50 protein-coding genes and 1 tRNA gene (2 of these 51 only partly in view) are annotated in these 57671 nt (G+C 64.7%); 24 read left to right on the top strand and 27 right to left on the bottom strand.

The window, feature by feature from the left end:
* The 3 genes in view from HU230_RS13035 to HU230_RS13025 are tightly spaced (at most 24 nt apart) and all read right to left on the bottom strand, a layout consistent with a single transcriptional unit that may run on beyond the window.
* Window positions 1-275: the 5' portion of a VOC family protein gene (locus tag HU230_RS13035; protein WP_176531316.1), read on the bottom strand. 127 nt of this gene lie to the left of the window's left edge; only the first 275 of its 402 coding nucleotides appear in the window; its start codon is at window positions 273-275; the stop codon falls past the left edge of the window.
* A 24-nt stretch (window positions 276-299) separates the two neighbouring features.
* Entirely contained in the window at window positions 300-1487 is a 1188-nt protein-coding gene (locus HU230_RS13030) for an acyl-CoA dehydrogenase family protein (protein ID WP_176531317.1), read from the bottom strand.
* A gap of 11 nt (window positions 1488-1498) precedes the next feature.
* Window positions 1499-2905 carry an MFS transporter gene (locus HU230_RS13025; RefSeq protein ID WP_176531318.1) on the bottom strand — a complete coding sequence of 469 codons (1407 nt, stop codon included), beginning with the start codon at window positions 2903-2905 and terminating at the stop codon, window positions 1499-1501.
* Window positions 2906-3172: 267 nt separating this feature from the next.
* On the opposite strand from HU230_RS13025, the gene HU230_RS13020 reads away from it, so the two are divergent.
* Window positions 3173-3424 carry a PilZ domain-containing protein gene (locus HU230_RS13020; RefSeq protein ID WP_176531319.1) on the top strand — a complete coding sequence of 84 codons (252 nt, stop codon included), beginning with the start codon at window positions 3173-3175 and terminating at the stop codon, window positions 3422-3424.
* An 82-nt stretch (window positions 3425-3506) separates the two neighbouring features.
* Window positions 3507-4238: an adenylate/guanylate cyclase domain-containing protein gene (locus HU230_RS13015; protein ID WP_176531320.1), complete on the top strand. Its 732-nt coding sequence runs from the start codon at window positions 3507-3509 to the stop codon at window positions 4236-4238.
* A 142-nt stretch (window positions 4239-4380) separates the two neighbouring features.
* On the opposite strand, the gene HU230_RS13010 is transcribed toward HU230_RS13015, so the two are convergent.
* The gene (locus HU230_RS13010) at window positions 4381-6450 is read right to left on the bottom strand and encodes an ATP-dependent helicase (RefSeq protein WP_176531321.1); all 2070 of its coding nucleotides are present in this window, start codon (window positions 6448-6450) and stop codon (window positions 4381-4383) included.
* A gap of 113 nt (window positions 6451-6563) precedes the next feature.
* Between HU230_RS13010 and HU230_RS13005 the strand changes: the two genes are divergently transcribed.
* Window positions 6564-6821 carry a hypothetical protein gene (locus HU230_RS13005; protein WP_176531322.1) on the top strand — a complete coding sequence of 86 codons (258 nt, stop codon included), beginning with the start codon at window positions 6564-6566 and terminating at the stop codon, window positions 6819-6821.
* Window positions 6822-6981: 160 nt separating this feature from the next.
* On the opposite strand, the gene HU230_RS13000 is transcribed toward HU230_RS13005, so the two are convergent.
* Window positions 6982-7236: a hypothetical protein gene (locus HU230_RS13000; protein WP_176531323.1), complete on the bottom strand. Its 255-nt coding sequence runs from the start codon at window positions 7234-7236 to the stop codon at window positions 6982-6984.
* 93 nt (window positions 7237-7329) lie between these two features.
* Window positions 7330-7530, bottom strand: coding sequence for a DUF3072 domain-containing protein (locus tag HU230_RS12995; protein WP_224943254.1), 201 nt, complete (start codon window positions 7528-7530; stop codon window positions 7330-7332).
* 61 nt (window positions 7531-7591) lie between these two features.
* Here HU230_RS12995 and HU230_RS12990 point away from each other — a divergent pair, with 61 nt between their 5' ends.
* On the top strand, window positions 7592-7912 hold the full coding sequence (locus HU230_RS12990; protein ID WP_176531324.1) for a hypothetical protein: 321 nt from the start codon (window positions 7592-7594) through the stop codon (window positions 7910-7912).
* A 364-nt stretch (window positions 7913-8276) separates the two neighbouring features.
* Here the strand turns inward: HU230_RS12990 and HU230_RS12985 are convergent, their stop codons facing one another.
* Window positions 8277-10232, bottom strand: coding sequence for a PAS domain S-box protein (locus HU230_RS12985; RefSeq protein WP_176531325.1), 1956 nt, complete (start codon window positions 10230-10232; stop codon window positions 8277-8279).
* Between the two features lie 282 nt (window positions 10233-10514).
* Between HU230_RS12985 and HU230_RS12975 the strand changes: the two genes are divergently transcribed.
* From HU230_RS12975 to HU230_RS12965, 3 genes are all read left to right on the top strand, one after another.
* Window positions 10515-16805 (top strand): HAMP domain-containing protein, encoded by a 6291-nt coding sequence (locus tag HU230_RS12975; protein WP_420840861.1) that lies wholly within the window; start codon window positions 10515-10517, stop codon window positions 16803-16805.
* 16 nt (window positions 16806-16821) lie between these two features.
* Complete coding sequence (locus HU230_RS12970; protein WP_176535039.1) at window positions 16822-18315, top strand: sensor histidine kinase; 1494 nt, start codon at window positions 16822-16824, stop codon at window positions 18313-18315.
* Between the two features lie 138 nt (window positions 18316-18453).
* Complete coding sequence (locus tag HU230_RS12965) at window positions 18454-19797, top strand: PQQ-dependent sugar dehydrogenase (protein ID WP_176531326.1); 1344 nt, start codon at window positions 18454-18456, stop codon at window positions 19795-19797.
* Between the two features lie 49 nt (window positions 19798-19846).
* Here HU230_RS12965 and HU230_RS12960 read toward each other — a convergent pair whose 3' ends face one another.
* On the bottom strand, window positions 19847-20104 hold the full coding sequence (locus tag HU230_RS12960) for a hypothetical protein (protein WP_092114459.1): 258 nt from the start codon (window positions 20102-20104) through the stop codon (window positions 19847-19849).
* Window positions 20105-20300: 196 nt separating this feature from the next.
* On the opposite strand from HU230_RS12960, the gene HU230_RS12955 reads away from it, so the two are divergent.
* Window positions 20301-20540 (top strand): aminoglycoside phosphotransferase family protein, encoded by a 240-nt coding sequence (locus tag HU230_RS12955; RefSeq protein ID WP_234633870.1) that lies wholly within the window; start codon window positions 20301-20303, stop codon window positions 20538-20540.
* A gap of 12 nt (window positions 20541-20552) precedes the next feature.
* Here HU230_RS12955 and HU230_RS12950 read toward each other — a convergent pair whose 3' ends face one another.
* Together HU230_RS12950 and HU230_RS12945 are read right to left on the bottom strand one after the other, a co-directional pair.
* The gene (locus HU230_RS12950; RefSeq protein ID WP_176531327.1) at window positions 20553-20720 is read right to left on the bottom strand and encodes a hypothetical protein; all 168 of its coding nucleotides are present in this window, start codon (window positions 20718-20720) and stop codon (window positions 20553-20555) included.
* Window positions 20721-20805: 85 nt separating this feature from the next.
* Window positions 20806-21276: a winged helix-turn-helix transcriptional regulator gene (locus HU230_RS12945; RefSeq protein WP_176531328.1), complete on the bottom strand. Its 471-nt coding sequence runs from the start codon at window positions 21274-21276 to the stop codon at window positions 20806-20808.
* Between the two features lie 134 nt (window positions 21277-21410).
* On the opposite strand from HU230_RS12945, the gene HU230_RS12940 reads away from it, so the two are divergent.
* Window positions 21411-22331 carry an alpha/beta fold hydrolase gene (locus tag HU230_RS12940; RefSeq protein WP_176531329.1) on the top strand — a complete coding sequence of 307 codons (921 nt, stop codon included), beginning with the start codon at window positions 21411-21413 and terminating at the stop codon, window positions 22329-22331.
* A 29-nt stretch (window positions 22332-22360) separates the two neighbouring features.
* Here HU230_RS12940 and HU230_RS12935 read toward each other — a convergent pair.
* Window positions 22361-22450: transfer RNA gene (locus HU230_RS12935), tRNA-Ser, on the bottom strand.
* Window positions 22451-22697: 247 nt separating this feature from the next.
* Between HU230_RS12935 and HU230_RS12930 the strand changes: the two genes are divergently transcribed.
* Window positions 22698-23129, top strand: a complete 432-nt coding sequence (locus HU230_RS12930) for an arsenate-mycothiol transferase ArsC (protein ID WP_176531330.1) — start codon at window positions 22698-22700, stop codon at window positions 23127-23129.
* Here the strand turns inward: HU230_RS12930 and HU230_RS12925 are convergent.
* Complete coding sequence (locus tag HU230_RS12925; protein WP_234633869.1) at window positions 23122-23493, bottom strand: NUDIX domain-containing protein; 372 nt, start codon at window positions 23491-23493, stop codon at window positions 23122-23124. The genes HU230_RS12930 and HU230_RS12925 overlap by 8 nt on opposite strands.
* A gap of 920 nt (window positions 23494-24413) precedes the next feature.
* Here HU230_RS12925 and HU230_RS12920 point away from each other — a divergent pair.
* Window positions 24414-25346, top strand: a complete 933-nt coding sequence (locus tag HU230_RS12920; protein ID WP_176531332.1) for a septal ring lytic transglycosylase RlpA family protein — start codon at window positions 24414-24416, stop codon at window positions 25344-25346.
* Window positions 25347-25379: 33 nt separating this feature from the next.
* Here the strand turns inward: HU230_RS12920 and HU230_RS12915 are convergent, their stop codons facing one another.
* Window positions 25380-26315, bottom strand: a complete 936-nt coding sequence (locus tag HU230_RS12915) for an alpha/beta fold hydrolase (RefSeq protein WP_176531333.1) — start codon at window positions 26313-26315, stop codon at window positions 25380-25382.
* Window positions 26316-26582: 267 nt separating this feature from the next.
* Here HU230_RS12915 and HU230_RS12910 point away from each other — a divergent pair, with 267 nt between their 5' ends.
* From HU230_RS12910 to HU230_RS12875, 8 genes are all read left to right on the top strand, one after another.
* Window positions 26583-27737, top strand: a complete 1155-nt coding sequence (locus HU230_RS12910; protein WP_420840885.1) for a D-alanyl-D-alanine carboxypeptidase family protein — start codon at window positions 26583-26585, stop codon at window positions 27735-27737.
* Between the two features lies 1 nt (window position 27738).
* Complete coding sequence (tmk, locus tag HU230_RS12905; protein WP_176531335.1) at window positions 27739-28425, top strand: dTMP kinase; 687 nt, start codon at window positions 27739-27741, stop codon at window positions 28423-28425.
* Complete coding sequence (locus HU230_RS12900; protein ID WP_176531336.1) at window positions 28422-29462, top strand: DNA polymerase III subunit delta'; 1041 nt, start codon at window positions 28422-28424, stop codon at window positions 29460-29462. The genes tmk and HU230_RS12900 overlap by 4 nt, the downstream gene beginning before the upstream one ends.
* Window positions 29463-29582: 120 nt before the next feature.
* Window positions 29583-31604 (top strand): methionine--tRNA ligase, encoded by a 2022-nt coding sequence (gene metG / locus HU230_RS12895; RefSeq protein WP_176531337.1) that lies wholly within the window; start codon window positions 29583-29585, stop codon window positions 31602-31604.
* Window positions 31605-31618: 14 nt separating this feature from the next.
* A complete protein-coding gene (locus HU230_RS12890; RefSeq protein ID WP_176535041.1) occupies window positions 31619-32410 on the top strand; it encodes a TatD family hydrolase in 792 nt (263 codons plus the stop codon).
* Window positions 32407-33213, top strand: a complete 807-nt coding sequence (locus HU230_RS12885; RefSeq protein ID WP_176531338.1) for an MBL fold metallo-hydrolase — start codon at window positions 32407-32409, stop codon at window positions 33211-33213. Before HU230_RS12890 ends, HU230_RS12885 begins: the two co-directional genes overlap by 4 nt.
* Window positions 33214-33365: 152 nt before the next feature.
* Window positions 33366-34124: a nitroreductase family protein gene (locus tag HU230_RS12880; RefSeq protein ID WP_176531339.1), complete on the top strand. Its 759-nt coding sequence runs from the start codon at window positions 33366-33368 to the stop codon at window positions 34122-34124.
* Window positions 34105-34572 (top strand): MarR family winged helix-turn-helix transcriptional regulator, encoded by a 468-nt coding sequence (locus tag HU230_RS12875; protein ID WP_176531340.1) that lies wholly within the window; start codon window positions 34105-34107, stop codon window positions 34570-34572. Before HU230_RS12880 ends, HU230_RS12875 begins: the two co-directional genes overlap by 20 nt.
* A gap of 6 nt (window positions 34573-34578) precedes the next feature.
* Here the strand turns inward: HU230_RS12875 and HU230_RS12870 are convergent, their stop codons facing one another.
* The 4 genes from HU230_RS12870 to HU230_RS12855 all read right to left on the bottom strand — a co-directional run bounded on the left by HU230_RS12870 (window position 34579) and on the right by HU230_RS12855 (window position 40518).
* Window positions 34579-36228: an acyl-CoA synthetase gene (locus HU230_RS12870; RefSeq protein ID WP_176531341.1), complete on the bottom strand. Its 1650-nt coding sequence runs from the start codon at window positions 36226-36228 to the stop codon at window positions 34579-34581.
* 23 nt (window positions 36229-36251) lie between these two features.
* Window positions 36252-38138, bottom strand: coding sequence for a TRAP transporter large permease (locus HU230_RS12865; protein ID WP_176531342.1), 1887 nt, complete (start codon window positions 38136-38138; stop codon window positions 36252-36254).
* Window positions 38139-38160: 22 nt separating this feature from the next.
* On the bottom strand, window positions 38161-39180 hold the full coding sequence (locus HU230_RS12860) for a TRAP transporter substrate-binding protein (protein ID WP_176531343.1): 1020 nt from the start codon (window positions 39178-39180) through the stop codon (window positions 38161-38163).
* A 636-nt stretch (window positions 39181-39816) separates the two neighbouring features.
* Entirely contained in the window at window positions 39817-40518 is a 702-nt protein-coding gene (locus tag HU230_RS12855) for a L,D-transpeptidase (protein ID WP_176535042.1), read from the bottom strand.
* 235 nt (window positions 40519-40753) lie between these two features.
* Here HU230_RS12855 and HU230_RS12850 point away from each other — a divergent pair, with 235 nt between their 5' ends.
* Window positions 40754-42001, top strand: a complete 1248-nt coding sequence (locus tag HU230_RS12850; protein WP_176531344.1) for a DUF763 domain-containing protein — start codon at window positions 40754-40756, stop codon at window positions 41999-42001.
* Between the two features lie 14 nt (window positions 42002-42015).
* Here HU230_RS12850 and HU230_RS12845 read toward each other — a convergent pair whose 3' ends face one another.
* Window positions 42016-42822 (bottom strand): enoyl-CoA hydratase/isomerase family protein, encoded by an 807-nt coding sequence (locus tag HU230_RS12845; RefSeq protein WP_176531345.1) that lies wholly within the window; start codon window positions 42820-42822, stop codon window positions 42016-42018.
* 73 nt (window positions 42823-42895) lie between these two features.
* On the opposite strand from HU230_RS12845, the gene nthA reads away from it, so the two are divergent.
* The 3 genes from nthA to HU230_RS12830 are packed head-to-tail and all read left to right on the top strand — an operon-like array spanning window position 42896 to window position 44558.
* Window positions 42896-43525, top strand: a complete 630-nt coding sequence (gene nthA, locus HU230_RS12840; protein WP_176531346.1) for a nitrile hydratase subunit alpha — start codon at window positions 42896-42898, stop codon at window positions 43523-43525.
* Window positions 43522-44181 (top strand): nitrile hydratase subunit beta, encoded by a 660-nt coding sequence (nthB, locus tag HU230_RS12835; RefSeq protein ID WP_176531347.1) that lies wholly within the window; start codon window positions 43522-43524, stop codon window positions 44179-44181. Before nthA ends, nthB begins: the two co-directional genes overlap by 4 nt.
* The gene (locus tag HU230_RS12830; protein ID WP_176531348.1) at window positions 44181-44558 is read left to right on the top strand and encodes a nitrile hydratase accessory protein; all 378 of its coding nucleotides are present in this window, start codon (window positions 44181-44183) and stop codon (window positions 44556-44558) included. Before nthB ends, HU230_RS12830 begins: the two co-directional genes overlap by 1 nt.
* A 339-nt stretch (window positions 44559-44897) precedes the next feature.
* On the opposite strand, the gene queC is transcribed toward HU230_RS12830, so the two are convergent.
* Window positions 44898-45626 (bottom strand): 7-cyano-7-deazaguanine synthase QueC, encoded by a 729-nt coding sequence (queC, locus tag HU230_RS12825; RefSeq protein WP_176531349.1) that lies wholly within the window; start codon window positions 45624-45626, stop codon window positions 44898-44900.
* Between the two features lie 128 nt (window positions 45627-45754).
* Between queC and mazG the strand changes: the two genes are divergently transcribed.
* Window positions 45755-46570, top strand: coding sequence for a nucleoside triphosphate pyrophosphohydrolase (mazG, locus tag HU230_RS12820; RefSeq protein WP_176531350.1), 816 nt, complete (start codon window positions 45755-45757; stop codon window positions 46568-46570).
* Window positions 46571-46602: 32 nt separating this feature from the next.
* On the opposite strand, the gene HU230_RS12815 is transcribed toward mazG, so the two are convergent.
* From HU230_RS12815 to ntrC, 8 genes are all read right to left on the bottom strand, one after another.
* Entirely contained in the window at window positions 46603-47640 is a 1038-nt protein-coding gene (locus HU230_RS12815; protein ID WP_176531351.1) for an MBL fold metallo-hydrolase, read from the bottom strand.
* Between the two features lie 334 nt (window positions 47641-47974).
* Window positions 47975-49345: a magnesium transporter gene (gene mgtE, locus HU230_RS12810; RefSeq protein ID WP_176531352.1), complete on the bottom strand. Its 1371-nt coding sequence runs from the start codon at window positions 49343-49345 to the stop codon at window positions 47975-47977.
* Between the two features lie 158 nt (window positions 49346-49503).
* Window positions 49504-50679 (bottom strand): FAD-dependent oxidoreductase, encoded by a 1176-nt coding sequence (locus HU230_RS12805; RefSeq protein WP_176531353.1) that lies wholly within the window; start codon window positions 50677-50679, stop codon window positions 49504-49506.
* A gap of 33 nt (window positions 50680-50712) precedes the next feature.
* The gene (gene hflX / locus HU230_RS12800; protein WP_420840860.1) at window positions 50713-52107 is read right to left on the bottom strand and encodes a GTPase HflX; all 1395 of its coding nucleotides are present in this window, start codon (window positions 52105-52107) and stop codon (window positions 50713-50715) included.
* Window positions 52108-52118: 11 nt separating this feature from the next.
* Window positions 52119-52367: an RNA chaperone Hfq gene (gene hfq, locus HU230_RS12795; RefSeq protein ID WP_006020546.1), complete on the bottom strand. Its 249-nt coding sequence runs from the start codon at window positions 52365-52367 to the stop codon at window positions 52119-52121.
* A 391-nt stretch (window positions 52368-52758) separates the two neighbouring features.
* The gene (gene ntrX, locus HU230_RS12790) at window positions 52759-54129 is read right to left on the bottom strand and encodes a nitrogen assimilation response regulator NtrX (protein WP_028331957.1); all 1371 of its coding nucleotides are present in this window, start codon (window positions 54127-54129) and stop codon (window positions 52759-52761) included.
* A gap of 17 nt (window positions 54130-54146) precedes the next feature.
* Window positions 54147-56603 (bottom strand): sensor histidine kinase NtrY-like, encoded by a 2457-nt coding sequence (locus HU230_RS12785; protein ID WP_176531355.1) that lies wholly within the window; start codon window positions 56601-56603, stop codon window positions 54147-54149.
* A 177-nt stretch (window positions 56604-56780) separates the two neighbouring features.
* Window positions 56781-57671 carry the 3' portion of a nitrogen regulation protein NR(I) gene (gene ntrC, locus HU230_RS12780; RefSeq protein ID WP_021079341.1) on the bottom strand. Its footprint extends 552 nt past the window's final position, so only the last 891 of its 1443 coding nucleotides appear in the window; its start codon lies off the right edge, out of view — the gene reads right to left on this strand; its stop codon occupies window positions 56781-56783.

Raw genomic sequence — 57671 nt, 5'->3', positions numbered from 1 at the left:
ACGGCGTCGACGTCGGTGGCGGCGAAGGCAATATGATCGAGCCGCCCGGTGTCCTCATATTTCTTCTCGGTGCCGCGCACCACGATGCCGTCGCGCGGTTTGCGAGTGCCCATTAAATGGACAGTGGCCTGGCCGCCGGAATAGAGCCAGTAGCCGGGGAAATCGAGCGGCGGACGATCGCCATTCTCGAGCCCGAGCACATCGCAATAGAACGCCTTGGTCTTCTCCAGGTCCTGCGGTTCGATCGTGAAATGCTGTAGTCCACCCAGTGGCATGGTTCTTCTCCCTGAGAAATCGGGTTAAACGAAGCTGAGGTCGGCATCGACGCCCAGCATCCAGGCGCCGACGGTCTCGAAATGGCTGAAGCGCCCCTGCAGTTGCTGGGTCACGGTGTGGATGTCGCGGAAGCGCCGCTCCAACGGATGGCCGTCGAAGATCGCGGTGGCGCCGGCCGTGTTGTAGGCAAAGTCGACGGCTTCCCGCGCCTTGTGGATGGCGTGCGTTGCCGCCATCCGGATCGTCATGCGCTGCGCGACCGTAATGCTGTGCCCGGCAACCAGGTCCTGCCAGATATCCGCCATCGACTGCAGCAGGAAGGCGCGGGCGGCGCGCAGATTGACTTCGGCCTGGGCGAGGCCGGATTGCACCACGGCATTGTCGCGCAGCGTCTTCTTCATGCCGCGCGGCATCTTATTGCGGGCGATATCGACGAAATTATCCAGTGCGCTGCGCGCAATGCCGCAGGCGACCCCGGCGAAGCCGACCTGATAGCAGGTGTGGTTGCTCATCCGGTACAGCGGACCATTCTCGCGGCATTCGCGATCGAATTCGCGGGTGATCGAATGGTCCGCGCGGACGAAGACGTCGTTGAGCGCGAACTGGTCGCTGGCAGTGCCGCGCAGCCCGACCGTGTTCCAGATGTCGGTCCATTCGACGTGTTCGGTCCGCACCAGCATGGTGCGCTCGACCTGCTCGCCATTGACGTCGCGGCGCGGCGAGCCGTCCGCCGCATAGACCGGGCAGTGGGCGCCTAGCCAGGTGGCGTGCCGCCCGCCGGAGGCAAACGACCAGACCCCGGTGACGCGGTAGCCGCCCGCGCACTCGACCGCCTTGACCTTGGGGCCGGGTCCCCAGGCCAGCACGGCGCGCGGATCGGCAAACATCTCCTGCGCGACCGGCAGGTCGAGATAGGCCGCCGACATCGCACAGCCGCCGGCCTGGCTCAGGCACCACGCCGTCGAGGCATCGGCCTTGGCGATGGTCTCGATGACATGGAAGAAGGTGACGGGATCGGTTTCGATCCCCTCGGTCGAGCGCGGCAACAGCAGGCGGAACAGCCGCGCCTCATGCAGCCGGTCGAGCAGATCGGGCGGCAGGCGGCGGGACGTCTCGATCTCGTCGGAGGCGGCTGCAACCGCGTCCCTGATTGCCTCGGCGCGGGCGATCACGTCGCGATCGCCGGCAAGATCGGCAGCAGTCACGCTCATATTCACCTCCCTCAGGCGCGCCGGATCGTTGCGGCGGCCGCGACGTCGGCGGTCGCATTGAGCTCCTTGTCGATCTGCTCGATCGACTTGCCCCGGGTCTCGAGCCCGAAGAACAGATAGACGGCGCCCGCCATCAGGAACCAGCAGCCGAGATAGACGAAGGCGGTCGGGATCTGGGTGAGCGGTACATCCGGCTTGAGGTAGTTGTTCGAGCCGACGATCAGGGCAAGCCCGACCGGCCCGATGATCTTGCCGATGCCGCCGAAGCCGTAGGCCGATCCCATCCCCGTGGTGCGCAGATGCGACGGCCAGACCTCCGCGGCATAGGGCCCGACGATCGCAAAGCCGCCATCGGCGAAGAAGAACGCGGCGCCGAGCAGCAGCCAGAATGCCGACATGCCGAACAGCGTCGCGTCGTAGTGATAGCCGGCAATGATGGTCAGCGCGCCGGCGCCGAAGCCGAGCAGGCCGCCGGCGATGCGCCGTCCCAGCAGTTCCGAGAAGTAGGAGAACGAGATGCGTCCGAGGAAACCGGTGATGCTGAGCAGGATCATCATCTTGGCGGCCTCCTGCGGCGAGACCTTCAGGAGCAGCACGAACAGCGCGGGCGCCCACAGCGTGATGCCGTAGACGCCGGTCTGCGCCCCGGCATTGCCGAGCCAGGAGACGATCAGGCTGCGCGGATACTTGAACAGGTCGAACCAGCTTGTCTTGACGATTGGGCCGGCGTCGGCCGCGCTCGGCAACGGCAGCTCCGATGGCGGCACCTGCAGCGCCCAAGCCAGCGACTTGCGGGCTTCGTCATAGCGTCCCTGCCGGCACAGCCAGCGCGGCGACTCCGGAACCCAGAGCCGGACCAGCAGCACCAGGACAGCGGGCAGCACGCCGATCGCAAACAGTAGCCGCCACTGATCGGTGCCCATGACCGCGCCGAGCACCGCGCCGAGCCCGACGCCGAGCGGGATCACGCAGGTGACGAGCCCGCCGACCCAGCCGCGCTTGTGAGAGGGCATGAACTCCTGCACCAGCGGCAGGTCGACGCAATAAAGTCCGCCGACGCCGGTGCCGACGAAGAAGCGCAGGATCGCCAGATAGACCCAGCCATTGTCGGGCGTGAAATAGAGCAGGCCGGTCGCGGTCGAGAAATTCAGCACGGTGCCGATGAAGACGATGCGGCGCCCGACCCGGTCGGCGAGCCAGCCCCACAGATAGGCGCCGAGGATGGCACCGATGCCGGAGCTCATCAGCACGGTGGCCGACTGGCCAAAGGTGAGTTTCCACGGCCCGATCAGGAATGCGAGCACAAAGCCGATCAGGAAGTAGTCGAAGAACTCCAGCGCATCGCCGATGATGGCCGCCGCAAGGATCTTGATCTGGTTGCCGGTCAGAGTCGTCCGGCGATCGAGAATCTCGAACATGGCGCGTCTCCCCATGGCGCCTGTTCGTTGTTGTTGGGAGCGTGCGTCGCGCCAGCGCATCGCCCATAGGGTGAGGCTATCCTCGCGCTGTCGCGAACGGCAAGCCCGCACCGACGCGGGGCTCATCTGCACGGGTGCGATAAGCAATTCGGCTTACTGCTGCGCACAAATCGTGGTGCGAAAGCCTGATGCGGGCCGCAGGAGCCGTTGACTCCTGCGATGCCGATCGCCCACGTTTGCGTGAGGAACGCTTGAGGGGGAAGCCGGGTGGACGAAAAGCGCAAGCATCCGCGAACCGAGGTCAATGAACCCGGCTATGTCTCGTCGGGCGGTTCGGTCATGCGTTGCACGATCGTGAATATGTCGCCGGAGGGGGCCGCCATCGAGGTCGAGAATCCGGCCTTCGTCCCGCACCGATTCCGCCTGGTGATGGCCCGGGACGCCTCGGTTGTCTATGACTGCCAGGTGATCTGGAGCAAGAAGACGCGGATTGGAGTGAGTTTCGTGACGACCGCCTGAGCGCGGCAATCTCGTGGGGACGCCATGACCGACCGAGCCAGGCTGGGGTGGTTTCGTTGCTGGAACAGCAGGTGAGGCGCCGATGACTCCGGAACCCGCAACGATCTGCCTCGGCTGCTGGCAAAACCTGCACATGCCGATCCCGTTGCGCGGTCCCTTGTCGGCGCCGTTCCGCCTGTTCGGTATCCGGCCGAGTCGCATGAACCCGAACACCTGCACGATCTGCGAGATGGCCTTCTCGAAGATCATGAAGGCACGCGCCGTGACCATCGACGCCACCATCCTGTTCGCCGATCTGCGCGGCTACACGACGCTGACGCAGACCATCGCGCAGGACGGGCTGACGTCGCTGCTCGATGCGTTCTACGACGACTGCGCCGCCGCGATCTGGCGCTATGACGGCATTCTCAACAAGACGATCGGCGATGCCGTGTTCGCGATCTTCAATTTTCCGGTGCGCCGGGACGATCATGCGGTGCAGGCCTTGCTGGCAGCGCGCGACATCCAGCGCCGTTTCCAGGAAAGGCGCGACGCCCTGGCGCGGACGATCGGCGCCGGCGACATCGAGCTCGGCATCGGGATCGGGATGGACAGTGGTGACACCAATTTCGGAGAGTTCGGCCAGACCCATCGCGACCTGACGGCTGTCGGCACGGTGGTCAATCGCGCGGCACGTGCCCAGGCGATGGCAAAATCCGGCGAGATCCTGGTCACGACGGCCGTGCGCGATCGAACCCGCGACATGATCACCGCGGCCGGTTCCGATTATACGCTGAAGGGCTTCGACCAGCCGGTTATGCTGTTTTCTGCCTGAATTGACGCAGCGCAAAAAAGACGGCTCCAGCGTGCCATTGCGCGCCGAAGCCGTCGGGATGGTCGTTTGCCGATTACGAACGTCGCCTCAACGCCGAACCGGCGGCTTCGTTCCCGCCCACCTGAAATCCTTTTGAACCGGGTCAGCGCCACATGCCGCGCATCCGGGCGCCGATATCGATCGGCGGCGCGCGGTTGGCGGAGGAGGTCTGCGCGGCCGCAACGCGCGGCCAGCCGGTCCGCTCGAACATCGGCAGCAGTCTTTCCGGGATGAAGCGGGTACGCGAGGCGTACATGTGGCGGTCGCCCTTGGCAGCCTGGCCGTGGACGAAGAAACGCTGCGGCACCAGCAGATGCAGATCGTCCTTGGCGCGGGTCATGGCGACATAGAGCAGGCGGCGCTCCTCCTCGAGTTCAGCCGACGTGCCGGCGCCGAGATCGGAGGGCATGCAGCCGTCGACGACGTTGAGCACGTAGACGGATTTCCATTCCTGCCCCTTGGCGGAGTGGATGGTCGACAGGATCAGATAATCCTCGTCGAGCAGCGGCACGCCGGCCTGGTCGCTGGTCGCATCGGGCGGATCGAGCGTGAGCTCGGTGAGGAAGCGTTCGCGTGACGGATAGCCGGCGGCGATCTGCTCGAGCTGAATGAGGTCGGCGCGGCGGACTTCGCTGTCCTCGTGGATTCGATCGAGATGCGGCTCGTACCAGAGGCGCGCGCGTTCGATGTCGACAGGCCATTCCGAGTAGCGGAGGTTCTCGATCGCCTCGACGAACAGCCGCCAGTCGGCGCCGGCGCGGGGCGGGGCGGGCAGCGCCGCGAGCGCCGCGATCGGATCGGCGGCCTCTGCCATGCGGTCGAGCACGCGCTGCGCCGAGGCCGGCCCGACGCCGGGCAACAGATGCAGGATGCGAAAGCCGGCGACCCGGTCGCGCGGATTCGCGGTGAAGCGCAGCAGCGCCAGCATGTCCTTGACGTGCGCGGCATCGAGGAATTTGAGGCCGCCGAACTTCACGAAGGGAATGTTGCGGCGGGTCAGCTCGACCTCCAGCGGACCGCTGTGCGAGGAGGTGCGGAACAGCACCGCCTGATGCTTCAACAGCGCGCCTTCCTCACGGTTGGCCAGCACCTGCTCGACGATGTAACGGGCTTGATCGGCTTCGTCGCGGATCGTGACGAGCAGCGGCTTGCGGGTCGAGGTCCTGTCGGTCCAGAGGTTCTTGGTGAAGCGTTCCTTGGCGAGCGAGATCACGCCATTGGCGGCCGCCAGGATCGGCTGCGTCGAGCGATAGTTGCGGTCGAGCGTGACGATCTCGGCGGCCGGGCTGAACTGCGCCGGGAAGTCGAGGATGTTGCGCACCGTGGCGGCGCGGAACGAGTAGATCGACTGTGCGTCGTCGCCGACCACGGTGAGCCCGCGTCCGGCCGGCTTGAGCGCGAGCAGGATGGAGGACTGCAGGCGGTTGGTGTCCTGATATTCGTCGACCATCACATGGTCGAAGCGGCCGCCGATCTCCTCGGCCAGCGCAGTGTCCGTCACCATCTGCGCCCAGTAGAGCAGAAGGTCGTCGTAATCGAGCACGTTCTGCCGCTGCTTGGCCTCGACATAGGCCGCAAACAATTGCTTCAACTCGCTGGCCCAGCCGGAGCACCACGGGAAGAACTGGCCCAGCACGGCCTCGATCGGCATCTCCGCGTTCACGCAGCGCGAATAGATCGCAAGGCATGTGCCTTTGGTGGGAAACCGGCTTTCGGTGCGGGAGAAGCCGAGATCGTGGCGGACCAGGTTCATCAGGTCGGCGGAATCCTCACGATCATGGATCGTGAAAGCGGGGTCGAGGGCGATGTGTTCGGCGAATTCCCGGAGCAGCCGCGCGCCGATGCCGTGGAACGTGCCCGCCCAATTCAGCGCATCGGTCATGATCGAGGCGCGATCGCCGAGCACGCGCCGCGCGATGCGTTCGACGCGGCCGGCCATCTCGGCGGCTGCGCGTCGCGAAAAGGTCATCAACAGGATGCGCCGCGGATCGGCGCCCGCGACGATCAGATGCGCGACGCGATGGGCAAGCGTATTGGTCTTGCCGGAGCCCGCGCCCGCGATCACCAGCAGCGGGGCGCCGACGATGCCATCCTTGCCGACCCCGTGCTCGACGGCGCGGCGCTGCTCGGAATTGAGCGCATCGAGATAGGCTGTGTTGGCAAGATCAGGCACGAATCACCCCCCACGAAACGCTAACAGACATTGCGATTCCGTGGAGCCGGCGCACCTCGATGGGAGCAGAGAAATTAGATTGACATTAACGCGCCGCGGAGCACAACCGCGCCATGGCTGATGTTTCCAAATCCGACACGCCGCTGAAGGCGACATTCAGAGTGCGGCTGAACGGCGAGACGGTAACGCTCGCGACCGTCGGTCAGGCCTACCGCTTCATCAGCAATCTCAGCGCCGTCGAATGGATGGAGTTCCGCTCGCTGCATGACGACGCGCTGGTCGCGCTGGAGCGCGCGGCGGGTAACGCCATGCTGACGGTGCAAGCAACTTCCGCGCTGCGGATGCTGTTCGTCCGCGCCAAATTGCTTTGAAAAGAAATGGGCCGCCTTGGCCCTCCGCGGCGGCCCGAGAGTGCGGCCGAAGCGCATTGCGCACCCGGCCGTTGCGTGTACCGCCGTTACCTTGTTTGCGGCCATAACGAACGGGCCTTACGAAAGGCGCGCCGATTCGGCTGTAGCTGCAACACCACAATCAGTGGCCGACGTCGTCGACGAGGCGGTCGTACACAAGCGCAGAGCGCAGGTTCATCGTTGCGATCCTCAGATAGCTGGGTTCGCGCATGGCGTTGTTGAACATCATGATCGCCGTCTTCCAGTACCCGCGCTCGCGCTGATCAATGTTCAGCGCTGACAGGTAGTCCGCCGCGTCGCCGACGGTTGCGAGTGTTCGCCCGTCTTTCAGCGTGATCGGGAACGCAAGCGGCGACCGCTTCTCCAGCTCCAGCACGAAAGGCTCCCCCAAAAGGCAAACAGCAATAACAGAACAGACCTAGCTGTGCCGCTATATCAAAGCCTTAAGGGAGTGTCCGGGTTGGGCGGTTCAGAAGGAATCCGCCAGTGCGATCTCCGCCCGGAGGGCATCGATGCGCCGTTCGGCTTCCTCCGACGTCAGGTCGCGCGCGTACTGGTTCGGCTGATAGGCCTCCTCGGCCAAGGTCCGCAACCGCAGCGCCTGGGCACGCGACATCAGCCCGCCAAGCCGCTCCGCAACCCCGCCAAATCTCACCGCTACCATGCTCATCGCTCACCTCGCTTGCCGGATCGTGACTTGACAATATGTTCTATTTTTGTTCTAACAAGCCATGGACAACAAGATCAACGAAATTCGTCGTAAGATCAGCACTTTGCGGGCTGAGATGAGCCTGGTCGAGGCTTCGATCCGGGATCAAGTCAACCGCGATCTGGATTGCAGCGAAGCGTCCTACCGGCTGATGGCGATGCGCGCCGAAGTGACCGAGCTCATCGGCCGGTGGAAGGCCGCCGGCGGCGGCGAGCGCCTCCCCACGGTGCGAGAGCGGCTGAGCCGAAGCTTTGCGGATCGTGCCGTTGCGACCGGCAAGCCGGCTCCCGACAAATCGGACAAAGGCAGGCTCATGCCGGGCCAGAGCAACGCGAGGGTTTGATCGGTCCGCCCGAGCGGGAGGGCGCGTCACACACCGGCTCGAGTCCGAATCTGGTTTCGGGGCGGGAACCCTAGCCGCGGGTGGGCATTTTCTTGTGGTGAGAGCCAACACCATAGCATCGCCCAGCGCCATGATCGCCGATCCGACCGCGCCACCGCGGGCATCGATGAATGACGATCGCAGCCCGTTGCTGACGCTGATCTCCTGCATCAGCTGCATCAGGACGATGCGGCTTGAGAGCAGCTCTCCGGGCAGCGAGGGCAGGGACATCCTTCAATATCGCTGCGAACAATGCAGCCGCATCGAACGGGTGCAATTGGTGCGGCGAACCTGGCCAGCGGACCGTTAGCCCTCCGTTTGAAAATTATGACCGCGCTCTCGCTTTTCTGGGCAGATCTTCATTTGCCGGGAGATCGTCCGGCACGCTTTCGGAGCGGTGCCCCGTCAGCTTCGAGAGTTCGCGGCTGAGGTCGTGAATGCGGTACGGCTTGCGCAGGACCGGAAAGTCGGACCGCACGTCGCGCGCACTCTTGCTGTAACCCGTCGTCAGCAGGATCGGCAGCTCGGGCCTCCTGTCCCGGATCGTGCGCGCCAGCTTCAGCCCGTCCATCTTGCCGGGCATCACGATGTCGCTGAACACCACGTCGACCCCGTTGGTCTCGATCTCCGATAAGGCAGCCTCTGCGTTCGAAGCCCAGCGCACGGTGTAGCCGAGCTGTTCGAGCAGGCCCGTGCTCGCATCGGCAACCGCCGGATTGTCCTCGATCAGCAGGACGGTTGCGGAGCCGCGCACGCTGTGGCCCGCAGTCGTCCTCGTTGCGGCCGCGGTCCCGCGCGGGAGGTAGATGCTGACCGTGGTGCCCTTGCCGAGCGTGCTTGCAATCTCGATCCGGCCGTCGGCCTGGTGGGCGAAGCCGTGGACCTGGGACAGTCCGAGGCCGGTCCCTTTGCCGACCGGCTTGGTGGTGAAGAACGGGTCGAAGACCTTGCTCAGCACATCCTGGGGGATGCCTTCGCCGGTATCGGCTACGCCGATGGCCACCTCGGTGGTTGCGGGTACGTTTCGGGCCGAGACCGTCAGTGTACCGCCACCAGCCATCGCGTCCCGCCCATTGACGACAAGGTTGATCAACGCGGTCTCAAACTCGTTCGGGTCGACGGAGACCGGCCAGAGATCCGGCTGGATCTCCATGTTCAGCTTGATCGCGCCGCCGAGCGCGCTGCTCAGCACCTCGCGCACCGCGGTGATCCTGTCGGCGACATCGATGGTCTGCGGGTTGACGCTCTGGCGGCGTGCGAAGGTGAGCAACTGGCTGGTCAGGGATGCGGCGCGCTCGGATGCGGTTTCGATCGCACTCAGGGCAAGCTGGCCGCGCTCGCTCGTCACCTCGCGCTTGATCCGGTGCAGATTGCCCGAAATGATCATCAGGAGGTTGTTGAAGTCGTGCGCGACGCCGCCGGTCAATTGGCCCAGCGCATCCATCTTCTGCGATTCCGCGAGCTGTCGCTGCACCAGTTCGAGCTTCTGCTGCGCCTCACGCCGCTCGGAAATGTCCCGCGTGATCTTGGCAAAGCCGACCAGGCTGCCGTCGCTGTCGCGGATCGGATCGATCACGACGCTGGCCCAGAAGAACGAGCCGTCCTTGCGGACCCGCCAGCCGTCCTCCTCGTAGTGCCCGGTCTCTTCCGCGATCTTGAGCGCACGGGCCGGCTTGCCCGCGGCCTGGTCGGCCGGTGTGTAGAAGCGTGCGAAGCTCTGGCCGATGATTTCGCCGGGCGAGTAGCCCTTGATGCGCTCGCCGCCGGCGTTCCAGTTGGCGACGATGCCGGCCGGCGTCAGCATGTACAGCGCGTAGTCGGTGACGTTGCTCACCAGCAGGCGGAACTGGCTTTCGCTGGCGTCGAGATCCGCGCGCGCCTGTCGGCGCTCGGTCACGTCGCGGGTGACCATCGCGTAGCCGATCAGCTTGCGCTTCTCGTAGATCGGATCGATGACGACAGAGGCGTAGAATTGCGAGCCATCCTTGCGGATGCACCAGCCCTCGGCCACGGCGTGCTTTTCCTTCCGCGCCATCTGCAACGCCTTGGCGGGAAGGCCCGATGCACGATCCTCCGCGGGATAGAAGACCGAGAAGTGCTTGCCGAGGATCGCCTTGGCCGGATAGCCGGTGATGCGCTCGGCGCCGTTGTTCCAGTTGGTCACCCGTCCATCGGGGTCGAGCGTCCAAATCCCATAATCAATTGCCCCTCCAGCCAACAGCCGGAAGCTGCGCTCGCTTTCGAAAATGCCCCGCTTGAGCTGATCTGATTTCTTAACCATCACCAATCCTGCCAACGCCGGGAACGTTCCGGCGAGGCCAATGTTCCAATGCGATCAAATGCGCCGATCGGGCCAAGCAATACGAATGGCTTACGCTACTGCGCAAAAAGTTCCAATGCGCCTTGGAACTTTTGGTTCCATCGACGATTAAGCCCCTCGGTTTGCGTCACAAATCGCGGTTTTGGCGTTTTCCCGCTTGAATAGATCAAGGGCAGTCATTCTTATAGTCACACTGGCTTCTCCGAGTCCGTGGATTCGTGGCCAGCGCGTAGGGGAAATTACATGACCGATCTCGGTTCGCCGCCTCGTCCCCGTGCTGATACACGCCGCGCCCAATCATCGAACGGAAGCCTCGATTCCTCGCACGATCTGCTGCAATCGCTGCAGGCGATGCGCGGTGGCGACTTCTCGGTTCGGATGCGTGGCGACTATCTCGGTATCGACGGCAAGATCGCGGACGCCTTCAACGAAATCGCAGCCGCCAATGAGCGCATGGCGCAGCAATTGGCGCGCGTCGGACAGGTCGTCGGCCGTGAGGGGCAGACCCGCCAGCGCGTCAATTTCGGCCTCGCCAGTGGCGCCTGGGCCGACATGGAAAGCTCGGTCAACACCCTGATCGATGATTTGCTGTGGCCGACCCGCGAGGTCACCCGCGCGGTCGCCGCGGTGGCGCAGGGCGACCTGCTGCAGACCGTGCAGCTCGACGTCGAGGGCAGGCCGCTGCGCGGCGAATTCCTGCAGTCGGCGAACATCGTCAACACGATGATCAAGCAGCTCTCGGTGTTTACCTCCGAGGTCACGCGCGTGGCCCGCGAAGTCGGTACCGAGGGCAAGCTCGGCGGCCAGGCCCAGGTGCCGGAAGTGACCGGCGTCTGGAAGGACCTGACCGAGAGCGTCAACTCGATGGCCAACAACCTGACCGGCCAGGTCCGCAACATCGCCGAGGTGACGATCGCGGTCGCCAACGGCGACTTGTCCAAGAAGATCACGGTCGACGTGCGCGGCGAGATCCTACAGCTGAAGGAGGCCATCAACACGATGGTCGATCAGCTGCGGTCATTCGCCTCGGAAGTGACGCGCGTGGCGCGCGAGGTCGGTACCGACGGCAAGCTCGGCGGCCAGGCGATCGTGCCCGGCGTTGCCGGCACCTGGAAGGACCTCACCGACTCGGTGAACGCGATGTGCGGCAACCTGACCGCCCAGGTCCGCAACATCGCCAACGTGACCACGGCCGTGGCGCGCGGCGACCTGTCGCGCAAGATCACGGTCGACGTCAGCGGCGAGATCCTCGAGTTGAAGGACACCATCAACACGATGGTGGACCAGCTCAACTCGTTTGCGTCGGAAGTGACGCGCGTGGCGCGCGAAGTCGGCACCGAAGGCAAGCTCGGCGGCCAGGCCCAGGTGCCCGGCGTCGCCGGCACCTGGAAGGACCTCACCGACAACGTCAACTTCATGGCGTCGAACCTGACCGCCCAGGTCCGCAACATCGCCGACGTCGCGACCGCGATCGCCGGCGGCGACCTGTCGAAGAAGATCACGGTGAACGTATCGGGCGAGATCCTTCAGCTGAAGGAAACGCTGAACACGATGGTCGACCAGCTCAATGCGTTTGCGTCGGAAGTGACGCGCGTGGCGCGCGAGGTCGGCACCGAAGGCAAGCTCGGCGGCCAGGCCAACGTGCTCGGCGTCGCCGGAACCTGGAAGGACCTCACCGACAACGTCAACTTCATGGCGTCGAACCTGACCGCGCAGGTCCGCAATATCGCCGGCGTCACCACCGCGGTCGCCAACGGCGACCTCTCGAAGAAGATCACGGTGGACGTGCGCGGTGAAATCCTCGAGCTGAAGGACACCATCAACACGATGGTGGACCAGCTCAACGCCTTCGCCGGCGAGGTGACGCGCGTGGCGCGCGAGGTTGGCACCGAGGGCAAGCTCGGCGGCCAGGCCGAGGTGCGCGGCGTCGCGGGCACCTGGAAGGATTTGACCGACAGCGTCAACTCGATGGCCTCGAACCTGACGGCACAGGTCCGCAACATCGCCGAGGTCGCGACCGCGGTGGCGAAGGGCGACCTGTCGAAGAAGATCACCGTGAACGTGTCGGGCGAAATCCTTCAGCTGAAGGAAACGCTCAACACGATGGTGGACCAGCTCAACGCCTTCGCCGGCGAAGTGACGCGCGTGGCGCGCGAGGTCGGCACCGACGGCAAGCTCGGCGGCCAGGCCGAGGTGCCTGGCGTCGCCGGCACCTGGAAGGATTTGACCGACAGCGTCAACTCGATGGCCGGCAACCTGACGGCGCAGGTCCGCAACATCGCGGAAGTCGCGACCGCGATCGCCGGCGGCGACCTGTCGCGCAAGATCACGGTCGACGTCCGCGGCGAAATCCTTCAGCTGAAGGAAACGCTGAACACGATGGTCGACCAGCTCAACCGCTTCGCGGGCGAGGTGACGCGCGTGGCGCGCGAGGTCGGCACCGACGGCAGCCTCGGCGGCCAGGCCAACGTGCCCGGTGTCGCCGGCACCTGGAAGGACCTCACCGACAGCGTCAACTCGATGGCCGGCAATCTGACGGCGCAGGTCCGCAACATCGCCGAAGTGACGACCGCCGTGGCGCGCGGCGACCTGTCGCGCAAGATCACGGTCGACGTGAAGGGGGAAATCCTCGAGCTGAAGAACACCATCAATACGATGGTCGACCAGCTCAACGGCTTCGCCGGCGAGGTGACGCGCGTGGCGCGCGAGGTCGGCACCGAAGGCAAGCTCGGCGGCCAGGCCGAAGTGCCCGGCGTCGCCGGCACGTGGAAGGACCTCACCGACAACGTCAACTTCATGGCGTCGAATCTCACGGCGCAGGTCCGCAACATCGCCGAGGTCGCGACCGCGATCGCCGGCGGCGATCTGTCGAAGAAGATCACGGTGGACGTGCGCGGCGAAATCCTGCTGCTCAAGGACACCTTGAACACGATGGTCGAGCAGCTGCGCTCGTTCGCCGCCGAAGTGACGCGCGTGGCGCGCGAGGTCGGCACCGAGGGACGGTTGGGCGGCCAGGCCGTGGTGCCCGGCGTCGGCGGTACCTGGAAGGACCTCACCGACAACGTCAACCTCTTGGCCGCGAACCTGACCACGCAGGTCCGCAACATCGCCGAAGTGACGACCGCCGTGGCGCGCGGCGACCTGTCGCGCAAGATCACGGTCGACGTGAAGGGGGAAATCCTCGAGCTGAAGAACACCATCAACACGATGGTGGACCAGCTCAACGCCTTCGCCGGCGAGGTGACGCGCGTCGCGCGCGAGGTCGGCACCGAGGGCAAGCTGGGCGGTCAGGCCGAGGTGCGCGGCGTTGCCGGCACCTGGAAGGACCTCACCGACACCGTCAACGTCATGGCGGCGAACCTGACCGAGCAAGTGCGCGGCATCGTCAAGGTGGTGACCGCGGTCGCCAATGGCGACCTGAAGCAAAACCTGACGGTGAAGTCGAAGGGCGAGGTGGCAGCGCTCGCTGACACCATCAACAACATGACGGAGACGCTTGCGACCTTCGCCGAACAGGTGACCAGCGTGGCGCGCGAGGTCGGCGTCGAGGGACGGCTCGGCGGTCAGGCCAACGTGCCCGGCACCGAAGGCACCTGGAAGGACTTGACCGGCAACGTCAACCTGCTCGCGGCCAACCTGACCTCCCAGGTGCGCGCGATCGCGGAAGTGGCGACCGCCGTGACCAAGGGCGACCTGACGCGCTCGATCCAGGTCGACGTGCGCGGCGAAGTCGCGGAGCTCAAGGACAACATCAACACGATGATCGGTAACCTCCGTCTCACCACGGAGCGCAACACCGAGCAGGACTGGCTGAAGACCAATCTGGCGCGCTTCACCAACATGCTGCAGGGCCAGCGCGATCTTGCGACCGTCGGCCGCCTGCTGCTGACCGAGCTGGCGCCGCTGATCAACGCGCATATGGGCGTGATCTACCAGGTCGACAATCCCGAGAATGCGCAGCTGCGCTTGCTGTCGGCCTATGCCAGCGACAGCAGCAATCCGCATCCGCAGATCGTGCAGTTCGGCGAGGGACTGATCGGCCAGTGCGCACTCGACAAGCGCCAGCGCCTCGTCTCCGATATCCCCGGCGATGCGGTGCCGATCAATTCGGCGCTGATGCGGATCATGCCGAAGAACCTCGTCGTATTCCCGGTGCTGTTCGAGAACCAGGTCAAGGCGGTGATCGAGCTGTCCTCGATCTCGTCGTTCACGACATCGCAGATCACCTTCCTCGAACAGCTGACCGACAGCATCGGCATCGTGCTCAACAGTATCGAGGCGACGATGCAGACCGAGGCGCTGCTCAAGCAGTCGCAGCAGCTCGCCGGCGAATTGCAGACCCAGCAGAAGGAGTTGCAGCAGACCAACGACCAGCTCGAGCAGAAGGCCCAGCAGCTTGCCGAACGCAATGTCGACGTCGAGCGCAAGAATCAGGAAATCGAGCAGGCCCGCCGCGCGCTGGAAGAGAAGGCGACCGAGCTGTCGCTGACCTCGAAGTACAAGTCCGAATTCCTCGCCAACATGTCGCACGAGCTGCGCACGCCGCTGAACTCGATCCTGATCCTGGGCCAGCAGCTCACCGAGAATCCGGACGGCAATTTGACTAGCAAGCAGGTCGAGTTCGCCCGCACCATTCATGGCGCCGGCACCGACCTGCTGAACCTGATCAGCGATATCCTTGATCTGTCCAAGATCGAGTCCGGCACGGTGACGGTCGACGCCGAGGAAATCCTCACCTCGAGTCTGCTGGAGACCGTCGGGCGGCCGTTCCGGCACGAGGCGGAGAACCGGCATCTCTCCTTCAGCATCGATGTCGACGCCAACCTTGCGCGCAGCATGGTGACCGACTCCAAGCGGCTGCAGCAGGTGCTGAAGAATCTGCTGTCCAACGCATTCAAGTTCACCGCGGAGGGCGGCGTCAGCCTGACCGTGTCGGCTGCACTCGGCGGCTGGAGCGCCGAGCATCCGATCCTGAACGCCGCACCAGCCGTGGTCGCATTCGAAGTGTCGGATACCGGCATCGGTATTCCCCAGGACAAGCAGAAGCTGATCTTCGAGGCGTTCCAGCAGGCCGACGCCGGCACCAGCCGCAAGTATGGCGGCACGGGCCTTGGCCTTGCCATCAGCCGCGAGCTGGCCGGACTGCTCGGCGGCGAGATCCATCTGCGAAGCGCACCGAGCAAGGGTTCGACCTTCACGCTCTATCTGCCGCTGAAATATGCCGGACCGTCGGCCGCCCTGCGCCCGCCGGCGCAGGCGCTGGCGATGCCGCACACGGCGGCGCCGTCGCTGCAATCGTCCGGCACACAGGAGCGGGTGATCGAGCAGCTGCCGGACGACCGGCTCGATCTCGAGCCCGGCGACACGATCCTCTTGATCGTCGAGGACGACCCGCATTACGCGCGGGTGCTGATCGATCTGGCGCGCGACAAGGGCTTCAAGGTTCTGGTCGCAAGCCGGGGCGCCGAGGCGCTGGATCTCGCCAAGCAGTTCCAGCCGAGCGCGGTTTCGCTCGACGTCTTCCTGCCCGACATGCTGGGCTGGACGGTGCTGAGCCAGCTCAAGCACAATCCGCTCACTCGTCACATTCCAGTCCAGGTCATTACGCTCGACGAGGACCGGCAACATGCGCTGGCGCGCGGCGCGTTCTCCTTCGTCAACAAGCCGACCACGACCGAGGGCGTCAGCGCGGCGCTGTCGCAGATCAAGGAATACGCCAGACCGCGTCGCAAGCGCCTGCTGATCGTGGAGGACAATGCGGCGGAGCAGCTCAGCATCACCGAGTTGCTCGGCCACGAGGATATCGAGATCGTGACCAGCGGAACCGGAGCAGGGGCGCTCTCAACGTTGCGCGAGCATCCGTGCGACTGTGTCGTGCTCGACCTGCGGCTGCCCGACATGAGCGGCTTCGAGGTGCTGGATCAGATCCGCAAGGATGAGACGCTCTCCAATATCCCCGTTGTGGTGTTTACGGGGCGGGAACTTTCGGCCGAAGAGGACGCGGAACTGCACACGATGGCGCGCAGCATCGTCGTCAAAGGTGTGGAGTCGCCAGAACGTCTGCTCGACGAAACGTCACTGTTCCTGCACCGTGTGATCACGGAATTGCCTGTCGAAAAACAGAGGATGCTGGAGAAGCTCAATAGTTCCGATGAGGATCTTATTGGCAAGACCGCGCTCCTGGTCGACGACGACGCCCGCAACATCTTCGCGCTGTCGAGCGTGCTGGAGCGGCGTGGTATGAAGGTGTTGACTGCGACAACCGGTCACGAGGCGATCTCGCTGGTCGAGTCCAATCCGAAGATCGCGATCGTGCTGATGGACATCATGATGCCGCAGATGGACGGTTACCAGACCATCGGCGCCATCCGGCAAAATCCCGCCTTTGCGCGGCTGCCGATCATCGCGCTGACCGCGAAGGCGATGAAAGGTGACCGGGAGAAATGCCTGGAGGCAGGCGCATCCGATTATCTGGCGAAACCCGTGAACACCGAGCAATTGCTGCTGGCGATCCGCATGTGGCTGCACCGCTGATCGGCGATCGATTATGATGGACCATGAAAAGGTAAACATCCTTCTGGTCGATGACCAGCCGGCCAAGCTGCTGGCCTATGAGGTCATCTTGAAGGAGCTCGGCGAGACGCTCGTGGCCGCTTCGTCGGGCCGCGAGGCGCTGGAGTTCCTGCTCAAGAACGAAGTCGCGGTCATCCTGGTCGACGTCTGCATGCCCGAGCTCGACGGCTTCGAGCTCGCCGCGATGATCCGCGAGCATCCGCGCTTTCAAAAGACCGCGATGATTTTCATCTCGGCAATCCAGGTCAGCGACATTGATCGGCTGCGCGGCTACGAAATGGGCGCGGTCGATTACGTGCCGGTGCCGGTCGTGCCGGAAGTATTGCGCGCAAAAATCCGCGTGTTCGCCGAGCTCTACCGCAAGACGCGGCAACTCGAACGCCTCAACGCCGAGCTCGAGGACCGCGTGCGCGCCCGCACCGCCGAGCTCGAGCAGTCGACCACACGGCTGGTCGAGAGCGAGGCGCGCCGCAGCATGGCGATTGCCGCGGGCAAGATGGGCTCGTGGGACTGGGACTGGGTCAACGGCGACTGGATGTGGGACGAGGGGCAATACAAGATCTTCGGCGTCGATCCGAAATCCTTTGCGCTGACCTCCGACAATATCCAAAGGCTGTTTCATCCCGACGATGTCGAGAAACTCCGGCAGGGCTGGACCGGCTTCGGCAACGGCCACTCATCTTATGAGGCCGAATTCCGCGTCGTGCGGCCGGACGGCGAGATCCGCTGGTGCGTCGGCACGGCTGCGGCGACCAGCGACAGGAGCGGCAGGGTGGTGCGGGTCAGCGGCGTCACCGTCGACATCACCGATCGCAAGAAGGCCGAGGAACGGCAGAGCCTGTTGACCCGCGAGGTCGACCATCGCGCCAAGAATGCGCTTGCGCTGGCGCAGTCGATCGTGCGCCTGACGCGCGCGCAGAACGTGACCGCCTATGTGCGGGCGGTCGAGGGCCGCATCACGGCGCTGGCGCGCGTTCACACCGTGCTGTCGCTGTCGAGCTGGCAGGGCGCCGAAATCCGGCGGCTGGTGACCGAGGAGATTGCGCCTTATTCCGAGGCCGGACAGATCCGGATCGCCGGCGGAGAGGTGCAGTTGCAGCCCGCGACCGCGCAGACGCTGGCACTGGCGTTGCATGAGCTCGTCACCAACTCCGCCAAATATGGCAGCCTGTCGGTGTTGCCGGGCCGGCTCGCGATCACCTGGGAAGTGGAGGACGAGACGCTGATCCTGGCCTGGGTGGAATCCGGCGGGCCTCCGGTGACCAAGCCGAAGCAGAAAGGCTTCGGCACACGAAGTGTCATTGCCAGCATCGAGACCCAGCTCGGCGGACGGGCCGATTTCGATTGGCGCACCGAGGGCCTGATCTGCCGGCTCACGGTTCCCCTCAAGCCGCTTGTTGGAGACACGCCGGCGTTCCGCGAACCGACGACGGCCGAGCGCAAGCCCATGGTCAGTTCCCGGGCCGTGTAGTGCATGCTGCGGAGCGCTCGCCTGTTGATGCGACGGCGCTTCCCAACGGCCAACGATACAGAGGACATTGTGAATGCATCCTGCGCGCGAACTGCGCTATGAGCGGCGCATCTGACAGGGACCTCGCGCGAGGAGCAAATGCGTAAGACAAACCTTGCCGGCGTGAGCATTTCCGTCGTCATCCTCGCAGCGACCAGCATCGCGCGGTCGGGCGCTGAACCTGTGCTGAAGGGCGCGGAGGCCTTCGGCGACTGGCAGCGCGACAGACCGGGCACGGTGCGTCTGATCACGCCGCAGGACTTGCCCAAGCCGGGGGCAACGGCCTCCAGCAGCAACTCATCCCGCATCGTGTCGCGCCCCGCATCGGCGGCGCCGCAGGTGCCGGCGGGGTTCAAGGTCGAGTTGTTTGCGAGCGGGCTGAGCGGTCCGCGGATTATCCGGACCGCGCCCAACGGCGATATCTTCGTCGTGGAAACCAGCTCCGGCCGCATCCGTGTCCTGCGCAACGCCGACGGCGCCACCAAGCCGGCGACCAATGAGGTCTACGCAACCGGGCTGAACCGGCCGTTCGGCATCGCGTTCTTTCCAAACGGCGACAATCCGCAATGGCTCTATGTCGCCAACACCGACAGCGTCGTGCGCTTTGCCTACCGCAACGGCGATCTCAGGGCGCCGGGAAAGCCTGAGAGCATCGTCGCAAACCTTCCTCACGGCTACGGCCATTCCACGCGTGACATCGTGTTCACGCCCGACGACAAGCGGATGCTGGTGTCGGTGGGCTCCGTCGGCAACGCGGGCGAGGGCCTTGGCCGGCCGCCGGAAGGTATCGAGAGCTGGAGTCGCGATCACGCGCTTGGCGCCGCCTGGGGATCGGAAACCGACCGTGCGGCTGTGCTGGCCTTCGATCCCGACGGCAAGAACCGGAAACTGTTCGCCACCGGTATCCGCAACTGCGTCGGACTTGCGATCCAGCCTGGAAGCGGCACGCCCTGGTGTTCGACCAACGAGCGCGACGGCCGCGGCGACAATCTCGTGCCCGACTATGTGACGCGTATCCGCGAGGGCGCGTTCTACGGCTGGCCCTGGTACTATATTGGTGCCAACGAAGACCCCGCGCATGCCGGCGCGCGGCCCGACCTCAAGGACAAGGTGACTACTCCCGACGTGTTGTTGCAGGCGCACTCGGCCTCACTCGGCCTGACCTTTTACACCGGCAGCAGCTTTCCGGCCGAATATCGCGGCGACGGGTTTGCAGCCGAACACGGCTCGTGGAATCGCGCGAAGCGCACCGGCTACAAGGTCATTCGCATCAGGTTGAAGAACGGTCTGCCGACCGGCGAGTACGAGGATTTCGTCACCGGCTTCGTCATCGGTGACAATGAGGTCTGGGGCCGTCCGGTGGGTGTCACCGTGGCGCGGGACGGCGCGCTGCTGGTCTCCGAAGACGGCAACGGCACGATCTGGCGCGTCAGCCACGACTAGCCGTTCGACCTTCACGCGGCTCTTCAGGGCGCCGCCGCGACGGCGGCCGCTACCCAAGTCCGTCCTTGAGACCGTATTCCTCATAGATGGTCAGGGGATCGGTATCGGGAAACAACCGGCACTTGGCTTGCGCAAGATGCAGCGTGACGGCTCCGGCCTCACATCTCGCGGTCAGGAGCTTGCGGACGTCCTCCATATGCGCGCGCGGCTGATGCTTCGACGGCAACTGTTCGAGCGCGACCAGCGCGGTGGCCAGAGCTTCCGTGACCACCCAATCGTCGTGTCCGGTAATTCCCTTTCGCGGCATCACCACACCCTCCGTCGCACCGGCTGCTACATTGTAGCGCGAGATGGGTGGGGGCTGTCATCAGCCAACATGGGCAGGGCGGCCAGGAACTGGTTGCCGCGGCCTGCCACGACGCGCCGCACGGAACCAGCGTGGCAGCGCGCGCAGGCAATGCTAACGACCGTTACGTCCCTTGATCACCCAGTCAGCCCGCCCGATGTTCGAACCCTATCTCTCGGCCTGGAGCCTCGTCCCCGACGGCGATCCGATCGTGACGCACGCCGCGCGGTTGCTACCGGTGCGGCGGCACGGCGAACCGGCAATGCTCAAGCTCTCGAACGAACCGGACGAGCGGCTCGGCGCCATCGTCATGGAGTGGTGGGATGACGATCCGCTCGCCGAAATCGACCTGCAGATTGCAAAACTTGCCGCGTCTGAGCTCGACCGGATGGCGTAGGTTGCGCAGCGACTACGCCGCGGCAGCGCTGGCTCCGCTCAGCGACACACTCAAGATCCGCCATTTCGATATGTCGAAGAAGTAGGCGGCCTTGATACGCGCGGACGCGGGATCCGGCGCCTGAATCGCCGTGTGGAATTTCCGCTCCCCATCGCTCAGCGAAATCCGGAATGTCTGCATTGGTCGAACCTCCACGCGCGGATGCTGCGGCAAGGAGGGTTAAGATCCGGTTGCTGGCCGCGGTCCGGCGTAGCGCACGCGCGTCTCACGCGTTGCCGTTCCCATGGGAAGCCCGCGGCAGCCGCACCATCGTGTCTTCTGCGCCGACGACGCGTCCGTCCTGCGCTCTCAGCTCGAGGCGGCGCACCGGCAGTCCATTCTTTCGATCAACCAGCAGCACATGCGCTTCGTCGGGCTCGAAGAAGAAATCCTCACCCCACTGCCGGAGCGCGACGAGGAGCGGGAACAGCCCGCGTCCCTTTTCGGTCAGCACATATTCCTGGTACGGGCTGCCGTCCGCTGCAGGCACGGTCTCCATGATTCCGTGCGCCAGCAGATTACGGAGCCGGGCGGAGAGGATGTTCTTGGCAAGCCCGAGGCTCTTCTGAAATTCGCCGAACCGGCGCAGCCCGTCGAATGCATCGCGGACGATCAGCAGCGACCACCAGTCTCCGATCGCATCCAGCGGCCGGGCCACGCCGCACATCGAGTCCCTGTGGCTCACTCGCTTCGCCATCGTGGTCCGCCTGACGCTCCTCGATCGGTGCGCGGCCCGAAAGACCGCCCGGTCGGGGCTCGGTATATCGGTTGCAAAGTAAAACCGCAAGCGATAGACAATGGTTTCAATCTAAAACCATTCGAGGCCGAGCCATGATCCAGTCCGACGCCACCTTCCACGGCACCTTTCCGTTCACGCCGCATTTCAGCACGGCGCCAGGTTTCCGGATGCATTATGTCGACGAGGGCCCGCGAGACGGCGAGGTGGTGCTCTGCCTTCATGGCGAACCGACCTGGGGCTATCTGTTTCGTCATCTGGTGCCAGCCCTCAGCGCCACGCAGCGCGTGGTCGTTCCGGATCACATGGGGTTCGGCAAGAGCGCGACGCCGGCGCAGCGCAGCTATTGGCTGCAGGACCATGTCGACAATCTCGAAGCGCTGGTCCTTGCGCTCGATCTCACCGACATCACGCTGGTCATACATGACTTCGGCGGCCCCGTCGGCATGGGGTTCGCGGTCCGGCATCCGGATCGCATCCGCCGCATCATCTCGGCCAACGGGCCGACGCCGTTCGGGCAGAGCGATCTGTTCGAGCGCGTCACCGCCAATGCGCTAGCTTCGCCGTGGTTTCAATGGATCGCAAAGGCCGAGGCGAACGGCGAACTCGAGCCGGTTCTCGGCCAACTCGGTTTCAACATCCTGAGCACGCTCAAGCTCAACGGCTTCGAGAACAACGCCGTCATCACCGACACCTGGCTCGCCGCCTACGGCGCCCCCTTCGCACGCCCGGCCGACTGTCTCGGTGCGATCGGATGGGCCAGGGGCTTTGCGACCGGTGCGCACAGGTTCGACGCGCCGGATCCCGCCGCCGATCGCGCGATCCGCAGCAGGCCGGCGCTCGCCATCTGGGGCGAGGCGGACCGCACCCTGCACGCAGAGCATTTCCTGCCGCTGTTTTCCGCGATCTTCCCGGCGGCACCGGTCAAGCGTCTTGCCGGCGTCGGGCATTATTGTCTTGAGGATGCCCCGGAGGAAATCGGCGGCCTGATCGCGGAGTTCATCCGGCAGACCTGACTGCGACGGCTGGGCACATCGAGGGCAGGTGGCGGAAGGGGTGGGATTCGAACCCACGGTACCCTTGCGGGCACGCCGGTTTTCAAGACCGGTGCCTTAAACCACTCGGCCACCCTTCCGGATCATTCGGATCAGGCCCTTAGCGTAGGGCGACGCCGAACGCAACGCGAACTTGGCGAGAACACCGGAGCGAAATGGGCCGTTAGCTCGGTCCACCAGCAACCAACCGACTGAATTTGAGCGCGAGGACAACCCGGCCTTCAGCCGATGCTACGGCGCCGAGGCCGCAGCAATTGGCCGCGGGTCATCGTCGCATGCACGCACCACGGTTGACCGCGACCACCGCCGTTGGCCATCATGATGCCCATGAAGCGCGTTCTCTTCCTTTGCACCGGCAACTACTACCGCAGTCGATACGCAGAGGAGCTGTTCAATCATCTTGCGCGCGGCGAAAACCTGCCGTGGCGCGCATTCTCCAGAGGCGCCGCCGAACGGGGCTCGCCCGACAATGTCGGCGCCATGTCGGTGTTTGCCGATGACCGGCTTCGCACCAACGGCATCGTTCCGGAGGGCGCAACGCGCTATCCGCAGCCATGTTCATTGGCTGACTTCGACGGCGTGGACCTGGTGATCGCGCTCAAGGAGGCCGAGCATCGTCCGCTGATCGAGCGGCGGTTCCCCAAGGTCGCCGACAAGGTGACCTACTGGCATGTGCACGATATCGATGTTGTCCATCCCGCGGATGCGCTGCCGATGATCGACGAGCTCGTCCGCGAGCTGGTTTCATCGCTCAGGTAACTGGTTCTCGCTTCAGGAAGATCGCGAGCGCATATTCCGCCGGGCGTGCAAGCCTGCCGCTGATGCGTTCGAGGTCGTCGACGGCGACGATCTCGAGGCGGCCTTCAGTGACCCTCAACCGGTCGATCGGCACGTCCCGCGCAAGGAACACCTCGCCGTGAAGGGTGCCGCCTGGCGTCGAATGATCCGGTCCGAAATAACGGCCGATCAGCTCGAAACGCTCGGGCGGCAGGTAGTAGCCAATTTCCTCGTGGATTTCGCGCACCATGCATTCCAGGAAAGTCTCGGTGCCTTCCCGCCGCCCGCCAAACAGGCTGATCTTGCCGGGGTCGGAAACGTGAGGAAGGTCGTCGCGCAGTTGCATCAGCAACCGGCCATCCGTGCTGACCAGCAGCGCAGACGTTCCCTTTCTTACTCCGCCCGTCATTCGCGAATCCTCTCGCTGGGAACGTGGAGGATGCGTCAGGACCGGGTCTGGGAGAAGACGGCGGATCTGCCGTGCAGATGATGGCAGCCGAGCACTTGCCTGGGTTGGTATCGCCAGCACTCCAAGGCTGAAGCCGGGGTTCGGGCGGCGAGAAATGAGGTGAGGGTAGCCGAAGCCTGTCGCATGGGCGTTGATGGCGCCAAGGACATCTCGTGTTCAGCCGAAAGCGAAGGCCAGCAGGCTCGAGCACAGCAGCACAAGGCTTGCTGCGGTCAGGGTCAGAAATCCGTCGGAGACCAAATCGTGATTACGCATGACACACCTGCCTTCAATCGATGCTCATCCGAATTGATTAAAGCTTTCCGAACATTCTCTCCTGGAAAGAGGTGACGCGTCTTTCCGCCTTCAACGGACTGTCAGGCCCGGTACCGATAGCCTTCCACGGCGTGCGCCAAGAAGATCGCCGCACTCACCAGGCCCATTACCGCTGTAACCGTCTCGATCATCGCAAACTTCCTTTGCGCCCCACGCGGAAGAGAAAACGATTGCAGCCTTGCACAGTCAAAAAGATTCAATTGTTGGAATTGAAGATGCCCCCGACTGATGATTTGCTGCAACAGTGTGTCTGATAGCGGGACAGGCGAGGGCATTCTGCGCGGAGGGAGGTCCGTAGAAGGACGGAGGAAGCGCAACAGACCATTCACCAAGGCGCCACCGCCCGACGGCTCTCCCCATTTCCGCCGTGTTCCGGTTGCGATATCTTCACCATCCGGTGCGGAGGTGGGCCGCACAGTGACAGAATCGATCCCGACGCCTCGGAGTAGGCGCGGGTCCGGGCAGAATGGTACTTGGGGCAAATGGGGATTAGACGGCCAGATTCGATGATCCGGACGGCGCGCGGCGCCGTTGCGGTGGCCACGTGCCTCATCGTCGCCAATTGTGCCTCGTCGAACCAGTTCGCCAGCCGGGTCGATCCCAAATACGGCGTGTCCTCGAGCCCGCGTGTGGTGGCGCTCGGCGACCCCGTGCCGAAGGGCGGCGGCACCTACCGCATCGGCAAACCCTATGTCGTCGCCGGCCGCACCTATGTGCCGGAAGAGAACGAGAACTACCGCGCCGAGGGCCTGGCGTCCTGGTATGGCGATGATTTTCACGGCCGGCTGACCGCCAATGGCGAGGTGTTCGACATGGGCTCGCTCACGGCCGCCCATCCGACCTTGCCGATGCCGAGCTACGCGCGCGTCACCAATCTGAGCAACGGCCGATCGCTCGTCGTTCGCGTCAACGACCGCGGCCCGTACCACGGCAATCGCCTCATCGACGTCTCGAACAAGGCCGCCGAACTGCTTGATTTCAAAGGCAATGGCGTCGCGCGCGTCCGCGTCGAATATGTCGGCCGGGCGCCGCTCGAAGGCTCCGACGACCGTCAGCTGATGGCGACCCTGCGCACCGGTACGCCGGCGCCGTCCCCGTCGATGGTCCGGGTCGCCTCGGCCCGGCCGTTCGTGCCGGAGATGTCGTCCTCGTCGGGCCGAGTCCGGGGCGATGTCCCGCTGCCCGAAGGGCGGCCCTACAGCCTCGGCAACACCCAGTCCGACTACGCCTCGGTCAGCGCCACCTCGGAAATGTCGGCCTCGAGCCGGTTGCACCGCCGCGTGCCGAACAATCCGCGCGAGGTCTCCTACGAGGGTGACGCGCGCTACGCCGCGGCCCCGAGCCCGGCGGCGGCCTATGTGCCGATCGACGCGCGTGGACCGGCCGAAGTGCTGAGCGGGCGCGGCCTCTACTGAATCAAGCCGTTGCGAATCAAGCTTTTGGCCTGATCATTTCAGAAATGTGATCAGCGCCGCGTTGACCTCGGCCGGGCGCTCCTGCTGGATCCAGTGGCCGGCGCCCTCGATGATCAGCTTCTGCCGCAGGTTCGGCAGCACGCGTTCCATGTCCGCGACCCGCTTGGCACCGATCAGCCCGGTAATCACCGAATCGTTCGAGCCGGCGATGAACAGCGACGGCTGATGGATCTGCGCATCTTGCCAGGGCGCGGTCAGCTCCCAATTGCGGTCGAGATTGCGGTACCAGTTCAGGCCGCCGCGGAAGCCGGACTGCCGGTAGCCCTCGGCGAATTCGGCGATGTCGGCCTCGGTCAGCCAGGCCGGCAGCGGCATTCCGGCCGGCAGCTTGCCGAGGAAACCCTTGGCTTCGTCGACGAACATCGAGCTTGGATCGGAGACGCCGCGCCCGAGCACCAGTCGCATGGTGTGGGCGATGTCGCGCTCGAATTCGGCCTCCGCCACGCCGGGCGGCTGGAAGTATTGCCAATAGAAGTTGGTGATGCCGCCCTCGCGCAGGGTTTCCAGTGGACGGCCGCGGCCACGGAACGGCGGCGGCACGCTGAGGCCTGCGACCTTGCTGAAGATATCAGGGCGGAACAGGGCCGCGTGCCAGGCAACCGGCGCGCCCCAATCGTGACCGACGATCATCGCCTTCCGCTCGCCGAGCGCGGCCACCAGTGCGACCATGTCGCCCACAGTATCGAAGATCGTGTAGGCGCCGACATCGGCCGGCGCGGTGGTCCGGCCGAAGCCGCGCATGTCAGGGGCTGCGACCCGGAAGCCTGCCGCGGCGAGGGCTGCGATCTGGTGCCGCCATGAGTAGGACAGCTCCGGCCAGCCGTGGCAGAGCACGACCAGTGGGCCTTGCCCGGCCTCACGCACGAACATGTCGATGCCGTTGGCGGAAATGGTGCGGGAGGATGACATTCGCGTTTCCGCCTTGTTTGCCGGTTCTGTTGTCGTTAGCTGGTTCCAAGGATACGGGCGTTCAGCGCTGCCGGCAATCCAGCCGGCCGTGCACAAGCGGCGAAACCTCAGTTGTTTGCGATACTTCCAGCTGTTAGAACGCAGTCTTTCAGGACATCGCCGATGGCAGCCCAGATCGCAATTCCCCGCACGTTGTTCGCTCGCGCCGGGCGTTCTTGGCGTGGCCTGGTCGCGGCCGTGGTGGTGTTGGCGATCGGCTGCGGCGGGATGGTTTATGCCGCCAATAACAGCGTCCAGGGCGCCAAGAAGGAAGATGGCGGGTTCGACGGCGATGCGCCGACCGCGATCCTGGTCGAGGCCTCCTCGGGCAGCGTGCTGTTCGAGAAGAATGCCGACGAGCTGCGCGCGCCCTCCAGCATGATGAAGCTGATGACCGCCGAAGTGGTGTTCGACGCCATCAAGAAGGGCGACATCAAGCTGACCGACGAGTACCGGATTAGCGAGAACGCCTGGCGGCGGGGCGGGGCGCCGTCCGGGACCTCGACGATGTTCGCGGCGATCAACAGCAAGGTCTCGGTCGACGACCTCCTGCACGGTGCGATCATCCCGAGCGGCAACGACGCCTGCATCGCGCTGGCCGAGGGCATCGCCGGCAACGAGCATACGTTTGCGACCGATTTCATGACCAAGCGCGCCCGCGAGCTCGGCATGACGAAGTCGACCTTCGGCAACTCCAACGGACTGCCGGATCCGTCCAACAAGATGACGGTGCGGGAACTCGCGATTCTGGCGCGCCACCTCATCCTGACTTACCCGGACCGGTACAAGCTGTTCGGCGAGAAGGAATTCACCTGGAACAAGATCCGCCAGCAGAACCGCAATCCGCTGCTCAACGCTTTGCCCGGCGCCGACGGCCTGAAGACGGGCTACACCAAGGAAGGCGGCTACGGCATGGTCGGCTCCGCCGTGCAGAACGACACGCGGCTGATCGTCGTGGTCAATGGCCTCGAGGATTCAGACGACCGCGCGACCGAAGCCAAGAAGATGCTGGAATGGGGGTTTCGCAGCTTCGAGACCCGGGTCCTGATCGCGGCCAACCAGCCGGTCGGCTACGCCCGGGTGTTCGGCGGCGAGAGCCGCTCGGTCAAGCTGGTCAGCCCAGATCCGATTAAGGTGATGGTGTCCAAGAACGGCAACGACAAGCTGCTCGCCCGTGTCATCTATAGCGGCCCGGTCAAGGCGCCGATCGCCGCCGGCCAGCAGATCGGCGTCGTCCGGGTCTGGCGCGGCGGCAATGTCGCGATGGAGACTCCGGTGTTTGCAGCGGATGCGGTCGGCACGGGATCGACGATGCGCCGCGCGCTCGACGGCGCCCAGGAGCTTGTGATCGGAATGTTCCGCGCAGGGGTCGAGAAGCTCTGACATGGCGGAAGCAGCAGTCCAACGGCCGAGCTTGCGCGGTCGCTTCATCACCTTTGAAGGAGGCGAGGGATCGGGGAAATCGACCCAGATCCGCAAGCTCGCCGAACGGCTCGATGTCGCCAAGCTGCGCGCGATCGTGACCCGTGAGCCCGGCGGCTCGCCGGGGGCGGAGATCATCCGTCACCTCGTGCTGTCTGGGATGGGCAAGCTGCTCGGGCCGGAAGCCGAGACGCTGCTGTTTGCCGCCGCGCGTGACGACCATGTCCGCACCGTGATCCTGCCGGCGCTCAACCAGGGCATCTGGGTGCTGTGCGACCGCTTCTTCGATTCCACGCGCGCCTATCAAGGCCAGCTCGGGCAGGTATCGCCCGGCCTGGTCAATGCCATGCAGCGCGTCACCATCGGCGATCTCAAACCTGATCTCACCTTCATCCTCGATGTGCCGGTCGAGGTCGGTCTGCAACGCGCCGCCCTGCGCCGCGGCAATGCCACGGCGGATCGCTTCGAAGCCGAGGGCATCAAGTTCCATCAGGATTTGCGTGATGCCTACCGCCGGATCGCGGCTGACGATCCACAGCGCTGCGTGCTGATCGACGCGACGGCCGATCCGGACACGGTCGCGGCGCGGATCTGGGCCGCGCTGCGCGAGCATCTGCGCGCAACGCTCACGGCAGACAGTCCCGCATGAGCGCACGCAAGGTCGAACAGGAGAACCCCGCCCGCCACCCGCGCGAAACCCCCGATCTGTTCGGGCATCGCGAGGCGGAGACCGCACTGCTCGATGCCTATCGCAGCGGACGAATTCCGCATGCCTGGCTGATCGGCGGCGCGCAGGGCATCGGCAAGGCAACGCTGGCCTACCGCATGGCGCGGTTCGTGCTGGCGTTCCGCAATCCGAAGTCGTCTCAGGTTCAGGCGGCGCCGACGCTGCGCGTCGATCCGTCCGATCCGGTGGCGCGCCAGATCACGGCGGGCGCCCATGGCGGGCTGCTGGTGCTGGAGCGCGGCCTCAACGACCGCGGCGTGATGCGCACCGTGATCACGGTCGACGAGACCCGCGAGACGATCTCGTTCTTCGGCTCGACCGCCGCGGTCGACGGCTGGCGCGTCTGCATCGTCGACACGGTCGATGAACTCAACCCCAATGCTGCGAACGCACTCTTGAAAATCCTCGAGGAGCCGCCGCAGCGGTCGCTGTTCCTGCTGGTCAGCCACGCGCCGTCACGGGTGCTGCCGACCATCCTGTCCCGCTGCCGCAAATTGCTGCTGCGGCCGCTGGAGACGAGCGATGTGGTGCGCGCGGCCGCGGCCGCAACCGACATCGAGGCCGACGATCCAGCGCTGGCGGAAGCTGCCGCAGCATCCGAGGGCAGTGTCGGGCGGGCGCTATCGCTGCTCGGCGGCGATGCGCTCAAGCTACAGCAGCGCACGGCCGCTCTGCTCGCAACGCTTCCGAGCGTCGATCCGCGCGAACTGCACGCGCTGGGCGATGCGCTCGGCACCAGCGACCGCGTGGCGCTCGCCGCTTTCATCGACGGCATCGATCGCTGGATGAGCGAGCGCATGCGAACCGGTGACGCCAATGCCAATCTGCCGCGCCTTGCACGGCTGGCGGAGGTATGGGAAAAGATCGTCCGCGCCGCGCGCGATACCGAAGCCTACAATCTGGAGCGCAAGCCGCTGGTTTTCTCGGTGTTTTCGATGCTCGCGGACGCGACCCGATAGACGCCAAGTCTGAAAACAATCAGTCTGACAACGCACCCGTCCGAAAACACACTCGTCCGAAAACACATCTGTCCGACAACACTCCCGACAATCCCGTTTCGATCTGCAAAGGATTCCGTGGTGGCGACTGCTAAGAAGAAATCGTCGAAGAAGGCCAAGAAGACGAAGAAGGCATCGCCCGCCCGCGCGACCAGGAAAGCCACGGCGAAGTCGCGCGCTGCCAAGACCAAGACCAAGACCAAGACCAAGACCAAGACCAAGACCAAGACCAAGACCAAGAAGGCTGGGCGCGTCACCAAAAAGACGAAGAAAGCCACCAAGGCCAAGACAGGTGCCAAGAAGCCGGCGGCAAAGAAGGTCGCCAAAAAGGCCGTCAAGAAGGCTGCGAAGAAGACCGCCAAGAACGCTGCCACGAAGCCCTCCAAGACTCCGCCGAAGAAGGCCGCCGCGGCGGTCGCGGCTCCGGCTGCAAGGAAGCCCGCTGCGCCGAAAGCTCCAGCGGCCGAGAAGGCCCCGAAGGCGGCAACAGTCCGCGCGCCCAAGCAACCCAAACCCGCAGCGACGGCTGCTGCGCGCGCGTCCGTCTCGGCACCTGCCGCGGACCGCGGCAACGTCTACTACATCACGACCGCGATCGCATATCCGAACGGTCAGCCGCATATCGGCCACGCCTATGAGGCGATCGCGACCGATGCGCTGGCGCGCTTCCAGCGGCTCGACGGCAAGGATGTGTTCTTCCTGACCGGCACCGACGAGCACGGACAGAAGATGATCCAGACGGCGCAGGGCGAGGGGATGACGCCGTACGATCTCGCCACCCGCAACGCTGCGCGCTTCAAGGAGATGGACGAGCGGCTCAACGTCTCGTTCGACCGCTTCATCCGCACGTCCGAACCTGCCCACCACAAATCGGTGCAGGAAATCTGGCGCCGCATGCAGGACAATGGCGACATCTATATCGACGCCTATGCCGGATGGTACTCGGTACGCGACGAGGCCTATTACGCCGAGGATGAGACCACGGTCGGCGAGGACAATGTCCGCCGCGGCCCGCAGGGCACGCCAGTCGAATGGGTCGAGGAGAAGAGCTACTTCTTCAAGCTGTCGGCCTACCAGGACAAGCTCTTGCACCTCTATGAGAGCCAACCCGATTTCATCGGCCCGGATTCGCGCCGTAACGAGGTGATGAGCTTCGTGCGGGGCGGGCTGAAGGATCTCTCGATCTCGCGCACCACCTTCGACTGGGGCGTCAAGGTCCCCAACGATCCCGAGCACGTGATGTATGTCTGGGTCGACGCACTGACCAATTACATCACCGGCGTCGGCTATCCGGACGAGAGCGACGAGCGCTGGCGCTACTGGCCGGCCGACGTGCACATCATCGGCAAGGACATCATCCGCTTCCACGCGGTGTACTGGCCGGCCTTCCTGATGTCGGCCGGCATCCCGTTGCAGAGGCGCGTCTATGCGCACGGATTCCTGTTCAACAGGGGCGAGAAGATGTCGAAGTCGGTCGGCAACGTGGTCGATCCCTTCAATCTGGCGAACCAATACGGCGTCGACCAGGTGCGCTACTTCTTCCTGCGCGAAGTGCCGTTCGGCCAGGACGGCAATTACAACCACGAGGCCATCGTCGCGCGCATCAATGCCGACCTCGCCAATGATTTCGGCAATCTCGCCCAGCGTTCGCTGTCGATGATCGCCAAACAACTCGGCGGCGTGCTGCCGGAGCCCGGCGAGTTCAGCGACAACGACAAGGCGATCCTGGCGCAGGCCGACGCCATGCTGGAGACGTCGCGGACCGCGATGGCGACGCAGCAGATCCATCAATGGCTCAACACGGTCTGGGCCGTGGTCGCTGAAGCCAACCGCTACTTTGCCGGCGAGGCGCCGTGGGCCTTGGCGAAGACCGATACGGCGCGCCAGAAGACGGTGCTGTATGTCACCGCCGAAGTGGTGCGCCAGATCGCGATCATGGCGCAGGCCGTGATGCCGGAATCCTGCGGCAAGATGCTCGACAGCCTCGGCATATCAGCGGATGCGCGCAGCTTTGCCACCATCGCCGAGCGGATCAAGCCGGGCACGGTTCTGCCGGCGCCGGTCGGCGTGTTCCCGCGCTACGTGGAACCGAAGACCGAGTGAGTGGTTCGAAATTCATGCTGGTCGACAGTCACTGCCATCTGGACTTTCCTGATTTCGCCGACGATCTCGACGGGATCGTTCGACGCGCCGAAGCGGCCGGCATCGGCCGCATGGTCACGATCTCGACCCGGGTGAGGCGGCTCGGCGGCTTGCTCGCGATCACCGAGCGCTTTCCTGACGTCTACTGTTCGGTCGGCACGCATCCGCATCATGCCGACGAAGAGGACGGCATCCCGGCCAGCGAACTGATCGAGCTGACCAAGCACCCGAAAGTCGTGGCGCTCGGCGAGGCGGGGCTCGACTATTTCTATGAGCATGGTTCGCGCGAGGCGCAGGAGCGCGGCTTTCGCGTGCATATCGCTGCTGCGCGCGAAACCGGCTTGCCGCTTGTCATTCATACCCGGGAAGCCGACGAGGATTGCGGCCGCATCCTGGAGGATGAGGTCGCGAAGGGACCGTTCAAGGCCGTCCTGCACTGCTACACCGGTGGCCGCGAGCTGGCGATGAAGGCGATCGCGCTCGGGCTGTCGATCTCGTTCACGGGCATCCTGACGTTCAAGAAGTCGGACACCCTGCGCGCGCTGGCCGCCGAGTTGCCGGGTGACCGCATCATGGTCGAGACCGACGCGCCGTATCTTGCGCCCGGAAAATTCCGCGGCAAGCGCAACGAGCCGTCCTTCGTCGTCGAGGTCGCCAAGGTGCTCGCCGAAACCCGCGGTGTCTCCTTGGAGGAGATCTCGCGGCAGACCACCGAAAACTTCTTCCGGCTGTTCTCCAAGGTGCCGGCGCCGAAGGTTGCTGCATGACGCTGACACTGACCATTCTGGGCTGCGGCTCATCCGCCGGCGTGCCGCGTCCGGCGCTCGGCTGGGGCGCCTGCGATCCGAACAATCCCAGGAATCGCCGCCGCCGCTGCTCGATCATGGCGGAGCGCACCATGGAGCACGGCACCACGCGGGTTGTGATCGATACGTCGCCGGATTTGCGCGAGCAGCTGATCGACGGCGATGTCGAGCATATCGACGCGGTGTTCCTGACGCACGAGCACGCCGACCAGACCCACGGCATCGACGATCTGCGCTCGGTGGTGCTGCACCAGCGCCGCCGCATCCCGGTCTACTTCAACCAGTCGACCGCCAAGGACATCATGGCGCGGTTCTCCTATTGCTTCATCTCGCCGGAAGGCAGCGACTATCCGCCGATCCTGACCCGGCATTCGATCGAGGCCGGCGAGAGCCACACCGTCCAGGGGAAGGGCGGTCCGCTGAAGCTCGAGGCCTTCCTGGTGCAACATGGCCGGATTCCTGCGCTCGGCTACCGCGTCGGCGACGCCGCCTACACGCCCGATCTGCACGACATTCCCGAGGAGAGCTGGCCGGCACTGGAAGGTCTCGATCTCTGGATCGTCGACGGCCTGCGCTATGCACCGCATCCCAGCCATTTCAGCGTCGCCGACGCATTGTCATGGATCGAGCGCTTCAAGCCGAAGCGCGCGGTCATCACCAACATGCACTCCGACCTCGACTACGAGGTGCTGCGGCAGAGCCTGCCGGCCGGCGTGATCCCGGCCTATGACGGCATGCGACTGACGCTCGATCGGACGGGCTGAAAACTCAATAGTCCTGAGCTGGCCGGACCTGGCGCGCCTACCGCGGACGCGCGGTTCCGCACGTCAGGGTGATCGACCGACACTGCAGTCGGCCATTGACCTTTTGCACATTGTCGATATCGTTATGATCATAACGATATCGGGAGGCCTCAATGGCGGAAGCTTTGGCAGTGCGGGACTACTCCGATCGCACGCGATACGACGCGCTGATGGATGTCGTGAAGAACCGCCTGACGACCCGGGCCTTCGATTCCAGCTACGCGATGCCGTCAGAACACTACGACATGATCCTGGAGGCCGCGCGGCACGCGCCTTCGGGCGCGAATGCCCAGCCATGGCACTTCATTGCCGTTACCGACCAGGATCTGAAGAACAGGATCACGGAATACTTCCGCGAGGAGCAGGTCGCACGCGCCCGGCTCAAGATGAAGTTTCCGACGCCCGATTATCGCGGCCTCGCGTCGGCGCCTGGCTTCATCGTCGTCGCCAGCGACTTCCGCTGGGTCAAGGCGTTTCCCGTGCTCAACGACGGCTCCGAGCTCGACAAGATGTACAAGGAGAATGCCGAACGCATCCTGCTGCAGAGCGTGGCGGCGGCGACGATGTCGGCGCATCTGGCGGCGGCGGCGCTCGGCTACAACGTCTGGTGGGTGACCGCGATCGGGCAGGAGAAGGCCCAGCAAGCGATGAAGCCGCTGCTCGGCATCCCCGACGAATTGTCCGTGCTCGACATCATGTGCTTCGGCCCGCCGGCCAAGCCGCCGTACAAGCGCTGGAAGAAGAGCCTTGCCGACATCAGCAACTGGAACAGGTTCGATGATCAGCACTACATGACCGAAGCCCAGATCGACGAATGGGTGTCGACCACGCGCCACAAGGTGATGTACCGCGATGCCGAGAACGTCGACTAAAGCGGACGCGCCGGTTCGGCGGGGCGCGTCGGACTACCGGCTGGAGGACCAGGTCGGCTTCCTGCTGCGCCGGGCCTATCAACGCGCCTCGTCGAACCTGGTCGAGCGGATCGGGTCTTACGACCTGACGGCGCCGCAATACGCGACGCTGGCCCGGCTCTACGAGCGCGGGGCGCTGTCGCAGAACCTGCTCGGCCGGCTGGTCGCGATGGAGCCGGCCAATATCCGCGACGTGGTGCTGCGGCTGAAGAAGCGCCGCCTGGTCACGACCCGGCGCGACCCGACCGACAAGCGGCTGATCCTGATCGACCTGACCGCGGCCGGTGTTGCGCTGGTCGAGCAGTTGATCCCGATCGAGATCGAGTGCACTGCGACCACGCTGGCGCCGCTCAAGGCCAGCCAAAAAGCGGTGCTCTACGAGCTGCTCGGCCGCCTTGCCGAGGACTGAGCGCCCTTAGGCCGAGATCGCCTTCGCCGATCCGACCTGGTTGCGCAGCAGGAATTTCTGGATCTTGCCGGTCGAGGTCTTCGGGATCACGCCGAACACCACCGACTTCGGCGTCTTGAAGCCCGACATATGCTCGCGGCAATAGGCGATGATTTCGGCCTCGGTCGCCTTGGCACCGTCCTTCAGCTCCAGGAAGGCGCAGGGCACTTCGCCCCATTTCGGGTCGGGCTTTGCGACCACAGCCGCGAACAGCACGGCCGGGTGCTTGTAGAGGATATCCTCGACCTCGACCGACGAGACATTCTCGCCACCGGAGATGATGATGTCCTTGGAGCGGTCCTTGATGATGACGTAGCCGTGCTCGTCGAGCACGCCGAGATCGCCGGTGTGGAACCAGCCGCCGGCAAAGGCTTCCTGCGTCGCCTTCTCGTTCTTCAGATAGCCCTTCATCACGATGTTGCCGCGGAACATGACCTCGCCGATGGTCTCGCCGTCGCGCGGCACCTCGCGCATCGTCTCGGGGTCGAGCACGGTGACGTCTTCCTGCAGCGGGTAGGCCACGCCCTGGCGTCGCTTCAGCTGCGCCCGCGCATCGGCCGACAGTTCGTCCCAGCCCGGCTGCTCGGCGCAGACGGAGGCGGGCCCATAGACTTCGGTCAGCCCATAGACATGGGTCAGCTTGATGCCGATGCGCTCGGCGCCCTCGAGGACTGCGACCGGCGGCGCGGCACCAGCGATCAGGCCGACGACGGGCTTCGCCTTGCCGCCCTTCGGCGCATCGGGCGCGTTGATCAGCGTGTTGTAGACGATCGGCGCGCCGCACATGTGGGTGACGCCGTGTTTCGGGATCAGCTCGAAGATTTTTGCCGGATCGACCTTGCGCAGGCAGACATTGACGCCGGCGGTCGCCGCGATCGTCCAGGGGAAGCACCAGCCGTTGCAGTGAAACATCGGCAGCGTCCAAAGATAGACCGGATGCTGGCCGAGATTGCCGGCGAGGATGTTGCTGACGGCGTTGAGATAGGCGCCGCGGTGATGGGTGACGACGCCCTTCGGATTGCCCGTCGTGCCCGACGTATAGCTCAGCGCGATCGCATCCCATTCGTCGGCCGGCGGCCGCTCGGCGAATGCGGGATCGCCGGAGGCGACCGCAGCCTCATACTCGATCTCGCCGATCCGCTCGCCGCCGGCGAAGGCGGCATCGTCGACGTCGATCACGAACGGCTTTGGGCCCTTCATCAGGGTCAGGGCTTCCGCGATCACGCCGGAGAATTCGGGATCGACCAGAATGATCCTGGCGCCGCCATGATCGAGCTGGAACGCGATCGACGCCGCATCGAGGCGGATGTTGAGCGCGTTCAGTACCGCGCCGGTCATCGGCACCGCGAAGTGCAGTTCGTTCATCGCCGGGATGTTCGGCAGCATCGCCGCGACCGTGTCGCCATGGCCGATGCCGTGGCCTGCAAGATAGGACGCAAAGCGCTTGCAGCGTTCGTAGGTCTCTTTCCAGGTGAAGCTGCGGCCCTCATAGACCGCGCTGACATGGTCGGGATAGACGGCGGCCGAGCGGGCCAGGAAGCTCAGCGGCGTCAGCGGCACGTAGTTGGCGGGCGTCTTGTCCAGCCCGATCGAGTACTGGTTTTGAGCTGCACTCATGGCTCTATCCAATCCGCTAGGTCTCAAAGGAATCCAATCGATATCCAGGGGAAGATGGCGACGATGATCAGGCCGATCAACAGCGCCAGCATGTAACCCCAGATCGGCCGGATACCCTCGGCCGGATCGACGCGCCCGATGGCGCAGGCGGCATAATAGCCGACGCCGAACGGCGGCGCGAACAATCCGATGCCCATCGCCAGGATGATGATCATGGCGTAGTGCACCTCGTGGACGCCGACCTGGCGCGCAATCGGAAACAGCAGCGGCCCGAACAGCACGATGGCCGGAATGCCCTCCAGCACGCTGCCGAGGATCACGAAGGCCAGGATCGAGACCGCGATGAAGGTCGCCGAACCTCCCGGCAGCCCGGTCATCGACGCCGCCAGCGCCCGCGAGAAGCCGGACTGGGTCAGGCCCCAGGCCATGCCGGTCGCGGTGCCGATGATGAAGAGGATCGCGCCCGACAGGCACGCCGTGTCGATCAGCATCGGCACCAGCCGCCGCCAGTTGAACTTGCGGTAGATCAACAGGCCGATGACGAAGGCGTAGACGATGCCGATGGTCGAGACTTCGGTGGCCGTGGCGATGCCTTCGACCACGGCGTAGCGGATCACGAAGGGCAGGGCCAATGCGGGCAGGGCGAATATCAACGCCTTGCCGATCTCGCTGCCGGTGGCGCGCTGCACGTGGCTCAAGTTCTCGCCGCGGTAGCGCCACCACACCAGTCCGGACAGCGTGATTGCCAGCACGACGCCAGGCAGCAGACCGCCGGTGAACAGCGCCGAGATCGAGACGCCGGTGACCGAACCGATCGTGATCAGGACGAGGCTCGGCGGAATGGTTTCGGTCTGGGCGCCGGTGGCGGCGAGCAGGGCGACCAGATCGCCCGGCTTGGCGCCGCGCTCCTTCATTTCCGGAAACAGCACGGGTGCGACGGCCGCCATGTCGGCAGCCTTCGATCCGGAGATGCCGGACACCAGATACATGGCGCCGACCAGCACGTAATGCAGGCCGCCGCGGACATGCCCGAGCAGGCTCGCCAGGAACGCCACCATCGCGCGCGCCATGCCGGTCATCTCGATCAGCAGGCCGAGGAAGACGAACAGCGGCACCGACAGCAGGATGAGGTGGCTCATGCCCTCGTCCATCCGGCCGACCAGCACCATCAGCGGCGTCCGCGTGGTCAGCGCCAGATAGCCGAAGATCGCCATGCCGAAGGCAAAGCCGATCGGCACGCCGGCGAACACGCAGAAGCCGACCACGCCGACGAAGAAGATGATCAGGTTGAGGTTGCCGAGCGGCCGCAGCATCGGCTGCGCCAGCCAGAACACGCCGATCAACGCGACGACCGTCAGCGCGGCCAGCAGGAAGGTTTTGATGTCGCCGACCCGCGCCAGCCGCAGCAGCGCAAACAGTCCCATCAGGCAGGTGCCGACCGGCAGCGCCGCCGCGCGCCAGGTATTGGAGATCTGCAGCGCCGGCGTCGTGATGAAGCTTTCCTCGTAGGCGTATTCATAGGCCGGCCGCACGATCAGGATCAGGAACGCCAGCGCGGCGCAGGTCGCGACCACGTCGAGATAGCCCCACAGCCTGGGCCCTGCGCTTGCGACCAGCGCTGTCATCCGCATGTGCTCGCCGCGACGGAACGCGACCGCCGAACCCAGCATCGCAAGCCACAGGAACAGGATCGACGCCAGTTCGTCGGACCAGATCAGCGGCGCATGCAGCACGTAACGCGACACCACGCCGGCGAACAGGATGACGACCTCGGCGACGACTAGGATCGCCGCCGGGATTTCGACCAGCCATCCGAGCGTCGCCTCGATGGAACCGAGAACAGAGCGGCGGCGAGGGGGCTGTGACGCCGCCTCGCCGGCCACGGCCGGCGTCATCTCGACATGAGCCATGGCACGCCTCCCGCTTGATCGATCAGGACAGTTTGCCGACGGACTTCTCGAGCAGATCCCAGGCCTTCTCGCCGTACTTGCCCTTCCACTCGGCGTAGAAGCCGGCGGCGCGCAGCTTGTCGCGGAACGGCCCGACCTCGGGCTGGTTGAACACGAGGCCCTTGCCGGTGAGCTCCTGCTTCACGGTGGCGTTGAGCTTCTCGGTGTCCTCGCGCTCCTTGACGGCGGCCGCGTTGACGTTCTTGGCGACGATGGTCTTGATATCGTCCGGCAGCGCCGCCCAGGCACGGCGGTTCATCAGGAACCAGAAGCCGTCCCACATGTGGTTGGTCATCGAGCAGTATTTCTGCACCTCGTACAGCTTCGCCGCCGAGATCAGCGCCAGCGGATTTTCCTGGCCCTCGACGATCTTGGTCTGCAGCGCCGAATAGACCTCGCTGAAATTGATCGAGGCGGGCGATGCATCGAACGCCTTGAACATCGAGGTCCACAGCGGCGACACCGGCACGCGGATCTTGAAGCCCTTGAGATCGTCAGGACCGTTGATCGGCTTGGTCGAGGACGTGGTCTGGCGGAAGCCGTTGTCCCAGATCTTGTCCATGACCTCGAGGCCGGCCTTGTTGATCTCGCCGCGCACATAGGCGCCGAGCTCGCCATCCATGGCCTTCCAGACCGTGGGATAGTCCGGGAATGCGAAACCGATGCCGTTGATCGAGGCTGCCGGCACCAGGGTCGCCAGGATCAGGCCGGACAATGTGAAGAACTCGACGCCGCCGGAGCGCACTTGGCTCAGCATGTCGGTATCGGAGCCGAGCTGGCTGTTCGGGAACACCTGCAGGTCGAACCGGCCGTTGGTCTCGGTCTTGATCGCCGCCGCCATCTCCCGGGCGCGCGCCACGAACGGATGCGACTCCGGCAGGTTGTTGGCGAACTTGTACGAGAACTCGGCCGACTGGGCGCGCGCGACGTACGGCGCGCCAATTCCGCCCAGGACGGCGGAAGCGGCGGAAACCTTCAGCAGCGTGCGTCGTGAAAAGCTCATTGGGTTTGCTCCCTCGAGAGGCTTGTTGTTGTTCTGAGATGCCATCCTATACGGACCTGATGCCGCGGGGTCACCAGCGATCTCTGCACAGCTGGCGCTTATTGCAGCGTCCGTACGCCGCGGCAATATCGGCTTTCTGACGAGATGCGTGCGCGTGGATCGCTGGCGTGTCTCGACGAGCTCGACCAACGACCGAGACAAGCCCGGACAGCCGCCAAGCTGCGGGCTGGTGCGAAGATTTCCCACTAAATATCTGATCTAATTGTAGATATAAATATTCCATAATATACCTTATGCGAATTTCGGATATGGAAGTCGATCCGGTTTGGTGGCCCAGCTGTGGCTTCCCCTATACGGTTCGCATTTCATCCCATAGGCCGTCGCAACGCATCTCTGCGATCCCTAAGGTCGGCTCCTGGTATGTCCGGCTGACCACCGAGTTGGGCGATACCTTGCGACGTCTGCGACACGCCGGTGTCGGTCATAGCCGCCGGTGTAGACGCTGCCGAAGATGGCGAAGGCGGCGCAATCGAAAGACCCGCGGAAGGCTCATTTTCTTGTCCGCATCGTGCGTGATTGCGATCCCCTGCGACGGCCGCCTGCTCCGATGCGAGCGCATCCTCGGCCTGCCGTTGCCTAGGCCGGGAGCACGATCACCTTGGTTTTGAGAGGCGTTCGCGAATAGAGGTCGATCATGTCCTGACTGAGGAGGCCGGTGCAGCCGCTCGTGATGCCGTTCCCGATGGTTTCGGGGGCGCTGGTGCTATAGATCGTGTAAAGCGTATATGCCCCGTTTTGATAGAGGTAGAGCACGCGGGCGCCGAGTGGATTGTCGAGACCTCCCGGCATGCCGCGGGCATATTTGCCTGCCTCCGGCTGGCGCGCGATCATCTCCTTGGGTGGCGTCCAGGTAGGCCATTCGGCTTTGCGCCCGACATAAGCCTCCCCGCTCCACCGGAATCCATCGCGGCCGACATTGGCGCCATAGCGGGTCGCGTTTCCCTCTCCTTCAATGCGGTAAACATAGTACTTGCTGGGATCGATGATGATCGTACCGGGTGCCTCATCGCTGTCGTAGCGCACTGTCTTGCGAAAATATTGCGGTTTGACCTTGCTAACATCGACCGCAGGGATCGGGAATTTCTCGTCAGGCACGGGCCCGTAGACTTTCTCCGCCTCGGCCAGGCTCATGTAGTCGGATGCACAACCGGCTAGGCCCAGTGCGGCAAGACCGGCAGCGGAGCCGAATAGAAACGCCCGGCGGTTGAGACGCGGCGAACGAGGCCCAGACAGAGCGCCCTTGCCCATCGCGCCGGCAATTCCACGGTCCATGATCATGATTTCGGGTTTTCCGAGATTTTCCAGAAGGCGCGACAAGCTTATGTCGGGGAACCACCCCGTTACGACACTCTTATGGAGGATTTCGCGCTTTTTTATGAAGGGAAACTTTCAAGAAAAAGCTAAGGAATTCCGTTCTGTGTGTCGGTCTTATGCGGGGATTCAACAACCCCCGAAGGCTTTGCCTGATAGTCTGCCCCCGACTCAACGACACCAGTTCGAGACTTGGAGACCAATGGCCCGACGTACCGGCAGCGCTGATCTCCCGCTCCATGGTGGACGCGTGCCGCCGTGGCTCGCCGAGCGCATGGCAACGCTGGGCGCGATCATCACGCAGGCTGTGGTCCATCATTACGGCCGTGACGCGTTCCTGCAGCGGCTCTCGCATCCGTTCTGGTTCCAGTCGTTCGGCGCCGTGATGGGCATGGACTGGCATTCGTCTGGTATCACCACGAGCGTCATCGGCGCGCTCAAGCGCGGGCTGGCGCCGCTGCAGGACGAACTCGGCATCTACGTCTGCGGTGGCCGCGGCAAGCATTCGCGGCGCACGCCGGACGAATTGTCGGCGCTGGGCGACCGGACCGGCGTCGACGGCGTTGCCCTCACCCGCGCCAGCCGCTTGGTCGCCAAGGTCGACAGTGCTGCGGTCCAGGACGGCTTCGAGCTCTACCTGCACGGCTTCTTCGTCACCGCGGACGGCAAATGGACCGTGGTCCAGCAAGGCATGAACGATCACAAGCAGCAGGCACGACGCTACCACTGGCATTCCGAGGGGCTGCGCAGCTTCGTCGACGAGCCGCACAGCGCGATCGACGGTCCATCGCAGGGCGAGATCGTCAATCTCACCGACCACCGCGCCGACGCCTCGCGCCAGGCTCAGCTCGATTTGCTCGCCGCGCTCGGTCCCGATGGCATCGCGCGTGAATATGCCGAGTTGACCGAGCAGGTGGCGGCGCAGGGCGATCTGTTGCACCTGATCATGCCCGAGCATCACGATGTGCGCTCCAGCGACGTCTTCATCCGCCGCCTGCACGGCACCCTCGCCGCCGCGGCCGAGCGCGGGCCGCTGGATTTCCCCGAGCTGCTGCTCACGCCGGGCGTCGGCGCCCGCACCGTCGAGTCGCTCGCTATGGTCGCCGAGGTCGTCCACGGGACGCCGTATCGCTTCCGCGATCCGGCGCGTTTCTCGCTCGCGCATGGCGGCAAGGACCGTCATCCGTTCCCGGTGCCGATCAAGGTCTATGACGAGACCATCGGCGTGCTGAAATCGGCGGTACGGCAGGCGAAGCTCGGCCGCGACGAGGAGTTGCAGGCGCTGAAGCGGCTGGATGACCAGGCCCGCAGGCTGGAGCTGACCGCAACCGGTCGGTCCTTCGATGCTTACGTCGCCAACGAGCGCGCGCGTTCGCCGGCGCTTGACGGCCGCTCGGTGTTCGGTTGGGAGGCCGACCTCGCCGCCCGCGACCGCATCACCAAACGCTAGGCTAGGTACACCCGTCAGCGTCCCCTGAAGCGCGGCTTGCGCCGTCCGAGGAAGGCCGCGACGCCCTCCTTGTGATCGTCGGTCAGGCTCGCCAGCGCGAACTGGTCGAGATCCATGTGGCTGGCGAGATCGTCGAGCGCATGCGCCAGCCGGTTGACCGTCAGCTTGGTCATCGCGACCGAAATCGGCGGCTGGGCGGCGACCTTGGCCGCGAGCGCCATCGCGGCGTCATATGATTTGCCCGGATCAACCACCTGCTCTACCAGGCCCCATTCGTAAGCCTCGCCGGCCGAGATCCGGTCGTCGGCCAGGATCACGGCCTGCTTGGTGCGCGCCGGTCCCATCAGATGCAGCATGCGTGGCACGCTCTGCCAGCTCATGTTCATGCCGAGCGCGATTTCCGGTACGCGCAGATGCGCGTCGCGCGCCATCACCCGGAAGTCCAGCGCGACCGCGAGCGCCACGCCACCACCGACGCAGAAGCCCTCGATCGCGCCGATCGTGACCTGTTCCATCTCCTGCCAGGCGCGCGTCAGCCGCGGCCCGAGCTTCAGGTGACGGCGCAGCATGCCCATATCCATCGTCTTGCGCGAGCGCCCTTCGGCATCCTTGAGGTCGAAGCCGGCGCTGAACGATTTGGCGCCGCCGGTCAGCACCACCACCGAGGTTTCGCCATCGTCCTCGAAACTGCGCGCCGCATCGGTCAATTGCCGCAGCGCCTCCGGCGACAGCGCGTTGATACCGTCGCCGCGGTCGAACCGCACCACCGCGATGCGGCCCTCCGGTCCGAGGCCCTTCTCGATCGTCACATCGTCAACCACGCATACCTCCCCGCTCGCATGTTGTGTACTGCTTGCCTCGACATAGCACGGCGATTTCGCCTATTCTGTAGGCATGAGCGAACATGATCATCACCACCACGATCACGACCATTCCGAATTGTCGGAGACCGAACTGCGCGTGCGCGCGCTGGAATCGATCCTGACCGAGAAGGGCTACGTCGAGGCTGCCGCGCTCGACGCCATCGTGCAGGCTTATGAGACGAAGATCGGCCCGCATAACGGCGCCCGGGTCGTCGCCAAGGCCTGGACCGATCCCGCCTTCAAGAAGGCGCTGCTCGAGGACGCCAGCAAGGCGGTCGGCACCCTCGGCCATGTCAGCCGGGTCGGCGACCATCTGGTCGCGATCGAGAACACGCCTGGCCGTCACAACATGGTCGTCTGCACTTTGTGCTCCTGTTACCCTTGGGAGATGCTCGGCCTGCCGCCGGTCTGGTACAAGGCCTCGCCGTATCGGTCACGCGCGGTCAAGGATCCGCGCGGCGTGCTCGCCGATTTCGGCGTCAGCCTGCCGAAGGAGACCGAAATCCGGGTCTGGGACTCTACGGCTGAAACACGCTTCCTTGTGCTGCCGATGCGGCCCGCGGGCACTGAAGGCTGGAGCGAAGAACAGCTCGTCGACCTCGTGACGCGCGATTCCATGATCGGCACCGGCTTCCCGAAAACCCCGGGAGCACCGTCGTGAACGGCGTCCACGACATGGGTGGCATGGACGGGTTCGGCAAGGTCGAGCCCGAGCCGAACGAGCCGATGTTCCATCAGGAATGGGAATCGCGGGTGCTCGCCATGGTCCGCGCGATGGGCGCGGCCGGCGCCTTCAGCATCGACGCGTCACGCTTCTATCGCGAGACCCTGCCCCCGCAGGTCTATCTGTCGAGCTCCTATTACAGGAAATGGCTGCTCGGGCTGGAAGCGCTGCTACTCGACAAGGGCTATATCTCGAAGGACGACGTCGCCGCCGGACATGCCGTCGCGCCGGCGAAATCGCTCAAGCACGGCAAGTTCTCGATCGCCGACGTCGAGCGCATCATGGTGCGCGGCAAGTTCGGCCGCGCCGCGCCGGCGGCTGCGAAGTTCAAGGCCGGCGATCGGGTGCGGGCGAAGAACATCCATCCCGCCACCCACACGCGGCTGCCGCGCTACGTGCGCGGTCATGTCGGCGTAGTCGAGCGCGATCATGGCTGTCACGTGTTTCCCGATACCGCGGCGAACGACGCCGGCGAGCATCCGCAGTGGCTGTACACCGTCGTGTTCGATGGACGCGAATTGTGGGGGCCGGACTCCGATCCGACCATCAAGGTCTCGATCGACGCGTTCGAACCGTATCTGGAGGCGATCTGATGGATGCCGGCGCCGCCGCGCGCGCGACCAGCGCCGTGTCCAGCATTCCCCGCGATCAGGACGGCCCGGTGTTCCGCGCACCGTGGGAGGCGCAGGCGTTCGCCATGGCGTTGACGCTGCATGACCGCGGCGTGTTCACCTGGCCCGAATGGGCCGCGGCGCTGGCCGATCAGATCAAGCGCGCGCAGGCTGCCGGCGATCCCGACACCGGCGAGACCTATTACCAGCATTGGCTCGCGACCCTCGAACACCTCGTGGCCACCAAGGGCGTCACGACACCGGAGACGCTGCACCGCTACCGCGACGCCTGGGACCGCGCCGCCGACCGTACCCCGCATGGCAAGCCGATCGAGCTGACGGCGGCGGATTTTGAGTAGCGGCAAACGCCCTCGTTCCGTCATCGCATGGTCACACCACGCGCTGTCATCACCCGCGTATGCGTATGCGGGTGATCCAGTATTCCAGAGACAGGAGTGCTGGAGTCGAGAAGCAGCAGCGTACCGGGTCGCCCGGTCGAGCCGCGCCTGCACTATTTCTGAATAATAGAATAATATCGCTGATTTGCCCGACGTGTCAAGTTGCCGTGTCGAACGCCGGCGGCCGCCTTCACCTTTGCATGGGGTTGTTTTCGATATTTTGGTAGTGCGCCTCTGCGGAGGGCTATCAGCCCATGCCCGCAGGAAACAGAGGGGGAGTGCGGTTCCGATGCGGAAACGTCAGCCGCTGGCGCGATTGCCCTGCGCGACATATTCCCGCCAGCCCTTGGCCCGCAGGCTGCAGGCCGGGCATTCGCCGCAGCCATAGCCCCAATCGTGCTGGGCGCCGCGTTCGCCGAGATAGCAGGTGTGCGAGTGCTCGCGGATCAGATCGACCAGCCCTGCCCCGCCGAGTTCGTGCGCGAGCCGCCAGGTCGCGGCCTTGTCGAGCCACATCAGCGGCGTGTGCAGTTCGAAGTCCCTGGCCATGCCGAGGCTGAGCGCGGACTGCAACGCCTTGATGGTGTCGTCGCGGCAATCCGGATAGCCGGAATAGTCGGTCTCGCACATGCCGGCGATGATGTGGCGGATGCCGCGCCGATAGGCCAGCGCGCCCGCGAAGGTGAGGAACACGAGGTTGCGGCCGGGGACGAAGGTGTTGGGCAATCCGTCCGCACCCATTTCGATCGCGACGTCGCGGGTCAGCGCGGTATCCGAAATCTCCGACAGCGTCGGGATCGCGAGCGTGTGGCTATCGCCGAGCTTTGCTGCCCAGTCCGGCCGCAGAGCCCTGATGCCGTCCAGCAGGCGGTCGCGGCAGTCGAGCTCGATCGCGTGGCGCTGGCCGTAGGTGAAGCCGAGCATTTCGACGCGCGCGAAGCGGTCCAACGCCCAGGCCAGGCAGGTGGTGGAATCCTGGCCGCCGGAAAACAGCACCAGCGCGGTGTCGGAATTGTTCTGATCGGTCATGGAACGCGCTTTACCACTCCTTGGCGCGACGGCCAATCGGTGGACAGCGCCGCGATTCCGGCGCGTTTTGCTGGGATCGACGGGGCTGATTTGGCATAAGGCATATACCGCTCACAGTCCGGTGCCCGATGACCCCTTCCCGCGACATTTCCCGCCTGATCGAGATCATGGCTGCGCTGCGCACGCCGGTGACCGGCTGCCCCTGGGACCTCGAACAGAATTTTGAAACGATCGCGCCCTACACGATCGAGGAGGCCTATGAAGTCGCGGATGCGATCGCGCGCGGCGATTTCGAGGATTTACGCGAGGAGCTCGGCGACCTCCTGCTGCAGGTGGTCTATCACGCAAGGATGGCCGAGGAGCAGAACGCGTTTGCGTTCGGCGACGTGGTCGAGGCGATCACGAAGAAGATGATCCGCCGTCATCCGCACGTCTTTGCCGACAAGGACGGCAACATCCAGCCCGCCGGCGTCAAGAGCGCCTGGGAGCGCATCAAGGCCGAGGAGAAGGCCGAGCGCGCCGCGCGGCGGCCGCCGGACGAGACCGCGCACACATCCTTGCTCGCCAGCGTGAAGGCGGGCCTCCCTGCCTTGACACGCGCGATGGAGCTGCAGCGCAAGGCGTCCACGGTCGGCTTCGACTGGAACGACCCGCGCGCGGTGCTCGCCAAGATCCGCGAGGAGGCCGACGAGATCGAGGCCGCGCTCGACCGCAACGACAGAGCCGAGATCGCGGAGGAGACGGGCGACCTGATGTTCGCGCTGGTCAACCTCGCCCGCCACGTCGACGCCGATCCGGAAACCGCGCTGCGCGCGACCAACGCAAAGTTCGAGCGGCGGTTTGCCTATATCGAAAAGGCCCTCGCTGCGAAGGGACGCTCGCTCGAGGGCGCGTCGCTGGAGGAAATGGACGCGCTGTGGAATGAGGCGAAGCGCACGACGTAGATTTTCTCTCCTCGCGCGCCTCGAAACTCCGCCTAGAGATCTGCTCCAGCCCGTCGGGCTTGCGCGCGCATGACACCGAACGGATCATTCCGGACCGCCAGCTTGCGATAGACCCTGAGGTCGTCGGGGGTCATTCCCTCGCCGCGCTTCATGTTCGAACTTCCTTCGGCACCGATAGCAATTGACGTGCCGGCGCCGGCATAAATGTACTTGTCGCCAAATGCCTTCTTCAGGGCAGCGAATGTTGGCTCGCCGGTGCAGTGTCCGGGGGCGATGCTTTCGACCTTGAAACGGTCTTGCAGCGCGGCCGTCACTTTCGTGATCACCTCGTCAGGGGCGGTGACCAGGTGGAAGCCTCCGGCGATCAGCCGAATCCTGGGGTTGATTGCTGCCGCAGCCTCGACGATGCGCTCGATTCCAGGATGCGAGCAGCCAACCACGAGCACGATTCCATCTGCAGTATTCACCGCCAGGGACAGTTCCTTGAGCTCCTTCGTTCCCGGCAGATCTGAAATCAGAGCTATGAGTGTAATGCCAGGTGCGATTTCGGTCGTTTGGTCGATCAACTCGAAGTTGGCATCCGCCCAGGCAGCACCGAATTTCATGATCTCTGGTGGCTTGCCGTCATAGTACCTCATCTCCGGCGGCAACGACTCGTCCTTGCGGTAGAAGCTCGACGGCAGCGACGAGCCGTAGATGCCAAATCCCTCCTTGGGGGCATAAATCTTGATCTTTGGATTGACGCCTAAGACATAGCTCAGGCCCGCCATGTGATCTGAGTGCCGGTGAGACAACACGACGAAATCGAGCTTGGTGAGGTCCACATCCTTTGCCTTGACATTGGCCGCGAAGATCGTCGCGTTGTCCCCGGTATCGAACAGGATGCGCTTTCCGCCGACTTCAACGAGGGCGGAGAAGCCCCAATCCTTTGTCATCGCGGCGTCGGTACCGAACGCATCGTACAGGATGGTGATCCGGGCCGCCGGCTCGGCCGCACGTGTTGCAGTGCCTAATACGGCAGCGATCCCTGCGAGAACGACCGCGAAAAGAAAACTTGATTTGAGATACATGGAAGTTCCTCCTGTTCAAACGCAACGATTGAGGAATTCCTGAGAGGCGACCAGTCGCTATCGAGCCGGACTGGACCTGCCTAGTTCAGAGACCAGCCTTCCAACGATCCATGCTCTCGACTTTGCGCGATCTCGTGGACGGCCCGGCCATGCAAATCCTCCCGCTGCGCGCCGGGAGCTGCAAGGTAATTATTTTCGCCGTGGGCCATGAACCTTTTCCTTGGTTCACGAGACTACCGCCTTCCACGAACAATTCGGATGTCGTCAGGTTTTGGAGACGTTTCGGCTCCATCGCTGCCGTTTCGCGGCGGCGACTCGTGGCGGTGGACACGCCCTACAACAGCGTCCCATGCAGGATCACGGCAGCAACGCCGAAATAGATCACGAGGCCGGTGACGTCGACCAGCGTCGCGACGAAGGGCGCGGACGCGCTCGCAGGATCGAAACCGATGCGTTTAAGGATGAACGGCAGCATCGATCCGGACAGCGAGCCGAAGGTGACGATGCCGACCAGCGCGGCGCCGACGGTCATGGCCACCAGCATCCAATGCGGGCCGTAGTCGAACAGGCCAAGCGTCTGCCAGAGCGTGATCCTGACGATGCCGATCACCCCCAGAATGGAGCCGAGCACGATTCCGGTCGGCAGTTCGCGCAAGGCGACGCGCCACCAGTCGCGCAGCCGCACCTCATGCAACGCCAGCGATCGGATCAGGAGCGAGGTAGCCTGGGAGCCGGAATTGCCGCCGGAGCTCATGATCAACGGGATGAACAGCGTCAGGACGATCGCCTTCTCGAGCTCGCTCTGGTACGACTGCATCGCCGTTGCGGTCAGCATTTCCGAGAGGAACAGCGCGCACAGCCAGCCGCCGCGCTTCTTGATCATTTCGAGGAAGCCGATCCGCAGATAAGGCTCATCGATCGCTTCCATGCCGCCGAACTTCTGGGCGTCCTCGGTCGATTCCTCGACGATGGCGTCGATGACGTCGTCGACCGTGACGATGCCGAGGATATGACCGGGGCCGTCGACGACGGCGACCGCGAGCAGATCGTAGCGCGAGATCAGCCGCGCCGCCTCCATGCGGTCGGCCTCCGGCGAGATCATCAGCGGCTTCCGCGCCGGTGCCGCGGTGAGCACATTGGCATGCGGGTCGGCCGAGATCAGGCGGCGCAGCGGCACCGCCTGGATCAGCGTCTTCTTGATCGGGTCGATCACGAAGATCGAGTAGACGGTCTCGCGGGTGCGCTCGACCATCCGGATGTGATGCAGGACCTCGGCGATGGTCCAGTTCGAGGGCACGCTGACGAATTCGGTCGTCATGATGCTGCCGGCGCTGCGTTCGGGATAGGCCAGCAGCCCGGAGATGACGTTGCGGGTATCCGGATTGAGGCCGTTCAGCAGCGTGGTGCGCAGCGGCTCGACCAGTTCCTTGAAGATGTCGGCGGCGCGGTCGTCGGAAACGCCCGACAGCAGCGACACCGCCGTGTCCTTCGGCAGCTCGGCCAGGATCTCGCAGGTGTTGTCGAGCCCGGGCAGGTCGAGCACCTCGATCGCCTTCTCGGCCGGCAGCGATTGCAGCAGCTTCGCCGCATCCGCCGGCTCCCAGGCATTGAGGGCATCGACGATCTCGGGCGCCCGCACATGGGCAAGGTCCCCGTTCTGGCCGGCGAGCGTGTCGTGGGTGATGGTTTCGCTGGTGTCCTGCATCGATCCGCCTCGGCTTTGCGTCCAGCAGCGCAATGAACCAAGGCGGCGCAGATTTCAAACAGAAAGTGCGGCGGCACGTCGCAGGCGCGGTCGAGCGAGGCCGCGTCACGGCGCCGTCACATTTCGGGAGATTGCGAGGTGCCGTGCCGGAGGGCCGATCAGGCCCGGCTGAACAGTTTCGCGGCGTCGTCCACCGCCTGGCGCGCGGCGGCAAGATCCGGCGTTTCGTTGTCGTCGTTGAAGCCGAAATAGTCGTTGTCGCCGACCGGCTGGACGACGATGCCGTCGCGTCGGCCGAGGACGCTGAGGTTACGGTAGAAGACGCCGTAATTGACATCCGGCTGAGGAATGAGCCAGGCGATCTGGCCGCGCACCGGAACGATGCTCTCGTCACGAAACAACGCACGGGCGCCGTAGCCGGCGCAGTTGACAATGACGGTTTCGCGGATCTTCGAAAGATCGGACGGCGTGTGCAGTTCGATCGGCACGAACAGCCCGCCGGCGCGCTGAAACTCAGCTTCGAGCTGACGGTAGAGATCCGTGACGTTGTAGGTGAGCGAGGCGCTTTTCCACGCGTATGGTGCGGGAAACGGATTTGATCCGGCGGCCAGCAAATCCCATCGTGGCGTGAGCGACCTGACCCGGCCGCGCAATTCGAGGAATTTCCTCGAGCCGTCGCCCGCGGCATGCTGGCGCCTGTGCGGACGGCCGTCGGCATCAGGTGCATCGTCGGACAGCAAATAGCGATCGGTCCATTCGATCGGATTGCCGGCAAGGCCGAGATAGCTTTGATGGGTGGCAAAGGTCGTGCGCGCCATCCGCTCCCAGCGGTCGGCAAAGTCCGGCGTGACGTCTGCTTCCATCGCGATACGCGAATCCGGCGACCAGTCCCCGGTCGCACGCGCCGAGCGCACCTGCGGGAAGCGCTCCTTGGCGTAGATCGTGACGGTCGCGCCCATCCTCTGGGCGGTGATCGCCGTCGTCAGACCGATCGCGCCGGCGCCGAGGACGGCAACGTTGCGCGCGCTCAATTGCAGGGCGAGCGGCACGGCCTCCTGCGCGGCGCCCCAGGACAGCGACCAGCCGCTGCCGCCGTGTCCGTAATTGTGGACGACATATTTGCCGTCGATCCATTCCGCTTCGATGCGCGGACCGGCAGCGCGGAACGGACGCAGGCAGACGGTGACACGAAACATGCGGTCCGGACGCGCAAGAACCGGCCGGAGCGCGGGTGCGTCGACGAAAGCAGCGTTGTCGGCATCCCCACGCTTTGCGATCCCTGCGACCGCAGCGCTCGCCAGGCCGCCGCCGAGAAATGTTCGACGGTTGAACATCGATCCCCCTTGCCGCCGCGGATTCCCGGGACGCTACATCCCGTGCGGCAGAGCATCGAATCGTGACATGACGATGTCGCGCTTGGTCTCGTCGACCCGCACCGTCATGTCGAAGCGCTCGCCATTGAGCTCCTTGTTCAGGACCTCGGCATTGCGATGCAGCCAGCTGATGCCGGCGCCGTCGGAGGCATCGATCGAAAGATTGAGCGTGATGCGCTTGGCCGCGAGGCGATCCTCGATCGCGGTCAAGAGCTCATTGATCCCCTCGCCTGTGACGGCCGAGACCAGGAAGCACGGCCGCTCCGGCGGCCGGCGCGCGGCGATGTTGCGCAGATTGTCCCGTTCCTCCGGATCGAAGCGATCGATCTTGTTCCAGACCTCGATGATGCGCTGGCCGCCATCGGCGTCGGGATCGATGCCGAGCTGGTGCAGCACCGCCTCGACGTCGCGCTCCTGCGCCTCCGCATCCTCATGGGAGATGTCGCGGACATGCAGGATGATGTCGGCTTCCAGCACCTCCTCCAGCGTGGCGCGGAACGCGGCCACCAGCTGGGTCGGCAGATTGGAGATGAAGCCGACCGTGTCCGACAGCATCGCCTTGCCGCCATGCGGCAGGTTGAGCGCGCGCAGGGTCGGGTCGAGCGTCGCAAACAGCATGTCCGCGGCCTGCACGTCGGCGCGCGTCAGGCGGTTGAACAGGGTTGATTTGCCGGCATTGGTGTAGCCGACCAGCGCCACCACGCGGTACGGCACGCGCTGGCGTCCGGCGCGATGCAACCGCCGCGTCGCCTGCACCTTCTTCAGCTCGTTCTCAAGCCGCGTGATGCGATCGCCAATCAGGCGGCGGTCGGCCTCGATCTGGGTCTCGCCCGGACCGCCCATGAAGCCGAAGCCGCCGCGCTGGCGTTCGAGATGGGTCCACGACCGCACCAGGCGGCTGCGCTGGTAATTGAGATGGGCAAGCTCGACCTGCAGCGCGCCTTCCTTGGTCTTGGCGCGGCGGCCGAAGATTTCCAGGATCAGGCCGGTGCGGTCGAGCACCTTGGTGCTCCAGGCCTTCTCGAGGTTGCGCTGCTGGATCGGCGACAACGCGCAATCCATCACCACGAGCTCGACCTTGTCGCCGGCGACGAGGCCGTTGATCTCCTCGACCTTGCCCTTGCCGAGATAGGTCGCGGGCCGGATCTGGCTGATCGGCGCGACGACGGATTCCACCACAGTGAGGTCGATCGCACCGGCGAGGCCGGCGGCTTCCTCGATCCGCGCTTCGTAGTCGCGGACAGAGGAATCCGTTTGCGCATCGCCGTCGCCACGGCGCATGCGCAGGTACGGGCCGATGACGATCACCCGCCCGGTGCTCAAGTCCCCCGCCGACCCGGGCCTAGACTTGGTCCGGTCGACGCCCCCTTCAGGATTGAAGGGTTCCAATCAGTTCACTCTCAAGCCGGTGCGTCCTCACCACCTTCGAACAGCTGAATCGGAGCGCCGGGCATGATGGTCGAGATCGCGTGCTTGTAGACAAGCTGCGAGTGACCGTCGCGCCGCAGCAGCAAGCAGAAATTGTCGAACCATGTGACAATGCCCTGCAGCTTTACCCCGTTGACCAGAAATATCGTCAGTGGCGTTTTTGTTTTACGAACATGATTAAGGAAGGTGTCTTGTAGATTTTGTGCGCGGTCTGCCGCCATTGTTTTTGTCCCGCAAGCTTGTGCTTCTTTTTATTGAACCGGTTGCGGCTCTCTAACGGAGCCTCCTCCGGTCGCCCACCTGCCCTGAGATCCCCCTCTGGCAGGCGTAGCGGTAGGATTAGAGGCCACGCGCGGTTTTTAGGCAAGCCGGTTCGCGGTGCAGTCGGTAGGAACACGGTGGCAATTCTAAGAAAGTGCAGGGAAAGAGACGAATATTCTCGTGGAGAGTGGATAAATCCCCCGGTTGTACCGGCCCCGCCCTCGCCTCGCTGGCCGGCCCACCCGGACCCGAGCCTGGCCCTGCGTCCCCGGCGGGTGACCGCCGAGGCTTCGCACCAAGCCGCCGGCGATTGCCGGCCGAGGCTGATCGAGGTTCAGCCGACCCCGAGCGTCAGCCGACCCCGAGCGCCTTCAGCTTGCGATGCAGTGCTGAGCGCTCCATGCCGACGAACTCCGCGGTGCGCGAGATGTTGCCGGAGAAGCGGCTGATCTGGGCGATCAGATAATCGCGCTCGAACACCTCACGCGCCTCGCGCAGCGGCAAGCCCATGATGTGCTCGCCATTGTTGGAGGTCGGCATCGCCGGCACCATGGAGCCGACGTCCTGCGGCAGCATATCGGCGGTAATGATCGCCTCCGGGCCGCCGCCGGCCAGGATCATCACGCGCTCGACATTATTGCGGAGCTGGCGGACGTTGCCCGGCCAGACATGCGATTGCAGCACGGCCATCGCGTCCTGTCCGATCTGCCGCTTCGGCAGGCCGGTGGCCGCCGAGATCTGGTCCATGAAATAGTCGATCAGCTCGGGGATATCCTCACGGCGCTCCGACAGTGGCGGCACCCGGATCGGCACCACCGAGAGACGATGATAGAGATCCTCGCGGAAACGCCCTGCCGCGATTTCCTCCTCGAGGTTGCGCGCGGTCGAGGAGATGATGCGGACGTCGACATGGACCTTGCCGGTGCCGCCCTGGCGCTGGAAGGTTTGATCGACCAGCACGCGCAGGATCTTGTTCTGGGTCTCGCGCGGCATGTCCGCGATCTCGTCGATGAACAGCGTGCCGCCATGCGCTTCCTCGAGCGCGCCGGCCTTGCGCTGCTGCTCGCCGTTCGATCCCTCGATGCCGAACAGCTCGATCTCCATGCGCTCCGGCGTGATCGCGGCCGCATTGATCACCACGAACGGCCCCTCGGCGCGCCCGGAGGCATGATGCAGCGTGCGCGCGGCCAGCTCCTTGCCGGCGCCGGAGGGACCGACGATCAGGATACGGCTGTTGGCCTTGGCGGCGCGGTCGATGGTCTGGCGCAGCTGGTTCATGCAGGCCGAGCGGCCGGTCAGGACGCTCGCGGCCGGCGCCAGTTGCTTGAGCTCCTTCACCTCGCGCTTGAGCCGCGAGGTCTCCAGCGCGCGGGTCGCGACCAGGATCAGCCGGTCAGACTTGAACGGCTTCTCGATGAAGTCATAGGCGCCGCGCTTGATCGCCGCGACGGCGGTTTCGATGTTGCCGTGGCCGGAGATCATCACGACCGGCAGATCGGCATTGTCCTTCTTGATCTGCTCGAGCAGTTGCAGGCCGTCGAGCTTGGAGCCCTGCAGCCAGATGTCGAGGAAGACCAGGTTCGGGCGGCGGTTGGCGATCTCGGCAAGCGCCGAATCGCTGTCGCGCGCGGTGCGCGTGGAGAACCCCTCATCGTCCAGGATACCCGCAACGAGGTCACGAATGTCAGCTTCGTCGTCGACAATCAGAATGTCACTTGCCATGGGTTACACCTGCGTTGTCAGTCGCCCGTCGCGGCTTTGATTCTTGGCTGTTGGCTTCTTGGCTCTTGTGCATTTGGCTCTTGGTTATTTGGTTCTTGCTGATCGGGTTCTTGGATTGGTCGTTGGATCTTTGGTTCATTGTTGGTCGCCTGTGCCGGGCCGTTGGTCGGCTCTTGCGGCGGATTTTTTTCGCTGTCGGGGTCGGATGATTTCACGTCCGGCTTTTGTTCCTTGCTCTCCGGTTTGGCCGCCTGGCCCGTGACGGAAAAGCGCAGCCGCATCCAGGCACCGCGCTGGCCCTCGCGGAAATCGGACGCGTCCTTGAGCTCGATGCGACCGCCATGGTCCTCCAGAACGCGACCGACGATCGCAAGTCCAAGGCCGGTGCCCTTCGCACGCGTCGTGACATAGGGCTCGAGCAGGCGCGCACGGGCGACCTTGGGCAGGCCGATGCCGTTGTCGACGACATCGATCAGGATGTCGTCGCCTTCGCGCTGCGCCACGACATCGATGCGGCCCTTGCCGAGCTCCTCGCGCGGGACCTGCTCGATCGCCTCGGTCGCGTTCTTGATGATGTTGGTCAGCGCCTGCGAGATCAGCCTGCGGTCGAACTGTGCCGGCAGCGGCGACTGCTTGATGTCGGCCTCGATGTCGAGATCGGGATGCGCGACCTTCATCAGGAACACCGCCTGACGCACCACGTCGGCGACGTCCTCGCCTTCCATCACGGGCTTCGGCATCCGCGCGAAGCGCGAGAACTCGTCGACCATGCGCCTGATGTCGTCGACCTGGCGCACGATCGTGTCGGTGCACTGCTCGAAGATCGACTTGTCCTTCTCCTCGGTGATGGTCTTGCCGAACTTGCGGCGAATGCGCTCGGCCGAGAGCTGGATCGGGGTCAGCGGGTTCTTGATCTCGTGGGCGATGCGGCGGGCGACGTCGCCCCAGGCCGAGGTGCGCTGCGCGGAGACCAGTTCGGTGATGTCGTCGAGCGTGATGATGTAGCTGTCGCGGGACTGGCTGGTCTGCTCGGCGGAGACGCGAACCGACAGATTGCGCTCATTGCCGTCGCGCAGGATCGTGACCTGCCCCTGCACCAGGCGCTGGGTGCCCTCGCGTGCGGTCTTCATCATCTCGTCGAGCTCCGGCAGCACGTCCGAGAGCGGATGGCCGAGCGTCTCCGACTCGGCATGCCCGATCAGCTTCTCCGCCGAGCGATTGAGCACGCCGATGGTGCCGGAGGCGTCGACCCCGATGATCCCCGCGCTAGCCGACGACAGCACCGCCTCGATGAAGCGCCGGCGGCTGTCGATGGTCTCGCTGGCGTCGACCAGCTCATTGCGCTGGGTGCGCAGCTCCTGGGTCATCTTGTTGAAGATTTCGCCGAGCATCGCGAGGTCGCTTGCCGATTTGTGGACCGGCACCTGGACATTGAGGTTGCCGGTCGAGACCTCGCTCGCGGCGCCCATCAGCTGGCGGATCGGCGACACCAGCCCGTTGGCGAAATTCAGGCCGATCAGCACCGAAGCCATCAGGATGGTCAGCGCGATCACCGCGAACATCAGCGCGAACGCCACCTGGATGCCCAGCCGGCGGGTCTCGAGCTGGGCGTATTCGGCGGCGCTGGTCTGGGTCTGCTTGAGCTGGGCGACGACAGCCGGATCGAGCAGACGCGCCACATACAGGAACATGTCGTCATAGGCCCGCAGGCGGACCACGGAGGCGACGTAGTTTTCGGGAAAGACCGAGATCTTCGGCTCGGTCTCGTTGATGTCCTTGAGGATGTCGGGTGGCGGCGCTTCATAGTTGAAGCGAACGCCGGTTTCCGCGCTGGCGACGATCTTGCCATCCTTGTCCATCAGAACCGCGACCGGCAAATTGCGCGCCTCGGCGCCGGCGGTCAGGAGTTGCAGGAACGTCATGCGATCCTGGTCGTAGAGCGGACGTGCATGGGCGAGATCGTTGGCCATCGCCAGCGTGTCGCCGTTGATGAGCTGCGCGTGCTCCTGCATGTAGGCGCTGGCGATCGTCAGCGAGTTCTGGATCACCTGCTTGGTGGGACCCGAGAACAGCCGGTCGAGGCCGCGCTCGATGGTGACATTGGCGACGATCGACACCAGCACGGCGGGCAAGACCGCGATCACCGAGAACAGGCCGACGATCTGCACGTGCAGCCGTGCTGCCGCCCGGCCGCGCCGCCTCGCCTGCACCATCTGCCAGACTTCCCGGACGATGATGCCGACCAGCAGCAGGATCGTGGCGGCGTTGATCATCAGGAAGGAGCGGACGACGTCTGAGGTCGGCTCGATCGGGGTCAGGCCGGTCAGCACCACGAAGGTCAGGAAGGCTGACAGCAGCGCGATAGCCACGGCGAACGGCGCCAGCCAGCGCCGCAGCGGGAAGCCCCGCGCCTCCGAATTGGGCTCGGCCGGGGGCGCGTGTAACGTCGAAGCGGTGGTCTCTGCGCTGGTCATACCGGCAATTGAGCTGAGTGCGATAGCCCGCGGGAATTGCGAACTGATGCAATCATATCACAATGTTGCCGAATTACGACATTTCCACGGCGCAAACCCCGTTGCGGCGCCGTGTCCTCAAAACCATTTGTGACTACTCAAAAACGGTGGCGAGGCTCGCGCCCCGTCCCGTCAGCCCTAGCCCCCGCTCCGGTACACCTGGATATCGAGGTCGCGGATCTTCTTGCGCAACGTATTGCGGTTCAATCCGAGCAGGTCGGCGGCCCGGATCTGGTTGCCGCGGGTCGCCGCCAGCGCGGCGGTCAGAAGCGGGATCTCGATCTCCTTCAGGATGCGGTGGTAGAGGCCCGGCGGCGGCACGCCGTTCGGGAAACCGGAGAAGTGCGAGGACAGATAGGCCTCCACGGCACCGCCGAGATTGTCGACGCCAACGGTCGCGGTGCTGCCCGAGGTGACGGCCGGCGGCGCCAGCTCGCCGTCGATGACGGAGGCGGTGATGACGTCCTGCGGATAGAGCGCGGCGAGCCGCCGGGCGAGGTTTTCCAGCTCGCGGACGTTACCCGGCCAGCGGTGCTGCTTGAGCCGCTCCAGCGCCTGGGCGTCGAGCTTCTTCGGCGGCAGACCGTCCTTCTCGGCGAGCGAGAAGAAGTGCCGGATCAGGTCGGGCAGATCCTCGATCCGCTCGCGCAGCGGCGGCAGCCGCAGCGGCACCACGTTGAGGCGGAAGAACAGATCCTCGCGGAACAGGCCCTGCTGGATCAGGATGCGCAGGTCCTTGTTGGAGGCCGCGACGATGCGCACGTCGGTCTTGATCGGCGTGCGGCCGCCGACGGTGGTGTATTCGCCCTGCTGCAGCACGCGGAGCAGACGGGTCTGCGCCTCCATCGGCATGTCGCCGATCTCGTCGAGGAACAGCGTGCCGCCCTCGGCCTGCTCGAAGCGGCCGGAGGCGCGGGTGTTGGCGCCGGTGAACGCACCGCGCTCATGGCCGAACAATTCGGATTCGATCAGATCGCGCGGGATCGCCGCCATGTTGACCGCGACGAACGGGCCGTTGCGGCGCCGGCC

This window comes from Bradyrhizobium quebecense, from assembly GCF_013373795.3.
GTDB lineage: Bacteria > Pseudomonadota > Alphaproteobacteria > Rhizobiales > Xanthobacteraceae > Bradyrhizobium > Bradyrhizobium quebecense.
The sequence above is the reverse complement of the archived record's forward strand: the minus strand, read 5'-3'. Positions and strand labels throughout refer to the sequence as shown.

What these genes read in the sequence shown, in the direction of transcription:
- HU230_RS13030 (WP_176531317.1), bottom strand. Translation starts at nt 1,487, where the DNA reads ATGAGCGTGACTGCTGCCGATCTTGCCGGCGATCGCGACGTGATCGCC.
- HU230_RS13025 (WP_176531318.1), bottom strand. Translation starts at nt 2,905, where the DNA reads ATGTTCGAGATTCTCGATCGCCGGACGACTCTGACCGGCAACCAGATC.
- HU230_RS13015 (WP_176531320.1), top strand. Translation starts at nt 3,507, where the DNA reads ATGACTCCGGAACCCGCAACGATCTGCCTCGGCTGCTGGCAAAACCTG.
- HU230_RS13005 (WP_176531322.1), top strand. Translation starts at nt 6,564, where the DNA reads ATGGCTGATGTTTCCAAATCCGACACGCCGCTGAAGGCGACATTCAGA.
- HU230_RS12995 (WP_224943254.1), bottom strand. Translation starts at nt 7,530, where the DNA reads ATGAGCATGGTAGCGGTGAGATTTGGCGGGGTTGCGGAGCGGCTTGGC.
- HU230_RS12990 (WP_176531324.1), top strand. Translation starts at nt 7,592, where the DNA reads ATGGACAACAAGATCAACGAAATTCGTCGTAAGATCAGCACTTTGCGG.
- HU230_RS12985 (WP_176531325.1), bottom strand. Translation starts at nt 10,232, where the DNA reads ATGGTTAAGAAATCAGATCAGCTCAAGCGGGGCATTTTCGAAAGCGAG.
- HU230_RS12975 (WP_420840861.1), top strand. Translation starts at nt 10,515, where the DNA reads ATGACCGATCTCGGTTCGCCGCCTCGTCCCCGTGCTGATACACGCCGC.
- HU230_RS12970 (WP_176535039.1), top strand. Translation starts at nt 16,822, where the DNA reads ATGGACCATGAAAAGGTAAACATCCTTCTGGTCGATGACCAGCCGGCC.
- HU230_RS12965 (WP_176531326.1), top strand. Translation starts at nt 18,454, where the DNA reads ATGCGTAAGACAAACCTTGCCGGCGTGAGCATTTCCGTCGTCATCCTC.
- HU230_RS12960 (WP_092114459.1), bottom strand. Translation starts at nt 20,104, where the DNA reads ATGCCGCGAAAGGGAATTACCGGACACGACGATTGGGTGGTCACGGAA.
- HU230_RS12955 (WP_234633870.1), top strand. Translation starts at nt 20,301, where the DNA reads ATGTTCGAACCCTATCTCTCGGCCTGGAGCCTCGTCCCCGACGGCGAT.
- HU230_RS12950 (WP_176531327.1), bottom strand. Translation starts at nt 20,720, where the DNA reads ATGCAGACATTCCGGATTTCGCTGAGCGATGGGGAGCGGAAATTCCAC.
- HU230_RS12945 (WP_176531328.1), bottom strand. Translation starts at nt 21,276, where the DNA reads ATGGCGAAGCGAGTGAGCCACAGGGACTCGATGTGCGGCGTGGCCCGG.
- HU230_RS12940 (WP_176531329.1), top strand. Translation starts at nt 21,411, where the DNA reads ATGATCCAGTCCGACGCCACCTTCCACGGCACCTTTCCGTTCACGCCG.
- HU230_RS12930 (WP_176531330.1), top strand. Translation starts at nt 22,698, where the DNA reads ATGAAGCGCGTTCTCTTCCTTTGCACCGGCAACTACTACCGCAGTCGA.
- HU230_RS12925 (WP_234633869.1), bottom strand. Translation starts at nt 23,493, where the DNA reads ATGCAACTGCGCGACGACCTTCCTCACGTTTCCGACCCCGGCAAGATC.
- HU230_RS12920 (WP_176531332.1), top strand. Translation starts at nt 24,414, where the DNA reads ATGGGGATTAGACGGCCAGATTCGATGATCCGGACGGCGCGCGGCGCC.
- HU230_RS12915 (WP_176531333.1), bottom strand. Translation starts at nt 26,315, where the DNA reads ATGTCATCCTCCCGCACCATTTCCGCCAACGGCATCGACATGTTCGTG.
- HU230_RS12910 (WP_420840885.1), top strand. Translation starts at nt 26,583, where the DNA reads ATGGTTTATGCCGCCAATAACAGCGTCCAGGGCGCCAAGAAGGAAGAT.
- tmk (WP_176531335.1), top strand. Translation starts at nt 27,739, where the DNA reads ATGGCGGAAGCAGCAGTCCAACGGCCGAGCTTGCGCGGTCGCTTCATC.
- HU230_RS12900 (WP_176531336.1), top strand. Translation starts at nt 28,422, where the DNA reads ATGAGCGCACGCAAGGTCGAACAGGAGAACCCCGCCCGCCACCCGCGC.
- HU230_RS12890 (WP_176535041.1), top strand. Translation starts at nt 31,619, where the DNA reads ATGCTGGTCGACAGTCACTGCCATCTGGACTTTCCTGATTTCGCCGAC.
- HU230_RS12885 (WP_176531338.1), top strand. Translation starts at nt 32,407, where the DNA reads ATGACGCTGACACTGACCATTCTGGGCTGCGGCTCATCCGCCGGCGTG.
- HU230_RS12880 (WP_176531339.1), top strand. Translation starts at nt 33,366, where the DNA reads ATGGCGGAAGCTTTGGCAGTGCGGGACTACTCCGATCGCACGCGATAC.
- HU230_RS12875 (WP_176531340.1), top strand. Translation starts at nt 34,105, where the DNA reads ATGCCGAGAACGTCGACTAAAGCGGACGCGCCGGTTCGGCGGGGCGCG.
- HU230_RS12870 (WP_176531341.1), bottom strand. Translation starts at nt 36,228, where the DNA reads ATGAGTGCAGCTCAAAACCAGTACTCGATCGGGCTGGACAAGACGCCC.
- HU230_RS12865 (WP_176531342.1), bottom strand. Translation starts at nt 38,138, where the DNA reads ATGGCTCATGTCGAGATGACGCCGGCCGTGGCCGGCGAGGCGGCGTCA.
- HU230_RS12860 (WP_176531343.1), bottom strand. Translation starts at nt 39,180, where the DNA reads ATGAGCTTTTCACGACGCACGCTGCTGAAGGTTTCCGCCGCTTCCGCC.
- HU230_RS12855 (WP_176535042.1), bottom strand. Translation starts at nt 40,518, where the DNA reads ATGATCATGGACCGTGGAATTGCCGGCGCGATGGGCAAGGGCGCTCTG.
- HU230_RS12850 (WP_176531344.1), top strand. Translation starts at nt 40,754, where the DNA reads ATGGCCCGACGTACCGGCAGCGCTGATCTCCCGCTCCATGGTGGACGC.
- nthA (WP_176531346.1), top strand. Translation starts at nt 42,896, where the DNA reads ATGAGCGAACATGATCATCACCACCACGATCACGACCATTCCGAATTG.
- HU230_RS12830 (WP_176531348.1), top strand. Translation starts at nt 44,181, where the DNA reads ATGGATGCCGGCGCCGCCGCGCGCGCGACCAGCGCCGTGTCCAGCATT.
- queC (WP_176531349.1), bottom strand. Translation starts at nt 45,626, where the DNA reads ATGACCGATCAGAACAATTCCGACACCGCGCTGGTGCTGTTTTCCGGC.
- mazG (WP_176531350.1), top strand. Translation starts at nt 45,755, where the DNA reads ATGACCCCTTCCCGCGACATTTCCCGCCTGATCGAGATCATGGCTGCG.
- HU230_RS12815 (WP_176531351.1), bottom strand. Translation starts at nt 47,640, where the DNA reads ATGTATCTCAAATCAAGTTTTCTTTTCGCGGTCGTTCTCGCAGGGATC.
- mgtE (WP_176531352.1), bottom strand. Translation starts at nt 49,345, where the DNA reads ATGCAGGACACCAGCGAAACCATCACCCACGACACGCTCGCCGGCCAG.
- HU230_RS12805 (WP_176531353.1), bottom strand. Translation starts at nt 50,679, where the DNA reads ATGTTCAACCGTCGAACATTTCTCGGCGGCGGCCTGGCGAGCGCTGCG.
- hfq (WP_006020546.1), bottom strand. Translation starts at nt 52,367, where the DNA reads ATGGCGGCAGACCGCGCACAAAATCTACAAGACACCTTCCTTAATCAT.
- ntrX (WP_028331957.1), bottom strand. Translation starts at nt 54,129, where the DNA reads ATGGCAAGTGACATTCTGATTGTCGACGACGAAGCTGACATTCGTGAC.
- HU230_RS12785 (WP_176531355.1), bottom strand. Translation starts at nt 56,603, where the DNA reads ATGACCAGCGCAGAGACCACCGCTTCGACGTTACACGCGCCCCCGGCC.